Raw genomic sequence first — 57,671 nt, forward strand, 5'->3', positions numbered from 1 at the left:
GCCGGAAATGTGCATCTGGATGGTGTCTATTTTGACTACACATATAATGGCGGAGACCCGCATTTTATCGCCTATTTTGTCCTCTTGGACAGCACAGACATAAAAATCTCGAATTCAGTGTTCGACGGTGGGACCGCACGTGGAACAGGGACCGAGGCGGACGGATACAGTATTGGGATTGGTCTGAAGATCGAGCGCGGTGGCAACCTGACACTATCCGGCAACGAGTTTCGCAAATGGTGGACCGCTGTTCTGTCGGTTCAGTCAAGACAGCTCACCTTTTCGGGCAACAATATCCACACGATCAGATCTGATGGGATCGATATCGATGCCGCAGATGGCCTGACAATCGAACGCAACAGGTTTCACGATTTTGGCGGGGCGGCCGGTTCCCAGGATCACCGCGATATGATTCAGATCATGCGGGTGTCGCCCCGGGGGTCTTCGGATATCGTCATCCGGGATAACGTCTTTGACATGGCCGGCGGCGACTTCACTCAGACGATATGGGCCGGTGGCGACGGCAAGGATCTGAACAACTCTGTCATGCGGCATCGCAATGTGCTGGTTGAAAACAACATGATCTACAATGCTCATATTCACGGTATTTCCATTCACGGATCCGATAACATCTCGATCAGAAAAAACTCTCTGATCCATGTGCCCGGCGGACACTCTGTTCCGGCCATCAATATTTCTTCGGATTCGACTTCGGTGGTCATTGAACAGAATGCTGTGGCAAGCATCATCGGGTACAAAAATCAGCGCGATTGGGTTGTGCTCAATAATGCGCTGATTCAGGATCAAAGCCCGTCACAGGGTGGCTATTACGATCACGAATTCATCTACCACGCGCGTGGCAGGAAGAACGGATACAATGAATATGGTGTCCGTCCCGGCAGTCAGCTTGATCGCTTGAATGCGGGGTCCACATTGTCGAAATCATATCCCTCGCGATGAGAGATGCAGAACGAAGTTGTGGAAAAGTGACTGGCCTTAGGCGCTTCGCCAGAATACTGACAACATGTTTATGCATTTTGTGACACGTTACCCAGTTAAAAGCAGGACGTTCGAATGACCGCTGTATTGTCAGCCAAAGCCAGTGCCCCGGCGACAAGGCCGATCGTTCTAGCCTTACTCATTTTCTCGTTTGCGATGCCGTTCTATTTCCACTTAGGGGGGCTCAGACTCAGCGGGTATCGGGTGATCCTGCTGCTGTTTATGTTCCCTGCGATTATCGGATGGCTGAGTGGCAAGGCCGGAAAGATCAGGCTCGTTGATATTCTGGCGATTATGTTCAGCTTCTGGTCGGCCCTGTCTTTTTCTGTCAATCATGGTTTGGTGCCGATGTGGCAGTTCATTGGGATGTTCATGATTGAAACGCTGGCGCCCTACTTCATTGCCCGAGCCTATATCCGGAATCTGGAATCGTTTCGGTATTTCGTGAAGTGCCTGTTTCTGCTCATCCTCATTCTGCTGCCCTTTGCCTTATTCGAATCCTTTACGGGCAAGACGCCGCTGCTGAACCTGTTTGGCAAGGTTCTGAGCGTTTATCAGAAATGGATATTCGAACCTCGGCTTGGGTTGCTGCGGGCGCAGACAACGATGCCTCATCCTATCCTGTTCGGAGTGTTTTGCGCGCCGGCCTTCGCGCTGACCTGGTATGTGCTGGGGTGGCAAAAACCGCTTTTCAAGAAGGTTGCTCTGACTTCGGTGATCGGGGGTGCCGTGTTCTTTTCCCTTTCATCGGGTGCCTTCCTGAATGTCATCATTCAGCTGGCGCTTATGGGATGGAACTGGGTTTTTCACTTCCTCAAAAGCAAATGGAAAGTTCTGCTGAGCATATTTGGCGTCCTGTATTTCATTGCCGAGATTGGCTCGAACCGGAGTATGTTCCAGATCTTTGCAACCCATTTCACGCTGACCCCCGGCACGGCATGGGCACGCATCCACACGTTCAACTTCGCATCCGACGATATTCTGCGAAACCCGATCTTTGGTATCGGTCTGCATGATTGGACGCGCCCCCACTGGATGGTATTGCTGAGCAGCGTCGACAACTTCTGGCTGGTGGTCACATTACGGCATGGTTTTCCGGCCCTGTTCCTACTGGCCGGTGCGGTCATTGTAACGTTCCTTAAACTGGGCAGCAGAAATCTGACCGGGGCAATGGCGGATGCGCGCCTTGGATATCTGTTTTCGCTGTTGGGCCTTTGCGTGTCTGCCGTTACGGTTCATCTTTGGGATTCCACGTTCTGTTTCTTGATGTTCCTTCTTGGGGCGGGGGTCTGGTTTCTGGATGCAGATGACGGATCCGAGCAGGACGGGGATCAGGCACAGGCCGACCAGGCAGACAAAAAGATGCGATATACCCGGTTTTCTCAGGCCTTGCCCGGTGAGCTGTCTACCGGGCGTGTCGCACGCGCCCGCTAACCAGTAGCCGTCCAGCGCCGACGGGCCATGCCCAATACGCGTCGAAACCGGCGCGCGAGCGGCATGCGACCCGACAAGATCGTCTGCAAATCCTGATCGCTCATATCCTCGCGCAGCGATGTGCGGGGGCGTAGGAATGCGTTTTTCCGCCAGGTGCCTCCGTCGCTTGACCAGGCTGTAGTGTAGCCCGCGTCGCTCAGCGCACGTAACACCCGCGTATCGTAGCGGCCAAAGGGAATGCCCGCCTCGGTCACTGGGCGGCCGCATATCGTTTCCAACTGCGCGCGGGATTCGCTGAGTTCTCGGACCAGCGCGGTGTCATCCAGTGTCGGCCAGGCAAGATGGTCGACCCCATGGCTGCCGATTGTCATATCCGCATCCTGCAGGGTGCGCAGATGGTTTGCATTCAGGGATCCGGCCTGACCGATCCGCCCGGTCAGGACAAAGAACCGTGCCCGAAGCCCCCGGGCCGACAGCGCTGGCAGGGCGATGTCATGATCCGAAAGATTGCTGTCATCGAAGGTGATGGTGAACCGGTTCGGATCGGGGTCTGCGGCGATCCGGTCCAGAACCCGTTCGAATTGCTCGACCGAAAGCCAATAGGGGGCCTCGCCCGGATCCAGAGGGCGTTTTGGTGTTCCGATGCCGTGAAAGTTGATACCGATGGGCTTTGTCATGAGCGCAGTTTCTTCAGGCGGGCGTGAATGGTTTCGGCGATGCTGATCAGGGCAGAGCTTGCGCCGACAGGGCGGAACTCGTACGGGCCCGCTGCGCGTAGCTCTGTGCCGCCCGTGCGCAGCTTGTAACGTGTGACGGAAGGGTTGGCTTCAGGATCTATCCCGCCCAGGTCGAAATACTTCAGGCCCAGGTCGCGACAGCGCAGCATGGAATGCCACATCAGATAATGCCCGGCATTCAGGCGCCGCCCGGTGTCCAGAGTGGCCCCGAACAGATAGACGGCATTGGACCCGGCGCGGCCCAGCGTCATTGCGGCAATGTCGGCCCCGTCCTTGCGGGCAAACAGAACCTCATGAGCAAAATCCGACCCCTCAAGGGGATAATAGAATTCTGGCGGGATGTCCGGTCGAAAGCCTTTGGCCGCCTGAACCTCGGTGTACATCGGATGAAACCGGTCAGCCGCTTGTGCAATCGGTACGATATCCAGATCAAGACCAGCTTTCAGCGCATTGCGCAGGGGGTTGCGCCATTTCCCGTGCAGGGCACGCATCAGCGTGTCGTCGTCCTGGGTACAATCCACGACCACGGTTCGATAGGTCGGGGATCGATCGGTGGGCAAAAACGCTTCGCTACGGGTCAGCTGATCCAACAATGCAACATCATGCCAGGGTGTGGCCGGAAACCGCAGGCGCAGGATATGCCCGCTCTCCTGAGCATACGTGCGCAGTGCGGCTAGCACGGCACGCAGTGTTGCAGCGTCGGGATCAGGCCGCTCGACATGCTGTACCAGTGGTCCGGCGGCAAGCCATGCAATGCCACGCCGCAGGCCGGGAACATGTTTGATGCGCAGACATGCGGCGGCAACAGGCTGCCCGTCCGGGGAGGCAAGCATTAGGAACTGTACTTCTGCCCCGATCCGGCGGGCCGCCGCGCGGGCATAGGTCAGGCTGTGTTCAAGGGTCAGGTCGCGGAATGACGCGCTGAGGGCGGGCCACTTTTCTTCCGGCAGAACCCGTGCAGAGAACTGATATGCGATCATATCCGCCTCATATTCTTGTTTTGATCCAGCTGGACCACAGCGATTTGTTTTTCAGCGGGATCACGGCCCTCAGCCGGGGTGCAGCCCGCCCGAACCAGAGCCTGTAATAGATCAGGTGCAACACACGCGCCCAGCCAAGGCAGAGCTTCAGCAAGACAGGGGATATTCCTGATCGCCGTGAGACGATCAGGCGATGAGTGGGCACCGATTCACCGCCATAGACCAGCTTGTAACCATATGCGCCAATCCCGGCCTCGATCCGCGTCACGCCCGCGCTGATCAGTTGTTCGACCATCTGGATCAGGCCGATTTTCCCAAGGCTGAGCCGCTCAAGCTCTGGGTCAGTTGATCTGGCGGGCAACCGCCAATGGCAGGTCTGTCCCGCGACCAGACAGAATTGAGTGGCAAGGGGGCCGTTTCGACCATGTTGTTCGACGAACCAGGTTTCTTGTCCCTGCAAGGTGGCATCTGCCAGATCGCTGTAGAAAGCGGGGCTGCCAGACCAGTCCACGAAATGGCCACCCTTGCCGATTTCCTGCCATTGCCGGTTGTGAAAGTCGACAAAATCCCCGAACTGATGCGCATCAGGATGGACCATCTGTGTTGTCAGGCCGTGGTCATTCTGTAGATGTTTCAGATCCCGCCGATACTGACCCCGGCGTTTCTTGGATAGGTTGGCAAGATAGCCGTCAAATGTATCGGGCAGTTCGAAAACCGTATGGGTACCAGCGGGCGTATCGGTCAACGCCAGCCCCGGTGCCGGAGTCACCCCATCGCGGATGGCAGCCAGCATGGTGCCGTGTTCTGAGGCGGGGGTGAAACTGACCAGATGCGCCCGGCCATCACCGAGAAGGCCGTTCAGGGCTTCGGCGCAGCTGTGCTTCTGCGCGGTTTCAGTGGCGGCCAATTGGAAAATCACCGTGTTGGGGTCAGTTGCGGCCAGTTTGGCAATACGGACCCTCACAGGACCCAGCCAAACCGGATAGATCATGAACGGCAGCAAGGCGACCAACTGACCCTGAGCGTCATGCGCCACAAGGGTCCGAAGTGTTTTGCCGCGCCCAAAATGGGCCCACCAGGTCAGGACCCAAACCGGAGTAGCATAGATATCCGCGCCAGTCTGTCGGGCCAGTGCGGCCCACGCATGGGCCATGTCCTCAAGGGGTTTGATCCCATCAACCCATTTGAATGTCAGCCGGACGTCTGTGTCGGTCACTCTGCCGGCTCCTGGCTGGTCAGGTGATAGCGCAGCGAGGCCCGGGCCAGACGCCGCCGCGCGGCAGCTTCTTCCCGCTGGTTTGCGGCTGACATGACGAAGCGCAATATGGAGGATCCCACAAAGACCATTCGGCCAAGGAATACACCCCACAGACCATAGTGCTTGCGCAAGTAGATCATCTTGCTTTTCTGCATTTGCACATACATGCGCGACCGGATCTGAGCGGTGCTTTTGCCACCCCCCTCAAGGTGCAGGATCTGTGCCTCGGGTGCGAACACGCATTTCCAGCCGGCATCGCGGATGCGGCGGCACCAGTCGGCCTCTTCTGAGTAGACGAAGAAAGCCTCATCCAGAAGACCCACGGCATCGAAGACACGACGAGGCACCAGCATGAACATGCCCGAGACGACGTCGACCTCGCGTTGTGAACGCCGATCCCAGTTTCCGTACTCTGCCCGGGCCAGAAGCTGATTGTGCGGTGACAGGCGGTGCAGACCGAATTCGATCAGTGCCAGATTGCCGGGTCCGGGGTCAGCAAAACAGGTGCGCTGGATGGTGGTTTTGTCCTCCAGAACCTGACAGCCTACGCAGCCGACATCCGGGTGCTGATCCAGCCAGTCCAGCATTGTGTCGATCGCGCCATCCAGAATGATGGTGTCGGGATTGAGCAACAGCAGATTGTCACCCTGTGCGATTTCCAGACCCTGATTGTTGGCGGCGGCAAATCCTCGGTTCGTATCATTGGTGATCAGCCGGGCCTCAGGGAATTCGCCGTGGACAAGATCGGCGGATCCGTCGCTTGACGCATTGTCGACGACGATAATCTCATGCGGTTTCCGAGTCTGCTGTGAAATGGATATCAGGCAGTCCCGAAGAATATCCCGGGTGTTCCAGTTCACGATGACAATGGAAACAGCGCATTCGTTCTGAGTGCCGTGTGACGGTGAAGTCATGAAACTCTGTTCTCGTTAATCACTTACATTTTCAAATTGTTTAGCCATTGTTCTGATCTATGAATACACTCAACGTCATTAAACGACGGCTGTTGTTAAATAGTAGCTGTGAAATTCAGAGCGAATAAACCGGTATATTGAGGTATTAGTTTGGCTGGGCAGGAACTTGAAGGGCTAGATAGTGTTGCGATTGAATGCACTGAAACCCTGACCGCAGACCGGAATGCCGAGTGGACGACGTTTCTGAATGCGGCCCGGCATCAGCATCCGCGGCAATCTCCGTTGTTTACGAATTCGGAACAAAGATTAAATCGCAAGGTGATTTATGCCTCGGCGCGCCGGGATGGTGCGCTTGTGGGTGTCGGCCTGATCTCGCTTGAACCGCACCCATATCTCCCCGGCGCCTGGTCCCGGGCCCATTGCCTGAGCGGCCCGGTTTGCGACGATGCCACCGATATGGTGGCGTTTCTGAACGGCCTGTGCAGGCAGCCTGAGCTTGCAAGGGTTGGCAGCCTGACTGTCACTCCGTTCTGGACCGAAGAAGAGGCCGGCACACTGGATGCCGCACTGGCCCGTGCGGGATGGCGCGTTGCCGAAGAAAGCCAGTTTCGCGAGACCGGATGGGTCGACATCTCGGTCACGAACGAAGAGATCATGGCGGCGTTTTCCAAAAGCGCCCGTCGCGAGGTCAGACGCGCAGAACGGCAGGGCGTGACGTTCCGAAGCGCGCAGACCCCGGAAGAGTTTCGTATTTTTCTTGAGAGCATGAACCGGTTGCGCGTTTCGCGCAGGCTGCCCGAGCTGAGCCTTCCCGCCTATGAGGCGATGTTCGAGGACATATTGCAGCAGGACGAGACAGGCACCGTGATCCTGGCCTGGCAGCAAGAGGCCTTTCTGGCCGGGCTTTTGGTGTATCGCAGCAGGGACATTGTGCACGGCCGGCATTTCACCACCGAGCCGGATCATCTGCGGGCGGCGGGCAATCTGCGTATCGCCCCGGCCTTGTGGTTGGAGGCCATGAGATGGGCCAAGAGCAAGGGCTGTAGAACCTTGGATGTCGAGGGCTATCACGTACCGGTTTCAGGCGAGAAGAAATTCAACATTCACAAGTACAAGTCAGAATTCAATCCGCGTGTCGTGCAGCGGATTTCGGCCCGTGAAAAGGTGTTGAACCGGTCTGTGTACCTGACGGGAAATGCGCGTGATCTGATCCGGGGGCAGCTGAAAAAGCTCAAGAGGGCAACGGCGGGTTAGGCCCCTGAACGATTGGTAAGGCGAAGTATGAATCTGGCTAAAAAAGGCAAATTGCAACTGATCCGGGGGGCCGCGCGACGTGGGCCGGTTGTTCTTGTCAGGCAGCTTTGGCTGGCCCTGATGGACAGCTTTGTGCGCAAACGCCATCTGGTATTCCGGCTGGGCGCGACCAGTTGCGCTGCCTACTCACGAGCCGGGCAGGACGCGCAACTGGTGCGGGAAATCCGATCACGCGAAGACCTTACCAGTGACGAACTGGCCAGCTTGACGGACCCTGAGGTGGCGCATAACTGGGGAATGCCGGAATGGCTGGACGCCGGGTGGCAGCTTTGGGTGCTGACAGAAGAGGGGTGCATCCAGGCGGTGGCCTGGGTTAGGGATGCCGCGCATAGCCGCGATTTCTTTGTGCCTCTCACCGACACGGAAGAGCTGTTCTGGCATGTTTATGTCCTGCCGCGATACCGAGGCAGGAATTTGCAGGTCCGGCTTTGGGGTATGATTGTTGCCAACAGAAGATCCGCGGGAATCGACGGGTTTTATACCAATTGCCGGGATTACAATTTACCGTCCAGGCGCAATATTCTGAAAACGGGGTTTTCACCTATTGGACATTGCGATGAAAACCGTCTGACACACCGTCGGGCCTGGCGGGGTTATTGAATTGCGGGACGGGGATGAGAAACGACACAGGTAAGAGTACGCTTTATTGCGGCGATCCTTCGATGCGGCTGGCCAATTTGTTCCGCCGCGATCCTGCGGGCGGGTATACGGCGCTGTTCAGGGACCGTTCCGTTTTCTGGAGTTTCAATACACGTGTAGCGATCCGGGCGGCTTGCGATCTTCTTGATCTGAAGCCTGGAGACGAGGTTCTGGCACCCGCCTATAATTGCGGATCAGAGATTGATCCGCTGATTGATGCTGGCCTTTCTGTCCGGCTGTATTCGGTCACCGAAAACCTTCTTGCCGATCCCGCGCGGATTGAACCGCTTATCACCAGACAGACGCGGGCCATCTATGTAACGCATTATTTTGGAGTGATTCAGCCCGCTCTGGCAGAACTGCGCGCATTGTGTGATCGGCACGGGCTGCGCCTGATCGAGGATTGCGCGCTGAGTCTTCTGAGCGGCGCTTCTCCGGCCGAGGGGCATATCGGGGACGTTTCGGTCTTCTGTTTTTACAAGTTCATCCCGGTTTTGGGCGGGGGCGCCCTGGTGATCAACGCGCCGGATCTGGACGCAACGCGCATGTTTGAACGCTCCCCGCCGCGCAGAACGGTTGCCAAGACACTTGTACGTGCGGGGTTAGCGAATGTGCTTGGCCCAGCGAAGCTGAAAGGGATGGTAAAGGCTATAAGGGGTGGGGATCAGGTGGACCCACAAGCCTGTTCCAATGAGGAGGTTCTAGAGGATATTCCGGGCCATTACTATTTCGACCCTGCTTTGCGCGGCACCCGGATGAGCACCTTTGCTGCCCGCCCCCTGCGGGCCTTTTCCGTGCTGCAGGCCATTGAAACACGTCGGGCGAACTGGCAGTGCTACCGGGATCTTCTGACCGATATGGCGGGCGTGCGCCTGCTCGTGCCCGAGCTGTCGCCCGATACTTGCCCGTTGAACATGCCTGTGATGGTGGCTGGTCGCGACCGGGTCGTGCAGGAGTTGCAAAAAAGCGGGGTTGCTGCAACTCCCTGGTGGGCCGGGTTCAACCGCAATCTCGACTGGACGGGGCAGGCTGAGGCGATGACGCTTAAGAACGATACCCTGTCACTGCCGCTACACCAGTACCTCTCTCAAGACCATATCGAGTATATTGTTTCCGAGTTGAAGCGGGGCCTTAGGGTCTGACAGCCATTCAGAATATCTTGGCGACGAACTTGCGTTTGATTTTCGACGCAAGTTCTAATGCCAGGCTTTCGAACCCTTTGGGCCGCCCGGACAGGTGCCATAGCAACAGGTGTGTTGCGATATATGTGAACACGCCGACAAGCACCTTGACCGAGAAGCGGATACGCAGCAGCGGCAGTTCCTCGGCGGAATTATAGGCCCAGCCGATCGCATCGCCACTGCCATAGGCGCTGCTGACGATTAGAACGGCGGTGACCATTGTGATGGCTGCGGCAAAGGTACGCCAGGCCATGAGGATGGGTGTGAGAAGCCCCCCGGTCCCAAAATCCTTGGCCATGACCAGCGCCAGACCGATCGCGAACAGGCTGGCGGCACCAGACCCGAGGATCGCGCCCACAAACCCATGGGTGGATCCCAGTAGCACCAGCATGGTTGTTACGACCAACAGGATACTGTTGCGTAGAAACAGCCGTTTTGTGTCACCCTGCACGTAGCTTGCTGACCGGACATTGGCCTGCAGCGTTTCAATGGCCTTGAGCGGGGCGAGCACCCAGATGACCTGGGAGGCTGCTAGCCACTCATATCCGACCACCACGACGATCAGGTGGTTTGCGACCAGCGCCATTCCGACACTGACGGGAATGATAATGCCCAGCAGGATGGCATTAGCCTGTTCAAAGGCTTCGCGGTCGTTGCCCTGAGCCCTGGAGATGCTGGCAAGCCCGGGATAAATTACACGCTCAAGTGGCCCGATGACCTGGCTGGTGAACAGTGACACAAGGCGAAAGCCAATTCTGAAAATGCCAGCATCCGCCAGCCCCAATGTCGCTCCGATAACGATTTGCGGCATGTTGGTCGTCAGGAATTGTGTGATCTGTGCGCCCAATGACCATGATGATACGTCGATACAGTCATGCCAACACCTGAGCGTCAGCCGGGGCCGCATCGGTGCGACGGCAAAGGACCAGATAACACGTGCAACTTGGGTCAGAAAATTGGCTGCGACAATGGCCCAGAAGTCGCGCCATAACCAGGTAAGACACACTGCGAACAACGTGTATGTAATACGGCTGATAGCTTCTTCACCTGCCACGAATCCAAACCTGAGATCCCTTTCCAGCAGGGGAAACCGTGTACTTTTAAGCGAGCTGACGATGGCAATCAGGCATAAGGCAGGAATCAACTCGGTCAGGGCCGGTAAACCCAGAAAAACCATGAGAGGTGCACTGATCCAGATCAGGGCGCCCGCGGAAATACCTAGCAGCAGCTGCATCGTGAAAACCGTATTAAGATGCGCTTCGGTTACTTCGGGCTGCCGGATCAGCGTCATGGAGACCGCGCGCTGCGCGATTTCAAGTAATGCCACCGCGATAACGAAATAGGCGATTACACCGAAATCCGTCGGAGTCAGCAGGCGGGCAGTAACGATAAGTGTCAGAAGGCCAAGAACCTGACTGAAAACACCCGAAGCAAACAGTGCTGCGGCCCCAACGACTAGGGGTGTGCTACGCGGGGCTGCGGCCCCGGTCGGTTCGGATTTGGGCGAAGGCTTCAACAGCTTTGTCTTTCCACATTCAAAACAAACAACAGAATAACGGGTTAGTGTTTCCTTTTTATCTCCTCCCCCAAGTATTCCAACCAGATAGAGAAGTGCTGTTCTGGCAATTTGGCGGGGTCGCTGTTACTCAAGGAAAACTGCGGTTTTTTATGTCGAAATCACATGATTTTCTTTCAATGTCAGAAGGTTGTTTCATACTCGGTGATACGTGTAGGTCCAGTGTCAGAAAGTTATCTTCTGTTTCAAGGAGAATTTCCGGCTCAGTGTCTCAGATCGGGCTCCTCATGAGCAAGCGCGTCAAGTATGTGATGCCTGATATGTGTCCGGTGGGGGTCAGCGCTCGGAAGCCGGAATTCAAAACGGTATAATGATATGAAGATTGCGATTTTTGGTTTGGGGTATGTGGGGTTCACGGCAGCGTGCTGTCTGACCCGTGAAGGGCACGAGGTGATCGGCATCGATGTGAATGCCGACAAGGTGTCCGAAATCAACGCAGGCCAGCCCCCGATCAAGGAGCCGAAAGTGGCCGGGCTGCTGACCGAGGCGCTTGGGAAAAATCTGATCCGGGCCGTGGTCGAGATGCCGGATCTCGGGGATGTCGATCTGGCCATTGTCTGTGTGGGCACGCCCAGTTCTACCGATGGCTCGCATAACATGAGCTTTGTGGCCGAGGTGACGCGTCAGATTGCCGAAACCGTATCGCCGGATCGGGCGCGACCGCTGACGGTGGCGTATCGGTCAACCTTCCGGCCAGGCACCGTGCGGCAGCTGATCGAGCCGATCTTCCAAAGCTATCTGGGCGAGCGAACGGCGCAGGCGGTCGAGATCGTCTATAACCCCGAATTCCTGCGCGAGGCGTCGGCGGTGGATGATTTCTTCAACCCGCCCAAGATCGTTGTTGGTACAGCCGATGGCAATCGCTCGGCGGTAATGGACGAAATGCACGAGGGTCTGGACGCGCCGGTGTTCTACACCGCTTTTGAAGAGGCTGAGATCACCAAATTCGTCGACAACACCTGGCATGCCACCAAGGTGGCCTTCGCCAATGAGATCGGCCGTATCTGCCACAGCATGGGCGTGTCCGCCAAAACCATGCACGAGATTTTCGTCTCGGATACCAAGCTGAACATCTCGGCCTATTACACCCGCCCGGGCGGCGCGTTCGGGGGCTCGTGCCTGCCCAAGGATGTGCGCGCGCTGCAGCATATCGCCGGCGAGGTGGGGGCCCATACCCATCTGATCGACAGCCTGTTGCAGACCAATCAGGCGCACAAGACCTATCAGGCGCAGGACATCATGGCGCGGCTGCCCGAAGGCGGCCGGGTGCTGATGGCGGGGCTGGCCTTCAAGGCCGGAACTGATGATCTGCGCGAAAGCCCCAATGTCGATATTGCCCGGCGTCTGCTGCAGGCGGGGTATCAGCTGTCGGTCTATGATCCGGCCATCAAACCTGCCGATCTGCGGGGGCAGAACCTGGGTTATGCCTTTACCCACCTGCCCAATGTGGGCCGCCTGCTGGTTGATCGCGCCACGGCCGAGGCCGGGCCATGGGATCTGGTGGTCGGATCGAACCGGATCGTGAACGAGCTGAACCTTGGCGATGCAGAGGTGATAAGAACCTATGAATATGACTAGCCCTGTGTCCGCCGTTCAGCCGATCTCGTTCGACGAGCTGCGCCAGAGCCAGCCGCTGAAAGGGCTGAAGGTTCTGATCGTGGTGGAAAACCTGCCCGTGCCCTTCGACCGCCGCGTCTGGATGGAGGCGCGCACGCTGGCTGCCGCAGGCGCGCTGGTCTCGGTTATCTGCCCCACCGGCAAGGGCCATGAGGAACGTGTCTGGGAAGATGAAGGCATCAAGGTCTACCGCCACCCGCTGCCGTTGGATGCCAGTGGGGCGCTGGGGTATCTGCTGGAATATGGCGCGGCGCTGTTCTGGGAAAGCTGGCTGTCACTGAAGATCAAGTTCACCCGTGGGTTTCACGTCATCCATGGCTGCAACCCGCCCGATCTGATTTTTCTGGTGGCGCTGCCCTTCAAGCTGTTTGGCGTGCGTTATCTGTTCGATCACCACGACATCAATCCCGAGCTTTACGAGGCCAAATTCGACAAGCGCGGCTTCTTCTGGAAGCTGATGAAGACGTTCGAGCGGCTGACCTTCGCCTCGGCACGGGTGTCGATTGCCACCAATGAAAGCTACCGCAAGATCGCCATTGAACGCGGCGGCATGGCGCCCGAGGATGTCTTTGTGGTCCGCTCGGGCCCCGATCTGAGCCGGTTGCAGCACCTGCCGCCGAACCCCGCGTGGCGCAACGAGCGGACATACATGGTGGGCTATGTCGGCGTCATGGGCGATCAGGAAGGGATCGACCTGCTGCTGGAATCCGTGGCGCATCTGGTGCAGGTTCAGGGGCGCGACGACATCCAGTTCTGCCTTGTGGGCGGGGGCCCCAGCCTGGACAAGCTGCGCGAACAATCTGCTGAAATGGGCCTGTCGGACTATGTCACCTTCACCGGCCGCGCGCCGGATCATGATCTGTTCGAGATCCTGTCAACCGCAGATGTCTGCGTGAACCCGGACCGGGTGAACGAGATGAATGACAAATCCACCATGAACAAGATCCTTGAATACATGGCCTTCGAGAAACCCATCGTTCAGTTCGACGTGACCGAAGGGCGGTTCTCGGCGCAGGAGGCCTCGCTTTACGCGCGCGCCAACGATCCGGTGGATATGGCCGACAAGATCACCGAGCTGCTGGCAGATGACGCCCGCCGCACCGCCATGGGCGGATATGGCCGCGCCCGGGTCGAAGCCGAGATGGCCTGGCCCCATCAGGTCCCCGCGCTGATCGCGGCCTATAAGCGGATCTGGAAGGGCTGAACTTCGTTATTCGGCGGCTTGCTTGGTTTCGATGGTTTTTGGCACTTTGGTCCGGCGGCGCAGGCGCATGGCCGGAGCTTCAATGAAGTGCCATGACAGCACAGCGCAAATCAGCGTGAAAGGAAGCGATATCGCCATGTTGACAACAGGCGTCGTGACCCCCGCCTGTGCCACCAGCTGCTGGATCGGAAAGGCGTAGATGTAGACGCCGTAGGAATAGTCGCCCAGCTTGTTATAGCGCAAAAGCAGCGGGGCTTCGGCGTAGCCTGCAAAAAAAGTCGCATAAGAGAGGCTGACGGCGAAGACCGGCAGAAACAGAGGCGTGAACCAGGCCATAGCGGCCAGCGCTGCAGAGGTGGCCAGCAGGATCCAGGACAGCGGGATGTACTGGCGCCAGATATAGAACACCATCCCCATCAGGAACGGCAGTCCAAGCCGCGTAAGCTGCTCGATGCGCGGGTTCAGCTCGGCAACCATCGCCACGGCATAGACAACTAGGAACAGCAGCGCCATTGCAGCGAATATCTTCTTTCGGCCCAGAAGGCCAAGAACCCCACAGATCAGGACGCCAGTATAGCAGGTGACCTCGTAAGACAGCGACCAGAGAGAGCCGTTGATTGCGGGTCCGTAAGGATTGGCTTCGAATACGCCGGGCAGCACGTACTGAATTCTGAACAGCAGCATGTTGCGAACGAAGAACTCCCCCGCCTGCGACCAGAAAACGGCAGGTGGCGCCTGTGTCAGCAGAAGACCGGCAACCAGAAGGGTAATTATGGTCACCGCCGCAAGGGCGGGAAACAGACGCAGCGCGCGCGCAGTCAAGAAGGAGGTAGCGGATCGTTTTCGGTCGAAGCTGCGCGTGATGAAAAAGCCTGAGATCGCAAAGAATATCCAGACGCAGACCATGCCAAGCGACAATCCGTGCAGTGTGGATTCGAATGGCTGGCCGACCGCGCCGCCCCAGCTCAGCGGATAGGCATGCGATACAAGCACTCCGCCAGCGGCCAGGATGCGGATCAGGTTGAAATTGTTGTCGCGCCCGTCTGACCGGTCCGCGATAAGCGGCGCAGGCTTCCCCGAGGTTGCACGCGCATCATGCTCTTTCATCTGCGGGTCCCTGGGTTGATGGCATATTCATACTATACGCAATTATTTCGAGGCTGATCTTTGATACAAGGCCCACGGTGCAGTTGACACGAGTATATCGAAACCTTGAATTTTGGGTGGAAACGATTCCTTTGAACATACGACTATTGTATCGGCTTTGGCCTTAGCCAAGACAGCCAGAGCGGACGGTAATGTGTGATTGGCTTCCAGTGCAATCTGTTGAACTGCGCCTTGCACATCGGCTAACGGACCAACAATGCGCAAAGGTTGCTGTGTGGGGTTGGCAAAGGTCGGAATTGCGGTACCATTGAAGATCATGAGAAAGGACAAAGGTCTGCAACTAGGCTTGAAAACCCACGCATCCTTTGCGTCTTCCACATAAGCTCCGGCGCCCAGGTTGCGCGTGTCGTGGAGATTCAACGCCTCAATATAAGAGGTGTAAATTTTTCCGTCCTGATACCACCCGACGGTCAACACCAGATTGCGCAACAGAAACAGTCCGGCAATCGCCGCAACGGCCATTTGTTGTGATCGCAGCTTGGCGCTGGGATTTAGCGACAAGCTGGCGGCCAGAAGGGCCAGCATCAGCAGTGGAATCCGTTCACTCAGATGTCCGACGCCGAACAGGTGCGGAGGGGTTATCAAGATCAGCAAACCACACAGCGCCACGGTAAGCTTCATACGCCAGTCGATCCGCCATATCCCGGTGATGAGGCCCCCGATCAGCACGCCCCATAATAGGATGCCAAAACCCCAGTCGAAAATGCGCCATGTGGATTCAGCCACGCGCAGGAACCCGTCAACGCGCAGATAGGCCTCGGTGCTCAGGCGTGTCCACAATGTTCCATGCTCGGCATGGGTCAGAAGATTTGAAACTGATGTGGCGACGCCACCGCTTGCGGTTTTCGTCTGTAAGAAAACTACAGTCGGCGCGATGGCAATTGATGCAAGTCTTGCGGCTTTACGTAACAAAACCGATAGCCCAGGATAGCCTGATCGGAACGCAAGCGACAACTCGACCATACCCAGCAGCAGTCCCCATAGCGCAAAGGCCAGGCCGTGAATAAAGAAAAGAAGCAGCCCCAGACATGCTGTCACAATCAGTTGCCGGACAGGCCGGCCCTGTGCCGCAATCCAATAGCCGGTTGCGCCCAGCAGAACCCCTAATCCCAGCAGAAAATTCGAGAAACCCCAAATCAGAATATGGTTATACGCCACCAGGCCAGCCAGAAGTACGGTTAGCACCGAAAGGTGGCCATGCAGAACGCGTGCAAGGTACAAAATGCCTGCGAACGGGGCCGCAATGATCAGACCGGCGATCAATTTAGCGCCCAAAAGCGGGGGCAGCACTTTCATGACGCCTGTGCCCAGAACATCCAGACCAAGATTGGGCAGAAGTTGCCAGGCAGCCTCATAGTTCTGTTGCAGTATGACCGAGTCCGGAAGATTGGCGAGAATATAATAGCGGGCGATATGGGCGTAAAAATCCGTCAGCGGCAAAACGGGTGTCACGCACAGTGGAATGAGGCTGGCAAACAGAGTCAGTGCCAGAACTGGTCGCAGAGAACGGCTTTGAGGTGTCGTAAACTTTTCTGCCGCGGGCACTTTTCCAACCATATACTAAGAACTAAAAACTGCTTCATCAGGTATCAATAACATATCATTGTGCAATCTATTTTTCTTACCGCAGCCACTCGCAATCCGACTGCGATGATCTGGCCGCAGGCTCGTAGACCCAAGCGCTGAATCTCCTCCTTAAAACGGCACAAACCGTGGCAGGCGGTTCAGGCTGGGTTCCATGAATCGCTGCAGTCGTGCATCCGCGTCCGCCTCGGTTTCGCCGGGCAGGATGGGGGTGACAAAACGAACCAATGCGCCGTCGGTCCGGCCCATGGTGAACCCGTCCTGAATAACGCTCATCTTGGCGCGGAAATCGTTGACCATGCGTTTGCCGCGCTGTTCGAACCAGTAGTAAACAAGCTGCTTTGACAGCTCTTTCTGGATGACCGCGCGGTTGACGGTAAAGCTGCCGTAAGGGGTGTCGCCCGGATTGATCTCATATGGCTCAAGGCTGAAGATTTCCCAGCCACCTACGGGCAGGCAAACCTCGGGTGAATGGATGCCTTCGCCTTCGGTTTGCTTGTCGTAGAAGGCCACGAACATGTTCACGAAATCACCCGATCCGCTGTCGATATAAGTGGCATGGAGGTAATCGCTGGCGCCCAAAGTTCGTTCAACATTGGGATCAAGGCTGGTGGTCGAGCCGGACCAGTCGCCCAATTGTCGCGGATAGAGGACAAAGGGGTCCCGCTCGATGGGCGTCACCTCGGAGGCGGGGCGCAGTGTCCACGCGGCCGAGACCGCAAGCGTCAAAAGCGCCGCGAGAGCCAGCGCGACTGAGGCACGGATGGCAAAGATACGCAATGCGACGGTACCCAGCCCTTCGGTATCCAGATCGATTGCCTCGGTGAACGGTTTCGGATCGGGGGCCAGACGCTGCAAGCCGAGTGCCATAAGAAACAGAATGGCGACGCAGAGCAGGAAGATGATCCAGCCTTCGAAGAAATGCATGAACCCTTCGGCTTGTTCGATGCCATGCTGATTGACCAGAATACCGATTACGCCGATGCGGATGGAGTTCATCAGAACGGTCAGCGGCGCGGCCGAGACCAGCAGAACCACCTTGTGCCAGATCGGGCCGCGGTAGAGCAGGGCAAAGAGGTATGAAAAGCTGAGGATCGGGAACAGGTAGCGTAGCCCGGAACAGGCCTCGGCCACCTGCAGCTTGTAGACCCCCAGATCGATGACATTGCCTTCGATAAAGACCGAAACACCGGCGAGCTGCACGAACCAGACGCCCAGCTCGGACGATATCCATTGCAGGAAGATCGTGAGCTTCCAGTAGACGAACTGGGGCAGGGGCAGCATGAAGATCAGATGGATTACGGGCAATTGGTGGTATTTCCCGCGTTGCCAGCCGAAGACGGTCACCATGACGCCACCGGTCCAGATGATCATCGCATAGGTGACGATATCCGGAATTCGGGCCAGATTTCCCAGAATGGCGATGGCCAGGGCCCCGGCAATCACGGCCACGCCAGGCCAACGGTCGCGCACGATGGGATTGGGCGGCGGCATGTCGCGTAGTTCACGCAGGAACAGGTACAGCGAGATGATAGGGATCAGCGGTCCGTGACTGTATTCCGGCGTGCTCCACGCCGCGCCCAGCGAGACAATGCCGATCCAGAAAACGGGAAGTGACCCCAGCAGCAACAGGGCAAACCAGAACAGCCCCGCAGCGTTGATGGCAGGCAGGACGTTTCGGGCCGTCTCAAGCATTTTGCTGCGGCTGTCGTTCGAATCGAGACGATGCATCACAAACCATCATGCATAATATGAGAGGCCCTGGAATTGTGACGGCCAAAGCTCAGACATTTTCGATCAGTATTCGAAACATTGATCTCAAAATATCTTGATTGTTGATGTCGCGAGTCGCGCAAACGAAAGTCAGGGTTTGAGAGAAAAGCGCCGGCCCAAAGTCATAAAGACCGAATTCGACGTTGCCGTAAAACCGTTCTGGTCATCCATTTCATATTGGTACCCTACGTTTACAGCCCAGTCTTTTGTGATAGCCCGTGTATAGGATGCACTGAACGTACCACGCTGGCGTGGATTGGGTTGGCCGGTTCCCTCATCTTCCTGATCAATGTAATCGATGCTGAAAGACAGCCCCGATACCGGGTTGATGAAATAGTCATATGTTAGAAACGCCAGTGTTTCGCGTGTTTCTATGCTCTGCGTACTGGTGCCGACCCGGCGTTGTAACGTCGCCCCGATCCGAGAACTGGCCAGCTGGTAGCTGTAGTCGAGTTGCCCGATCGGCGTGACCTCGTCGAATGGTCCTCTGGACAGGCCCACATTGAAACTCAACACTCCATTTGCGCGCTGGAAGCTACGACCGGCGGTTGCGTTTATCCGCGACCCATTGACCCCGAATGTCTGGTCAATCTGAAAATCCGCCGAGCCGTCTGACAAGGTTTTGTTCCAGACGAAATCCCAGACGAAATCCTCGGTCACAGTGTTGGTATTGGTCGTACGCAGTGTTTCATCCACCTGACTGTAGCCGATATTCGCACTGACGGTGGTAACGGGAGATACGTTATAGGTCCCCCCTACTGTCACAACCGTCGTTTGCTGATCGGTCCGCACGTTGTCTTCTGCAGAGAAGTCAGTGTAGCCGAGACGCAAGTTTGCCTGAAAAACCGGTGACACCCGCAATGTCGTGATCGCCGAGAAATCGCTTGATTTATTGTCGAACAGGTTCGGATCGATTGTGTTTGTATAGGTGCGTTCGCGATAGCTGTAGATGAATTGGAACCCGATTGGGTCATTTAGGCCGGTTTGCCAATCCAGGTTGCCCAGGGTGTTGACCTGATCTCCAATGGTTCCGGTTACATCGGCGGCATCAATCCTGCCATCCAGATTGGTGTCGGTCAGTGAACGGTTAAAGGCCAGATCCTGTTCGCGGTAATCCAATAGAAAGTCAAGCTGGCTGTTAAGGCGTGCCCGCTGATACGACAGGCGGGCAGACGGGTCTGAAAAACTGGATTCCGTTCCAATAATCGGCTCATTGGCGATCCGGTACAGCCCGGAAAGATCGAACGATAGTCTCGAATCCGAGGTCTGCTTCAGAATACCCAGAGCCAGCGTATTTTCCCACCAGGTCGTGGATCCAAGCGAAGGGTCGGTCAGGCGAAGATTGCTATCGTGCCTGAGCGATGAGAGATAATCCAGGGTCACACTCAGGCCGGTCCCGGTCCCAACCTGCTGACCGGTCGGAAGACCGACCCTTCGGGCCGGGTTTCTCTGGGCCCGTTGTGAGATCAATTGCTGGCTGGGTGTTTGCTGCACAACCGTTGATGCGACTGTTGTCTGTTGCACGGATGTTTGCTGTGTCGAAGCCTGCTGCCCGACGGCCGGTGTAAACGAACTTATGACAGCGATCCCGCCCCCCAGAATGGTGGACAGCCTGTTCTTGGATTTCCCCACCTGTATCAGCCCCTATTCGAACAAGCGGCGTGCTGGTACGACAACAACGTCTCCGGGTTTAAGCACTGTATTGCCTTGGATGCCACCGCCCGATCCGTTGTAGTTGTAAGTGTATCTGTTCATCACGCCTGTTTTACTGTCAGCCCGGCGCAATTCGATGCGCTTGCGAGCCGCGAAATTGGTCAGGCCGCCAGCCTGAGCCAAAACCTGAAGAATGGTTGTACCTTCAGTAGCAAGGTGCTTCCCGGGTACATTGACCTCACCCATTATGAAAACATCGATGGTTGGCCCGGATGCGGCCTGCCCACCCAGGAGCGGCGGCGGAGCCAGCGCCGCCACCGAAATAAAGACCGTTGGCGGCGTATTGAAGTTCGAGGCCAGCGCCGATGAGAGAGACGAGCTCAACCCGCTGGTAGATTGACCAGCTGCCCGGATCGAACCGGCAAGCGGGAAGTTGATGGATCCATCCGGCAAGACCAGAATGGTCCGGTTCAGGGTGGGGTCTTCAAGAACCTCAACCTGCAACGCATCGCCGGGCTGAATTTGATATGATTGCGCCCATGATACGGTGGCCGCAATCATGGTGATAACAAGGGCGATCAATGATCCGATAACTGTACGCATATTCAAATCTCTCACTTTCTTTCTTTATGCCGCCCTACGGGATGCAAAACAATCTACAAGGAGTCTGATACATGCAAGATGCGGCAGAAATGCAGCGGCGTCATCCACCCCCTCCTAATGGCTGGTGTCCGGTGCAGCATTCAGCTGTTCAATCTCAGCGTCCACCAATGATGCAACTTCCGTTGAAGCGTCACTGAAAGCCCTGGCTTTATGAAACAAACGCAGAGCATCTTCGCTCCGCTCTAAGGCCGCGTATGTTTTCCCAAGATGGTACAGAACCAGGGGATGTTCAGGGAATGCCGCCGCCGCAGGTTCGAGATAGGTGACCGCCTCTTCATAATTTCCCATCCGGTAGGCCACCCAACCGTATGTTTCCTGAAACACGGGTTCTTGTGTGCCGCGCAAACGTTGCGCCAAAACCTGTGCACGACGCAGACTGCTGTCATCGGTGCGGTGCGTCGTCAGCAGGCTTGCGAGATTGTTGGCCACAACCAGGGACCGATTGGTGATCGGATAAAGCTTTTCATATGTTTCGATTGCCTGATCCAGATCCCCAGTGCGTTCGTATTCCGCCGCCTGCAGCATGAGCAGGTCCGGGCTTTCAGGCAGATTAGCCAATGCCTTGGCTAAAACTTCGCTGGCCTGATCCGGGGCATTCCGTTCCGTTGCCAACTCGTGCAAGGCAGTCCACGCCCGTGTTGTGTTCGGATAATCCTCGAGAATGGCGCGGTAAAGCTGCTCGGCCTCGCGGCGTTTGTTTTCACCGATCAGAGCATGTGCTTTGATCAGGCGAATTGGCAAAGAATTCGGGTCCTCAGAAAGCAATTGGTCAAGATGGGCGAATGCCTCTGCCGTCTGCCCTTTTGTAAGCATCAGGCGAATAAGCGCGATATCGGCGGGCAGGCCAAACTCGGGATCATCCGCCAACTCGTTCAGGAAAGAGGTCAACTCCTCTGTGCGCTGCTGTGCTGCCAGCATATGGGCCCTGAGCTCGTTGGCGACACGTCGTGTTTCCGGGCTGTCCAGGTCCCCAATGGCAAGAAGGACGGTGCCCAGCCGATCCCAGTCCTGCATGTTCAGAAGCACGTCACCCAGCAGGAACAGAAGTTCGGGGTGTTCCGGGGTTTGGCGCAAGGCATGGGCCAAAACACGCTCGGTGATTTCCAGATCACCTTCTTCCATCAGAAACCGGGCATAGCGTAGCGTTTCGTCCGGTGCATTGGCGGACATTTCCGTCGCGAGCGCCAGCATTTCGCCCATCAGTTCCCTGTCTCCATTACGCTCATGCGCCTGAGCCATCAGAGTCATCAACTGTGAGTCGCGGGGTGCCTGACCAAGCGCTTCGCGTAAAAGCACAATCGCATCGCCGGTTTTGTCCTCATCAATCAACCAGGACGCTTTGAACTTGAGCGCACCAACCTGGGCTGCATCTTCGGACAGGACTTTTTCGACTAAGAGCCGGGCTTCATCGGGTCTTCCAGACTGGAACAGCATGAGGGCAAACTCCACCTCACTGGCCCGGGTCTGTATGTTTCTTTCCGCCCCCTCAAGCAGTGTTTGCATCTCGGAGATTGCGGCTTGTTTATCACCTGATCGGAATTTCAGCGCTGCACGCACCGTCTTAAAATGGAACGTGTTGGGACCACCCTCGGCGATGATCCTATCCAGCTCGGAAATTGCCGCTGTAGAAGCGCGGTTGTCATTCAGAAAGGCGATCAGCCGCTGTGCCGGCATGTGATCTTTGGCTTGCGGATCCACCTCAGCGCGCAGCATCTGTTCTGCCGCATTCAGATTCCCCTGGTCGATATAATGCTGTACAAGCAACTGCTCGACGCCTTCATCGTCAGGGAATGTCACAGCCATCTGCCTGAGCAAAGCCTCGATCTCTGCCGGCATATCCAGTTCCTGAAGGGCGCGGAGCCGGATTCCATAAAGACTTGCTTCCATTGGATCGATGGCTATTGCCGCCTCTGTTTCCTGCAGAACGCCGGGCCAGTCCTCATCGCGGACCAGGTGGTCAATTATGACCTGACGCGCGGTCATCAGTTCCGGATTGCTTTTGATCATCTCGCGGGACGTATGTACGAGAAAGTCCACACTCGCGAAATCGCCCTCCCGAACTGCGTCGGTGTAAGCCAACATATTGTTGATAGATTTGATTTGGGCATCATCCGGCGCCAGAGCACTCGCCAATGCGCCATGGCGCCTGACATCTTCCCAGTTACCTACTTCCAGAGCCATCTCGGCAAGGTTGCGATGACCTTCAAGGTTGTCTGGATATTGTTCCACCAACCGCAGATACTGACCATATGCAACAGGGATGTTGCCGCGCTCGCGCTCCAGCCGGGCAAACGTCAGGCGAGCTTCCTTGTGTTGACCATTCAGTTTGAAGACATTCCGGAATTCAACAAGTGCGCGCTCGACGTCACCGGCTTCCAGATGAGCCAGCCCCGCTTGGAAATGAGCTTCGGCCCGCTCCTCAGCCGAGTCACACGCACTCAGCAAGAGCGTCGCGGCAAAAAAGGCGACGACCAGTCGTGCACCAACTTGGGGTACGATCCTGCCCATTGCTATTCTCCCGCAAAACGTACGAAAAAGCATGCAACCCATCAATCGGTTCGGTTGCACACCTCAGTTTCAGCAGCCTGTGCCGCGCAGAACCGCGAAAACTGTCCGAAACAGAATCTGCATATCCGTTTTGAATGACATGTCCTTCCAGTATTCCACATCATGCTGCGCGCGTTCGGCAAAAGTCGAGTTGTTCCGGTTCGATACCTGCCATGAGCCGGTAATGCCGGGGCGCATTCTGTAGTACATGTTGTTTGGATAAAGCTTTTTCTGGCACACCATCATAGGGCGAGGGCCGACCATCGACATTTCGCCGACAAAAACATTCCAGAATTGCGGCAATTCATCCATCGAAGATTTGCGCAAGAGCGTCCCGAACTTGATGATACGCGGATCATTTCGCAGTTTCTGGTCGCGGTCCCATTCCTCGCGGGCTTCAGGATTTGTTTTTAGATGCTCTTGTAGTATGTTTTCAGCGTCATGCACCATCGTGCGCAGTTTAAGCATCTTGAAGCTCTTGCCGTTCTTGCCAACCCGCTCCTGCCGATAAAATGGTGTTACGCCCTGACTGGCCAGAAATACGGCCAGAAGCACAACCATCGGAACGACGAACGGCGCTGCAAGCAGTGTAAACGCGATATCAAAGATGCGTTTTCCCACACCTCTGTAGAACCCCGGATACTGAACTGAGGTTGGCATAACAGAGATGCTAGAGTAGCCCGCGCCAGCGTTGGCCACTTCTTTTGAATGACTTGTCACTATTTAAACCCCCAACACACACAAATACTCACGAACCACTTACCAAACTCAGGAACAGAACACGCTCGACCTCAACTACATATACTTAAAATCTTATATTTTTATGCCACTTCGACCCTGCGTTCACTCACTCGCGAGGCCACTTTCCCGTAATCAAGTGTTAACAAATTCGGCTTGGCTTGCAAAACAATAATACTGGCAAGGACACCTCAGAACGACTTAGTACGAGAGTTTTCCAACAGGATCGTGAAACTTTGCTCAACTGGTCTGTTGAAAGTTCAAGGGTTTCTGTTTCCCCATTGGGTACAATGGATTAAATTTTGTGCTTTTGGAGCCAACTTTGACCTCCCGGAGGCCTTTTTGACTCGTGTTCAAGCCAGATTGCCAAGGCGCCATCGACGGACCTTTTCCAAAGGCGTAGATGGAAACAATTGCGAGAAATATTTCTGATTGAAGGGGGCCGCAGGTCAATTCACCGCGTGTGCAGTTTAGTGGTGCCTGCTATCTTGATTTTGTGGCAAAGTAGTACCCAAGTACTTTTTGTTTATGTGACGTGTTCTTTATGTAAGGGATTTCTGGTGGTTCAGAGTTTAAGTTTGGATAATCTCCAGGGGGCCGGTACGAGGTTTGACAAGGCGGAAGGCAGCCGAGGTGCAATGGCGTCCAGTGACGGGTTTTATCTAGACTATTTCGGGCTCGATCGGCGGCCCTTCACACTGCTTCCGGACCCCGGATTCATGTACTGGTCACCGCTGCACAAGCGTGGGTATTCGGTGCTGCAGTTCGGCATCATGAGCTGTGCACCCATTACAGTGCTGACAGGCGAGATCGGGGCTGGGAAAACAACTCTGGTGCAGCATCTTCTGAGTGAAATGGAAGAGTCGATCACCGTTGGGCTGATCTCGAATGCGCAGGGTGGTCGCGGAGAGCTGCTGCAATGGGTTCTGCACGCGTTGGGCCTGCCAATTAACAACGACGCCCCCTATGTTCAGCTGTTCCGGGATCTGCAGGATTTTCTGGTTGCGGAATATGCCGAAGGGCGGCGGGTGGTCCTGATCTTTGACGAAGCGCAGAACCTGACAGTCGAAGGTCTGGAAGAAATCCGTATGCTGACCAATATCAACTCGAACACGGACGAACTGATCCAGCTTGTTCTGGTTGGCCAACCTGAATTGCGCGACATGGTTCTGGACCCCAAGATGCGCCAGCTGACGCAGCGCGTGGCCGCAAGTTTTCACCTGGAACGGATGGATGAATCGTCCGTCGAAGCCTATATCAGACACAGAATGAAAACGGCTGGCGGGTCCGGCGGTGAGTTTACAGAAGACGCCTGCAAGGTGATTTTTCAGCAGACCCGCGGTGTGCCGCGCCTGGTCAATCAGTTCTGCGACTTTGCCCTGCTTTATGCCTGGACAAATGAAGCGGACAAGGTCGACGAAACCATCATCAATCAGGTGATCGATGATGGCGTGTTCTTTGGCGGAAACTCACTTGAGAAGGAGCTGACGGTCTAAGATGGGTCCTGCACGCTACTATTTCTCCATTTTCCTGCGGCGGTTTCCGTATTTTCTGGTCGTCGCCCTGATCGTGTCCGTGGCCTCGTTCATTGTCGCCAGAACATTGCCAGCCACATATGTTTCGACAATGCGCCTGATAGTTGAATCGCCCCAGATTCCGGGCAGTCTGGCGGCCAGTACTGTCACCACACCTGCGGCGGAACAGCTTCAGATTATCGAACAGCGCCTGCTGACCCGTCCGGTCCTTCTGGAGATCGCACGTGAGCTTCAGGTGCTGCCTAACCAGGATGAGGTAAGCCCTGACCAAATTGTCAAAGCCATGCGCAAGAACACCTCGATCTGGACTTCCGGTGGTCTCAATCAAGCCAACCTGATGACAATCAGTTTCGAGGCGCGGACCGGCCCGATTGCGGCTGGCGTCCTGAATGCGTATTTGACGGAGATCCAGAAGCTGGATGTCGCGTACCGCAAGGAACGCGCGACCGATACGTTGGCCTTCTTCCAACTGGAAGTCGACCGCCTCAACGACGAGTTGAGCAAACGCAGCGCCCGCATTCTTGAGTTTAAGAATGACAACTCCGATGCGCTCCCCGACAGTCTGCAGTTCAGATTGGCGCAACAAGGGGCGTTGCAAACCAATCTTGAACAGACGGATCAGCAGATATTTTCCCTCAAAGCTCAGCGGGAAAAACTTGTAAGGGTGTTCAGTTCGACAGGGCAGGTTGTCGGCCCTCTGCAGCAAAACCAGACCCCGGCACAACAACAGCTCAATCAGCTACAAACCCAGCTCGACAGTCAGCTGGTGGTCTATTCCGAGAACAGCCCACAGATCAAACTGCTTCGTGCCAGGATCGGAAAGCTTGAACAGGTCGTGGCCTCTGAACAGGCGACCACTCCAGCCTCACCTAGCACACAGACGGGCAATTCAACTCTTGATCTGCAACTGGCTCAGGTTGACACGCAGATATCTGCGCTTGAGGATCAGCGCCGCGTGACGCAGAGTCGACTTGATGCGCTGACCCTGACAATTGACCAGACACCGGCGAATGCTATCACTCTTGCAGAGTTGCAGCGCGAACACGACAACATACAAACCCAGTATAATGCTGCAGTCAGCCGGTTGGCCGCGGCCTCGACCGGGGAGCGGATCGAGGTCACGTCCCAGGGGCAGCGTGTTTCCGTGATTGAGCATCCGTCCACGCCAACCGAACCGGCCAAGCCGAACCGGTTGATGATCGCCGGGGGCGGGGCCGCTTTCGGGCTGGGGCTGGGGCTGGGGCTTGTGGTTCTGCTGGAAATCCTGAACCGATCTGTACGTCGGCCGGAAGACCTGATCAGCAAGCTTGAGGTCTGGCCGATTGCCACCATTCCCTATGCCCCTTCAAGGGGTGAAGTTATCCTGCAGCGAACCGTATGGGGTGGAATCATATTAGCCATTCTAGTCGGGGTTCCCGCTGCGGTCTGGACGGTGCACACCTATTATCTGCCCCTCGATCTTATCGCAGAGAGGGTCATGGATAAACTGGAGACATTCTGGTGAGTATTGTTTCGATTGATTTGGTGGATTTGTAATGGACCGTCTTCAGCAAGCTATTCAGAAAGCGCGTGAAGAACGCAACAGCCGACAGCAGCTTCAGCCTGTGCCTCCCGCAGACATACAGAAGTCCCCGGCACCGCAAGAAAGCGGCGATCAAGATATTTGGCTGGCTGTGCCAGAGATACAGATCGAGCAACGCCTTATCTCTCGCAACCGTTTGATGTCATTCCATGGGGGCGCGGACGCAACGCCCTATGACATGTTGCGCACCAAGATGCTGCAGCAGACCCTTTCCAATAACTGGCATCGGGTAGCGCTGACTTCCCCTTATAGTGGATGCGGCAAAAGCACGACAGCTGCCAATCTGGCCTTCAGCCTGGGGCGGCAGGAAGATTTGCGCACGATCGTGATCGATTTCGATATGCGGCGCAGGGGGCTGGCTGAGATTCTGAAGCAAACCGGCAGCTACAGCATGGCTGACGTCATTCAGGGGGCCGTACCGTTTCACGAACATGCGAAGCGTTATGGCAAGAACGTCATCTTCGGACTTAATTACACGTCCACCCGCAACCCGGCGGAAGTCTTGCAAAGCCGCCGGACAATCGAATTTCTCGAACAACTCGAAGCAGAATACAAACCCGACATCATTCTGTTCGACACCCCCCCCCTGATGATGAGCGATGACAGCCACGGATTTCTTAGGAATGTTGATTGCGCCCTGCTTCTGGCAGCAGCCGAAGAGACCAGCATTGATCATATCGACGTGGCTGAGCGGCAACTGGCAGAACTGACCAGCGTCATGGGTATTGTGTTGAATAAATGTCGGTACATCAGCGGGACTTTTGGCAATGAGTACGGCTCCTACTGACGCTGTACCGACTGATGCGGTAATTATTCCCCATTATAACGATTTGCCCCGGCTGGAACGGTGCCTTCAGGCTCTCAGAGAGAATGATTTGACGGCGACGGAAATCGTCGTCGTTGACAACAACTCTCCGGTATCGCTGGACACGATACGCCAGACCTTTCCCGAGGTGCATTTTGTTGTGGAACCCCAAAAGGGCGCGGCCCATGCCCGCAACCGCGGGGTTGCCGAAACCAAAGCGCCCCGACTGTTTTTCATCGATGCTGATTGTGTGCCCGCGCCGGACTGGTTGACCGTCGGGCGCCAGATCGCGGATCAGGCCGATCTGATTGGTGGCCGGGTAGATGTCTTTGACGAAACGCCACCCCCGCGCAGCGGCGCAGAAGCGTTCGAGGCTGTTTTTGCATTCAACTTCCGCAGGTATATCGAGGTTCAGGGGTTCTCCGGCGCAGGAAACCTGTTGACCCGGAGGGATGTGTTCGATGCGATCGGCGGATTCGTCAACGGTGTATCGGAAGATCGGGAATGGACCATGCGCGCGGTCGCGCGCGGTTACAGCCTGAAATACCGGGACGACTTTCGCGTCAGCCATCCGTCCCGTCAGGACTGGGCCGCGCTCAAAACCAAGTGGCAGCGTACGACACAAGAGGCGTATCTGCTGCATGGCACCAACCCCGGCGCGCGGCTGCGATGGGCAATCCGTGGATTGGCCATGCCTGCCAGTGCGATCGTGCATGCACCAAAAGTCATCTCCAGCGGCAAATTGGCCTCGACAGGAGAAACCTGGCGGGCGATTGCCACGTTGTTCCGGCTTAGATGTCAGAGGATGATCTGGATGCTGCGCCAGGCAGCGAGTGGCGACATCTGAGCTTGCCAAACAAAAAGGGGCCGCAAAACACAGCCCCTTGTCTTAATCTGTCGGGTTTGCGCGCCCGTTCAGGCAGCTACTTTGCGGCGGCGCGTCAGGGCCAAACCGCCAAGCGCAGTCAAAAGCAGCAGACCACCTGCGGGCAGTGGAACCGCAGCTACGTCAAAGTCAAAGCTGATCGGACCACCATTCGTCGTCGCTTGCGCATTAGCCCAGCTGAACACCAGGTTCTGGCTCAGGGAGTTCGGGCTCACGCTGCTAAACAATGTGCTGAGCGTGGTCTGGATGCCGCCCAGAACCGCTGTGCTTGCCAAAACGTTGCCGGGGTTTGCCGCGTCAACCCAACTCATGGTCAGACCTGTGAACGCACCCAGTACCCGAATGGTGACCGATGCATTTGCCGTCGCTATTAGCGGATCAACCGGAGATGTGAAGTTGACCGAGTACGAACCAGGCCCACCGAGTGTGGAGACAGATCCGATAAAGGCCGTATCCGATTTAATGTCATAGCTGCCGCCTGCCGTCACCGAGGTCAGCGCGCTGGCCGATCCAGCCATCATCACAGCAGCAACAATCCCCGCCGCCATCATTTTCAAACTTCTAAACATGCAAAGTCCCACCTTTGATTTTTATACACACAACCCGCTCGAAATCCCGGCAGGGCACCTACTGAAGTCATTCATAATTCATTTCAATTTGATTGCGAAGGATTTTTCGAAAGAATGTGTCTTTTTCTGGGCATTGAGCTGCTTTACGCAGCACAATAGTCGAATGTAACTATTTTTGTTTCCGCATTGAGAACCGGAATCGTTTAAATAAGACGAATCTGCGTCTGGGAGAGCGCGGTGGACTTCCAAAATTTCTGAGGTCTCCGTCCCGCTCCAGACATAGTCTGCGGGGTTCCTTGATGCAAATCCGCACCAAACCAATCCGTCTTTAGGTGAAATCGAAACTGCCTTACTCACATGGCGGGCAACTATCCGTCGCAAATTTGCGAAACAATCTGAACTATTTTGCCGAATTGTTCAATTTAGAATATCTGCGAACCGCATCTGAACGGAAAAATAGAAGAAAGCTGAGCCCAGCCATATTTCTCCTTCGATGGTCAGAAAGTTTCGTGTAGCTTTGGCTTGTTATTGTACCAAGTTCAGGCACGCATTATCAATCGGAAGTTGCAGTTTGGCCGTTTGTTTCGAGTGCCTGTCTGTTTGCGAGGAGACATTGCGTATGGGTGTTGGCCAGAACATAGCCGCTGAGAATGCGAATTGGACCTTCGGGGGCAGTGATCCCGATACTTTTGTTGATCACATCAAGTTATCAGTACCTCTTTATGAAATGGGCACATCAACAGGGGAGCTGATCCACCAGCTGGCAAAGCACAATGCCGGGAAACCGGATGCCCGCTGGATTGGCATCGACGCCGAAAAGGCACGCAGTCTGAAAAGCGTGCTGGAGCCGTTTTCGACCCAAGGCAATCCGGATATGTTAGCCCGGGCCGGTTTCAAGGATGTGATGAGTACCCAGAAATACATTTGCTTTGAAGGATTTCTTGCAATCAACTGATTACTCAACGCCATGTCGGTGAGAGCCGGAGTGGGGTAACACCTATTTTGAATCGATTTATGGAGGCCGCTGAGAACGCTGATGGACGCGCCTGATTTTTATCTCTGTGAAATGGCGCTGGAGGGCAGGCTGAAGACGGTAGTCGCTTGTTTTCAGCACCCCGTACTTGCGGCAAAACAGGCTGCAGAACGGATATGACCGTGTCGGTTTATCCAGACAAACCATCTTGGAGGGTCAAGACATCCCTTCTGTTGATAGCGGCGCTGCTGGCCTGTCTGTCCGTGTTTCTGATCAATGGCGGGCCGCTTTATTACTTCGACACCGGCAGTTACATCCGGCAGGGGAATGTGGCCCTGAGCAGTTTTCTGCCGCCGACAGCTGATAGTGCTGCGGCGGGCGTAACCCACGTCGCCGACGAGGATACCACCGCAACCGGATCACGGTCACTAATCTATGGCCTCATCATGGCCGCATTTGTTAGGGTTGACGCCCTGTCCACCCTTCCGGTGTTGCATCTGGCCGTTACGTTGCTGGCTGTCTGGATGTTGGCGCGAACGGCTGGCCGGTCTCTGGGCGGCATGCAGAACTCAATCACGATGACTGCGGTGCCTTTGCTGGTGGCAGCCTGTACTTCATTGCCGTTTTATATCGCCTACATGATGCCCGATATTTTTGCCCCGGTGTTGCTGATCGTGATTGCCTCATTGACGGCCTTCGGGCGGATAATGCAGACTTGGGAGCTTTTGTTGATATCCGGTCTGGCCCTTTTCAGCGCTCTTCTGCACCCGTCTCATCTGGCGGTTGCAGCGTTGACGATCCCCTTTGTGGCTTTGGCAGCGCTCAGTGAGAAAAGACCGCGGCGTTGGCGTGCAACAATTTTGATGATGATGATTCTGGCGCTGGCACTGGCCGAGCGCAAGGCTTTTCAGGTCACCGTGGAAATCGCCACTGACAAAGAGGTCGTCTATACACCGCATATCACTGCGCGGCTCATCGTTGATGGGCCCGGCATGGATTACCTGAACGAGGTCTGCCCGAATACTAAAATACCCACCTGCGCGTTACACGAAGCGCTATCGTGGTCGGACGACCCTTATAGGCTGACACCATCCCACATCATATTCGAACGCTCACCCAGCCTGGGTTCATTTCAGCTGATGTCGCCGGAAGACCAGAAACAGGTTGCTCTGTCCCAACGGGATTTCGCCAAAGCGGTTTTCCTGTCCCGGCCTCTTTCCACCTCGTTGGCGCTGGCCCGAAACGGCTATCAGCAGGTATTGCGCTATAGCATTGCTATGACGATTCCGACGGATGTAGAGCTGGAGAACGCCCGCTGGTTGGCCAGAATGGGAGACATCCGGCCCGATATGTTCCAGAGCGGTTCATTGTCTCAGGACAGGGGCTGGATAGAAACGGCCAATGCCATACACGGTCTGATCTATGCTGTGTCGTTTGCCTTTATCCTGATCAATTTGCTGCGACCGGGAATCCCCCGAGACATGAAACTGTTCGCCCTGTTCATTCTGATCGGGATTGCAGTGAATGCGCTGGTCTGTGGCGGGGTCTCGCAACCCGCAGACCGATATGGTGCCCGTGTGATGTGGCTGCTGCCCTTTACGGCTGCCTTTCTTTTTCTTGTTCAGCGTTCGACAGTGTCGCAAGGCACGACCGGAGATACCTCGTGACTTCAGATCAAACCCTTTCCATCAGCGTCGTCATGCCCGCCTACAAGGCCGAACATCTGCTGCCCCGTGTCCTGACACCCCTGATTGAAATGCTGAACACCGGCCAGGTGCAGCAGGTTCTGGTCGTCGATGACCAGTCCCCGGACGGGACTGCGGCCCTTGCCCGCGAAATGGGGGCCACGGTTCTGACCACGCCGGTCAATGGCGGGCCGGGGGCTGCGCGCAACCTGGCCGCCGAACACGCCACCGGTGACATCCTGTGGTTCGTCGATTCCGACGTCATCGCCTGGCCCGATGGCCCGGGGCATATCCGCCGTGCCATGTCCGAGGATAATGTCGGCGCCGTGTTCGGATCCTATGACGACGCGCCGGATGGGCAATCGTGGTTCTCGCGTTACAAGAACCTTCTGCACCGCTATCACCATCAGCGCGCCCGCCGCGAGGCGCGCACCTTCTGGGCCGGGTGTGGCGCCATCCGGCGCGACGTGTTTCTTGAAGTCGGTGGATTTGATGTCAAAACCTACGAGGTCCCGTCGATTGAGGATATCGAACTGGGCTACCGGATCGCGGGGACCGGCCGTCGTATCCTTGTCGAGCCACAGCTGCAGGGTAAACACCTGAAAGTCTGGACCATCCGCAACAGCCTGAGCACGGACATCTTCTGTCGCGCCCTGCCCTGGGCCCGGCTTATGATCTCGCGTGAGGGGCTGACGGATGACCTGAACACCTCGATGGCCGAGCGGGCGCGGGCTGCAATTGCGGGGCTGTTGCTGCTGTCGCTTCTGGTCCTGCCATTCTGGCCGGGGGCATGGCCCCTGCCCCTGCTATTGCTGACGGCAGCCTTGGTCGCCAATCTGGATCTGGTACGCGCCATGGCCGGACATGGCGGGCCATGGTTTGCATTCAAATGCCTGCTCTACCATCAGGTCTATTACGTTTATTCCGCCACCGTCTATGTCTGGTGCCTGTTCGAATATCATGTACTGGGGCAGAAGCAGAAGCTGCGCGTCAAGCGCAGCTAAATAGCCGTACAACACGGTGGACGAGCGGAGCTACAGATTCACAGCGCAGTGCTTTTGCGGAGACTCTTGCCCGGCGACGCCTTCTTCTTGGGCTTAGCTTCAAACTCTTCGTGATAAGAGCGCTCAACATTGACATCCCAAACGTCATAATTCTCGCCCAGAATATTGCGCGCCGCGTACATCGCCGACAGCATGGAATGATCCTGGTTGTTGTAGCGGTGCAAACCATTGCGACCCACGGTCTGGAAGTTTTCCAGCGTCTTCAGCCAACCGCTGACCGTGTCCAGTGCCTCTTTGTATTCGCTGTCATAGACGGGATAGGCCTTGGGCTGCCGGATAACCGCGTGATCAATGACATCTCTGGCCTTGGCCAGACCAAGCTTTTCAAGCTCTTCACTCGCAAGATGCCTGAGGTCTTCATCACTTGACGACCACAACCCGTCACCTTTCTGGCAGAAATATTCCATCCCGATCGAGGCTGTATTCTGATCGGGCAGCATTTCTGCAGACCAGGCTCGGAAATTCTGGATACGACCAACCTTCACCTGTGGGCTGTGGATGTAAATCCAGTTGTCCGGGAACGGATCGGCGTGATCCAGTATCAGGGTCACGATCAGGAAATCGCGATATTTCAGGCGATCGGCGGCCTCGACCACCTCGGGTGGTGGCGGTGGATCAAAGGCGTGGATCAGATCGCGCACGGCCATCGAATTGATGAATTCCTCACCCTCGACCCGTTCGGTTGTTTTGTCACCGCTTTCGTCCCAATGACGCACATCAATCGACGTGACGCGGTTACCATCGCGGTTGACCTTCACTACTTCGGAACGGGTTTCGACCGAACCGCCCTTTTCCCGGATCAGATCGCGGGTCTTTTCCCACATCATGCCGGGGCCCAGACGGGGATACTGGAATTCCTCGATCAGGCTGGCCGTATCATTGGCCCCCGAAATCGCGTTCCAGACCGCTTTGGGCAGGGATAGGTTCTTGATCCGCTGCGCAGCCCAGTCGGCCCGGATTTCCGACGGTGGAATACCCCAGACCTTCTTGGTGTAGCTGTGGAAGAAATGCATGTAGAGCCGTCCGCCAAAGCGGTTGACGACCCAATCTTCAAAGGTGTCTTCCTGCTGGCGCGGTCGGATCTTCCATTTGATGAAACTGCCGATGATCTTGTAGGTCTCGTAAGGGCCGATATTGCCAAGAGCATTGAAGATCCGCAGCGGATAATCATAAAATTTGTTGCGGTAGAAGATGCGGCTCAGGCGTTGCACGGTGATGAAATCATCCCCCATCACCTCATGCCACATGTCCTCGACCTCACGCACCTTGGTGAAAAACCGATGGCCGCCTATGTCAAAGCGATACCCTTTATGCGTTTCCGTTCGGGAAATGCCGCCCACCATATCCGAAGCCTCAAAGACCCGGGGAACATGTGTGCCGCTCAGTTTTTGCAGTTCATAGGCGGCTGTCAGCCCTGCGGGGCCACCACCGATGACGACAACGGGAACAATATCTTTTTTCAAATGACTAACACCCATACCAAAACACTTACCTAAGGCTACAAGAGGTTATCCGGGATTCACAACAAAATCCTGTCAGCGCCCTAAACAGAGGGCCTGAGTTTTGAAGCCCGGCCTTCCGTACAGAAAATAGGCACCCTGATTAGACGAACCGCACCCGCTGTCCATCCCATAAAGAGAGGGGGCAGATGCGAACCGGATCGCCTGTGTCGAAAACCGGTTCAGAATTGGTAAAAACCTCTGTCTCCTACACAGTCCTAAACCGCATGCGCTTTTTCCAATAATTTGAATCGTAACGATGTTTTCCGACCGGTATAGCTTTGTCAAAATTTCCCGCAGGTGTGAAATGTGCATTTGGTCCGCGCAATTCTGATACAACATGTACGACCCTGAATATGAGCTCTTTTGAGCGCTATCTCTGTGATGTTCTTCACTGGATTGCCCGGCTGAAAGAGCGTGTCAACAATATCGCCTCTTTCCACCCATTGTGTATGTTTGAGCGCCAAGGCAACAGGAAATTCAGTGCCTCACGACTCGTGGCTTTGTGAATCTTGACAGGGTGGCGGCGCTGTCGTCCTAATGCGTGCGAATGTTTGCAATAACCCGGATGCCCAGATCCGGGTTAAGATGAGTGTATTGGTAGCCAGTCTCGTTGTTAACGAGGGAGTAATTTTATGAAATGCGTTATTCTGGCCGGTGGCTTAGGCACGCGGCTCAGCGAAGAAACCGTCAAGATACCAAAACCCATGGTTGAGATTGGTGGTAGACCGATCATCTGGCATATCATGAAAATCTACGCGGCCCATGGCGTCACGGATTTCATCGTCTGCCTGGGGTACAAAGGTTATGTCATCAAGGAATTCTTCGCGAATTTCTTTCTGCACAACTCGGACGTTACGATCGACCTGGCCAATGGCGGTCTTGAAATTGCAAACAGCAAGTCAGAACCGTGGCGCGTGACATTGATCGACACCGGAGACGACAGCCAGACTGGCGGGCGACTTCGCCGGGTCATGCATCTGCTCAAGGATGAAGAAGCGTTCTGCCTGACCTATGGCGACGGTGTTGGTGATATCGACATTCGGGCCGGGATCGATTTTCACCGGGCGCATGGCAAGCTCGCAACCGTCACGGCAGTTCCTCCGCCCCGCCGCTTCGGCCAGCTCGAGCTGCAGAGCAATCAGGTCCTGAATTTCTCTGAAAAACCCGTCGGGGATGGTGGGCTGATCAATGGCGGGTTTTTCGTGCTGTCCCCCAAAGTGGGCGATTACATTGATGGCGACGATACCGCCTGGGAACGCAGCCCCCTGATGAACCTGACGCGCGATGGCGAGCTGATGGCCTTTGAACATAAAAGCTTCTGGCAGCCCATGGACACTATTCGCGAACGCCAGGAACTGGAAGAACACTGGGCCACAGGCAATGCGCCGTGGAAAATCTGGGAATGAGTGCGAGCGCGTTTTCCGGACGCAGGGTGCTTGTAACCGGGCATACCGGCTTCAAAGGCGCCTGGCTGGCTGCCTGGCTGGCCGAGGCTGGTGCAGAAGTCGCCGGATACGCCCTTGCCCCCGAAACGAAACCCAATCTCTGGGCATTGCTGGATCAGCGCAAAATAAGGTCGGTCACTGGCGACCTGAATGATCGTGCGGCCCTGGACCGGATCATCGCGGACACCGACCCTGAATTCGTCTTTCATCTGGCGGCGCAATCCCTGGTCCGGCGCTCCTATCGCACTCCGGTTGAGACCTTCGCCACCAATGTTCTGGGCACAGTTCAGCTTTTGGACGCACTGCGTGCAGCCCCGAGCCTGCGCGCGGTGGTGGTGGCAACCTCTGACAAGGCCTACGAGAATGTCGAACAGGTCTGGGGCTATCGCGAAACCGACCCGATGGGCGGGCATGATCCGTATTCCGCATCGAAGGGTGCGACCGAAATAGCGGTCGCAGCAATGCGGCGCAGCTATTATTCACCGGATGCCGCCGATCCACATCCGGCCCGGATTGCCAGCGCACGCGCGGGCAATGTCATTGGCGGTGGCGACTGGGCCGAAGACCGTTTGGTTCCCGATATCGTGCGCGGCTGTCTGAGCGATGAAGGACGCGTCGTATTACGCTATCCCGGCGCAATCCGCCCCTGGCAACATGTTCTGGAACCTCTCAGGGGGTACATGATGCTGGCCCAGAAGCTCGAACAGGACGGTGCCTTCGCAGCGGGATGGAATTTTGGCCCCGAACGTGACGATGAACGCCCGGTTCTGGATGTGGCCCAGGCGGTCATCAAGGCGCTTGGGCAGGGCCGGATCGATATCGACACCCCGGCGGATGCGCCGCATGAGGCCAAGATGCTTCGGCTGGATGTATCGCAGGCGCGTGCACTTCTTGGCTGGCGCCCGGTCCTGAGTTTTGACGACACCGTCAGGCTGACGGCAAACTGGTATGCGGGCTGGGCCCGCGGCACTCCGGCAACCGAGCTGTGCCACGCCCAGATTGCCGAATTCGAAACACTGAGCATGAGACAGGTATGACCGGCACGACCCATCCCACCTGCCGCCATTGCGGCGCGGATCTTGAGATGACGCTTGTCGATCTCGGACTGTCCCCTCTGGCCAATTCCTATGTCGACCCCGCGAAAGCGGACAAACCGGACCCGGTCTATCCGTTGCACGCCCGCGTCTGCACCGAATGCTGGTTGGTTCAGGTGGATGATGTCGTACCGGCGGAAGAGATTTTTTCGACCGATTACGCCTATTTCTCCAGCTTCTCGGACAGCTGGCTGGCCCATTGCCGGGATTACGTGGAAAAAATGGTCGACCGGTTCGATCTCGGGCCGGATGATCTGGTGATCGAGATCGCCTCGAATGACGGATATCTGCTGCAGTATTTCGTTGAAAAAGGCATCCCGGTTCTGGGGATCGAACCTTCAGGCAATGTGGCGACGGCGGCGCAGGAAAGGGGTGTGCGCACGCTGGTCGATTACTTCGGCGAGGCGCTGGCCCGAAAGGTTGCTGCGGTCGAGAAACCCCCGGCCCTGATTGCCTCGGCCAATGTGCTGGCGCATGTGCCTAACATCAACGATTTCGTTGCCGGCATCGCCACGCTGCTGACGGGGGACGCGGTCTATACAGTTGAATTTCCGCACCTTCTGAACCTGATCAAAAGCGTGCAGTTCGACACGATCTATCACGAACATTATTCCTATCTGTCGCTGCTGGCGGTCGAGACAATCTTTGCCAAGGCGGGTTTGCGCGTCTTCGACGTCGAAGAGCTGCCAACCCACGGCGGATCGCTGCGGGTGTTCGCCTGCCTTGAAGGGGCCAGCCACCCCGAAGGGCCGGGCCTGGCCAAGGTCCGCGCGGACGAGATGGCGGCGCAGTTCGACCGGCCTGAAGGTTACATGAATTTCACCACTCAGGTCGAAGCGCTGCGCGATGGGTTGCTTGCCTTCCTGCGTGAAACAAAGGCGCGGGGCGACACGGTTGCCGCCTACGGTGCCGCTGCCAAGGGCAATACGCTGCTGAACTATGCCGGGATCGGCCCCGATCTGATCTCTTACTGCGTCGACCGCAACCCGGCCAAACAGAACACGCTGCTGCCCGGCAGCCATATCCCCGTGCATGGAGTCGAAGCCCTGCGCGAGGCGCCGCCGGATTACGTGCTGATCCTGCCCTGGAACATCCGGGATGAGGTCATCGGGCAACTGTCCGACCTGAAGGTACGGTTCGTGACCGCCGTGCCGGAAGTCAGGATCAGCTGATGGCACGGGTTCTGCTGACTGGCGCAACCGGATTGATCGGACGCGCGACGGTTCCGGCTCTGACACAGGCGGGCCATGAGGTGGTGACGCTGGGCCGCAACCCGGCAAACGACATCCCCTGTGATCTGCTGGACCCCAGCGCCACCACAGCAGCTCTTGAAACAGCTCGCGCCAGCCATCTGGTTCATCTGGCCTGGCATGACGGCCCGCGCGACCGCTGGGCTTCCCCGGCCAATCTGGACTGGATGGCCGCCACGCTGCACTTGGTGCGGGAGTTTGCGCGCATCAGCGGGCGGCGTGTGGTCTGCGCCGGAAGCTGTGCCGAATATGACTGGTCGGTGCCGGAGCTGACCGAAGCAACGCCTTTGCGGCCCCGGACCCTGTATGGGGCCGCAAAGGCTGCGACCGGTCTGGCGCTGTGCGCAGGCCAGGATGCGCTTGGCTTGTCTCTGGCCTGGGCCCGCATCTTCTTTGTCTACGGACCGGATGAACCACCGGGCCGGTTGTTTGGCGATCTGATTTCAAATCTGAAGATAGGCGAGCCAGTAGATTGCACCGATGGACGACAGGAACGGGATTTCCTGCATGTCGATGATCTGGCGCGCGCGCTGGCGCTTTTGCTGGAAACCAATGTCACCGGTGCGATCAATATAGCAAGCGGCACCGCCGTCCCGGTCCGGCAGTTGATTGAAGAGGTGGCAAACCAGATGCATCACCCTGACCTGATCCGGCTGGGGGCTATCTCCCGCGCGGCAAATGATCCCGACCGGCTGGCAGCGGATGTAACCCGGCTGCGGAACGAAGCCGGGTTTTCGCCACAATATGATATTATCACCGGAGTCGCCCGGTGTCTTTTGACAAACGAGGAAGCTGTATGAAATCTTCGTTCTTTCTGCGAAAACAGTCCTTCATGCTTTTTGCTCTGGTCGGTATTGTTAACACGATTTTTGCATACGCGGTTTTTTCGGTTCTGAGCCTGTCAGGCTTGCCAGCACAGGTCGCTCTTGCGGTCTCGTTCGTCATCGGCGTGTCGTGGAATTTCATGACCCACGCCCGCATTGTATTCGAAACCAAAGGGTTGAGGAGATTACCCTTCTACCTCGTGGCATATGCCATAGTTTACATCTTCAACGCTTTTTCGCTCGAAGCGCTCCTGCTCGCAGGGCTGCCTCCGATCATTGCACAAGGTCTGCTGGTTCTACCCGCTGCGGTGCTGGCATTCATCCTTGTTTCCCGGGCATTGACCGATCGCTTCCCGTGGCAGCAGAAGGTCTGAAATAATGCGTCAAAAACACTTTCACCCCCGAACCGGTCCATCTGATACAGTAGGATATGGACTGTTAAATGTATTTGGTACCAGTGCTGGAAGGATAATCGTCAATGCGTCTTTATCTTGCTGATCTTGGACATAACCTCGTTACCGCAACATCAGACACCTACCCATTAGGTGTCGGCAATCTTGCGACTTTCGCCCAAGCCTATGCGAAAAGCCCGACATCGATCGAGGTTGCAATCTTCCGCGACCCTCAGGAATTGAAGGCAGCCATTGATGCGGCGGTACCCGACATCATTGGTTTCTCAAGCTATTCCTGGAACCACCACCTGGCCTTGTCCTTTGCGGATTACGTCAAGGCGATCAATCCCAATGTTCTGACCCTCATGGGCGGCCCCAATTTTCCACTGACCGAAGAAGAACAGGACAGCTGGATCCGGACCATGCCACAGATCGACATGCATGTGCGCGGCCCCACCTATGAGGGCGAGCGTGCATTCCTCAGTACGCTGCAACGGTTCATCGATGTTGGCGCCCGCCGCGAAGGCATGTGGGAAGAGGCCGTTGATGGCGCGCTTTACGTGCACCCGAAAACCGGAGAGATCCTGCGCGGGAGCGAGCCGCCCCGCATCCGCGATCTGGACGAAATCCCGTCACCCTATCTTGCCGGGCTGATGGACAAGTTCTTTGATACCGGCCTGTTTGCACTGATGCAGCTGGCCCGCGGCTGCCCGTTCACCTGTGCCTTCTGCAACTCGGCAGTCAAATCGAACTCGAAAGTCTTCCGCCATTCGTTCGAACGTACCAAGGCCGATCTGGATTACATCGTGGCCCGCATCAACCATGCCAGCCCCTTGTGCTTTGCTGACGACAATTTCGGCATGTATGTGCAGGACGAAGAGGTGGCCGACTATCTGGGCCATCTGATGGATAAATACGATTGGCCCAAATATATCCGGACAACCACCGGCAAAAACCGCGGCGACCGGATCATCAAGGTGATGCGCAAGGCCAAGGGCCGGTTGCCAATGACCTCATCGGTTCAGTCCCTGAATCCGGTAGTTCTGAAGAACATCAAACGCGACAACATCAGCCTGGATACTTATACCGAGGTACAGCAGGAGCTTCATTCAAAGGGCATGCAATCCTATGGCGAGCTGATCCTGTGCATGCCGGGTGAGACCAAGGAATCCTTTATGGATGCGGTCGACAAGCTGATCGAAACCGGTGTCAGCCGGGTGGCGGCACACCAGCTGATGCTGTTGCATGGCGCGCCACTGGCCAATCCTGACAGCCGCAAAGAATTTGGTTTCAAGACCCTGCACCGGGTCGTTGCCCGATGCCTGGGCAAATATAACGGTCCAACCGTGGTCGAGACCGAGGAAATGGTGGTCCAGTCCGAGAATTTCTCGTTCCAGGATTACCTGGATACCCGTGTTTTCCATCTGCTTCTGACGATCTTCTATTATGAAGACAATTTCGAAGAAGCCTTCCGGCTGGCGCGTTCTCTGGACATCCGACCGTTCCAGATCATCAAGCATATGCAAAAGATTCTGGATCAGGCACCGGAGCCGTTCCGCAATGCAGTGGCTGGTTATCTGGAAGAGAACCAGGCTGAGCTGTTTGAAACCCGGGCCGATTGCGTGGCTTGGGCGCAGGACAATTACGATGACCTGATCAGCGGTGAACTGGGGGGCAATCTACTCAGCAAATACTCGATGATTGGCCGGTTCATTGTACTGGACGAAGCGCTTATTTTCCTGAAGCGGGCCATCTCGGACCTGCTGGATGAAGGTGATCACGAAGCGCATGCCATGCTTGACACGATCATCAACTATTACAGCGCCGTGATGCTGCATGTGCCCTTCTCTCAGAGCCTGGAGAACGAGCCGGTCTGGAGTTCATCCTTTGATGTCGAAGCCTGGCGGAACTCGGGGTATGAGGGTACTCTGACCGATCATCAGTTCGACGCGCCGCGCAATTTCCAGACACAGGTCGATCCACGCATAAAAACGACCCTGCTGTCCCGGATCGACACCTTTGGTGAACATGCTTCGGGGCTGGGACGCTTTACGCGGACGATGTTTGCCAATGACTTCAGACGCAACTTTGTGGCCGCCGAAAACCAGCACGCTGCTGAGTAATTGCGCTCGGGAAAACCCGACTGACCCGGGGCGTGTCAGTCTGCGTCGCTCAGGTAGACAACCTCGCGTCCGGGGAAGGCAGCGATAATAGCCGCGTTCTGATCCGGCCCCAGATCGTTGAGGAAAATTGGCTTATCCGGCGGCAGGAACGGATCGTTGAGATAAAGCGCAGACCCGATGTCTCCTTTTGTCGAGACAAAAATCAACGCATTGCCCAGATCAGCGGCTTCAACCTGTCGCCTGATGTCACCGCTATACCCGCCATATCCGTCATATTTCGAAACACCGCGCCAGGATGTGAAACTGACAACCGAAATGGCGCAGAGCAGCAGAACAACACAATGCAGGCGGCCGCGATACTGCTCGGGCAACCGATCATTGATCGCCTCGATCCCAGCCGCAGACAAAACCAGGATAGGCAGCAATGCCGTGTGCCAATAGCGCGGTCCGAGGTAGAAGGTGCCTGTAAACCAATAGAAGAACAGAACAGCCACGAGGGCAGCAAAGATCACCAGCATCGCACGGTCAAACCCGGTCAGCTTTTTGCGCCAGATAAAGACGATCCAGAGCGGAACCAGCGACCCGAATGTCCAGCCCAGAAGTTCGAGGTTAAGCGAGGCAAGCGCGTTGACCAGGTTCAACACGGCTTCGGCGGGGCTGTGACCGATCCAGATATCCAGCGCCCCCCAGCTTTGGGCGGGCGGGCCCACATTTTCCCCAAATCCAAATGCGTTTTGCGTGTCCGGCCACAGACGGCTGAGATAGTCGGCTTGTGCGGTTAACAACGGATCGCCCGTGATCGCGTGATTGACCAGAAAAACGACAGACCCGGACAGGATGCCCCCGACACCACAGGCAAGCACTTGCCCGATCCCGGCAGGCAGTCGGCGAAGCACCCACAGGCCTGTCAGACCACCCACGATCAACCCGTCCAACGGTCGGGTGACAAATCCCCATCCCAAGGCCAACCCGGCGGCAAATGCCAGGAATACCGCCCGGCGGGCAGACCCCTCTCCGGCCCGGATCAAACACCACCAGGCCAGTAAGATCGTCACCAGCATAAGCGCGTGGTTCATCAGCGTGGCCCCAACAGCCAGCACCCAGGGTGAGGTTGCCATAAGCAACGCGACCATATCCGCGCGTTCCCGGCTGATTGCCCGGCGGACAATGTCATGGGCCAGCCAAACCGATATCCCGGTCAGGATCGGATTGATCGCCCATGGCGCCCCGACCAGCACCCCAAGGCTCAAAACCATGGCCCAGCCCTGTGCCGGAACACTGATCCATTTGCCCTCATGTATTTCGAGAAGATAATATTCCAGCGCGGGGTGTGCCGCTTCGGGCGGGGCCGGAGCCCAGAGCGTGCCAGCCGCAAAGGTCCGTGCCTGAAAAAGATAGGCCAGCTCATCCTCGACATGGGGCACCTGATCGAACGCCGTCCAGGCCAGTATGGCGCTGACCAAAGTCGCAAACACCGCCAAACCAGCCACCGGGATTCGCGGCATGTGGTCTGGCCCAACCACAACAAACATGGCCAGTATCGTGGCCAGTTGAACCAGTGACAACACACCGCCAACACCGATCTGCAAGCCATAGGCCACATGATAGCCATAGGCGATATAAGGAGTTGCCGACAGGCCGAAAACCGCAACCAGAACCATCAGCTGAAACAGGCGAAATATCCCCGCTTTGGCGAAAAGACCGCCTATGGCTGCGCGCCCTGCAGGCCGTATGAGAACAACGCCGATCACCGCCGCCTGCATCGTCAGTATCGCCAGCATGATCAGGTTCTCAGGCGGGTCCGCAGAAATCTCAAGGCGTGGAAACCAAAGCGGTTGCGTCAGCCACAGCCGGGCTGCGCCGCCCAAAAGAGCTATTGCGCTCAGAAAGCCAAACAGAACCTGACCACGCAGCCAGAAGAAGCCCAGAAAAATCACCGAGGCCACCACCATGCACCCAAACCATATGCGCAGCTCGGGCAGAGTTGCATTGGTGGTCGGAGGATCTGCGGCCCACGCGGGACCACACCCCAATACGAAAAGGCCAATAAGACCCCACAGAAACTGACTTGAACGGAGGCTCATGCCATGTGTTCTTCTTTGACCAGCGCAGGATCCCGTGCGGGACCATCAATATTGATACGTTCCTGCTCGGTGACGATCGGTCCGCCGCGCACCTGGTTGTGGATCGAGGTAATGTATTCCCCAAGCATACCGATGAACAACATCTGGATACCCGACAGGAAAAACAGCGCTACGATAATGGTCGTTGTCCCCCGCGGGGCCTGCTCGGGGTTAAGGAAATACAAAACTGTGGCAATAAGGGAAAACAGGATACAGCCAATGGCAATGACCAGACCGCTGAGCGTACAAAACCGCATTGGCGCGCGCGTGAAGGCGAAAATAGCGTTCAGCGCCTGATCCGTCAGGGCCATCAGATTATGTTTGGACAACCCCCGTGCCCGAGCCCGCCAGACATAAGGCACAATCACCCGGCGGAACCCGCAGCTTGCGATAATGCCACGGATATACGGGTAATGATCCCGATGCGACAACACCGCCTTGAGCACTTTGCGATCGATCAACTGGAACTCTCCGACAGATGATTCCATCGTCACGTCTGACAATCGGTTAACGATCGTATAAAATGCCGATCGAGCGCAGCGCATCACAAAGCTTTCTTCACGGCTGGCCCGTGCACCCGCGACCACATCATACCCGCTTTCCCACAACCGCACGAATTCCGGGATCATTTCGGGCGGGTCCTGCAGATCAACCGGCAGAATGACGACAATCGCATCCCCCCCGGCATAACGCAGCCCATTGAAGGCGGATCGAAACACACCAAAATTGCGGGCGTTCACTACCACTTTTACATTCTTGTCTTTGGCAGCGATCCCACGCAGGATTTCCACGGTACGATCGGTCGAAGCATTGTCGACAAAGACGTGCTCACACCTGTAACCCGGCAGCTCTTTTTCAAAAATCGCCTTAACGGTTTCGTAGCAACTTGCCACGTTGTCTTCTTCGTTGAAGCAAGGAGAGACAACAGAAATTGTTTTCATATCATTATCTAACATCTAACGGCACCACTTACCCACCCAATATGCAGACACAATCATAGCATCCCGTAAAGTTTGGGATTCGCACAACATCTGCACCGCAGAAAAATCATGCAACAATGCGTATTCGCAGCCACAGAGAAAATGAATCCGCCGCCGCCCGATAACGTTACCGCCTGGCTATTGTTTCCCATGCCTATACCGCGTTTAGTGTACCCAGAAATTGTAGACTGAAAAATATTCAAATGGACCGTAGAACCCGTAATGCGCTTTTTCAGATCCACACCTGGATGGGCCTGCATTTATCTCTCTTTTTTGCATTCATGTTTCTGACCGGAACCCTTCTGGTGGCCGGATTCGAACTTGAATCGATTGGCCGTCCGGCGATCTGGACCACTATCGCCAAGGAAGATCGCACCGCCAGCTTCGGTATGATCTATGAAGGTGTCAAAGAAGCCCATCCCCAAAGCCGGCCTTTCGTGATCGTCAAACGCTCAACCCCCTGGTTCGTGGACCAGGTCTATGGCAACACAGGTTGGGGTGAGGCGGTGACATTCTGGACAGATCCGGCCACCGGAGAGGTTGTCGAAGAAACGCGCAACCTAGGCTTTCGCAACATATTGCGGGATTTGCACGATACGCTTCTAACCGAGAAACGGGCCATGTTCGTACTGGTTTCGTCCACATCGGTCCTGCTGCTGGGACAGATCATCAGCGGGCTCGTTACGTATCGGCGGTTCTGGAAAGGGTTTTTCCGGTGGCCCAGCCGTTCGAACGGAATACGATCATGGGCAGGCGGTGCGCATCGGCTCACCGCTGTGTGGTCCGCACCGGTTGTGATCCTGATCGCCCTGACCAGCTTCTATTTCATGCTAGGTGGGTTGGGAATGAGTGGCACAACACCAGAGCTTCCTCCCTCGTCTCCTCGCGACTCCGCTTTGCCGACGGGCTTTGGGCCAGAGATGATAAACATTGCCGAAGCCCGCGCCCAGGCGGCCCTGTCCGGTTTTGATCCTGTTGTGATGCTTATACCCGGCAGCAAAGCCGACAGCCTTGTCTTTATCGGGCATGTAGAAGGGATCGCAGAATTTCGCGGCATGAGTTCCGTTGCGCTGGATCCGGCGACGCTCGAGGTTCTGGGGGTTCTGACGCCGAACGGTTTGGGCGGGCTTGCGAAGTGGAAAGAGCTGATGAACATGCTGCATTTCGGCACCTGGGGCGGCGCGTTCTCGATGGCGCTATGGATTATTCTCGGCCTGATTGCCACCGGCCTTGCCCTTACAGGCGCCCTGATTTTCGCGGCCAGAATTGCCCCTGATGCCACACAAAATGGCCCACTTAGGCGCATCTGGCGTGGTATGGGATGGACCCGGTGGGGATACCTTCTGTTATTGGCAGGTATTCTGTTTACCGCGTATTACCGTTTTGGCCCCAATTCCCACGACAGAACCAGAGCTTTTGCAATCGACGCCCCACCGTCGGTTGCCCGATTGATTATGGACGCCCCACTCCGGCGCGACACCGCCCTTGATATCCAACTTCGGATCGGTGAGCCTGATGTTCAGGCTGCAGCGATCACGATCAATGGCGATGAGGTGCAGGCGGTCAAATTCACACAGAACGGTGACAGGGCCATCGCCAGTTTTGAGCTGCTCCCTTCGGAGGCGGAGAATAACATCACCGCTCACCTCAAAAAATCCAACGGCGCGGAGAAGGCTGTCAATTTCCGCCTCGGCGCACCGATTTGGTAGCTGCCTGTCCCGCTCATCAACCAGGATGGGTAGCGCATTAATATGTGCTATCCACTGACCTCTTGCGGGTCAATCTCGGGGCCTGTTTCCTCTTTCCTGCGCACCATTGCGATCAGCAGACGCAACCTGTCACGCAAAAACAATGCAGCCAACAGACAATAAACAACCATTCCGGTCGCAGTGCCGATCAGCAGACACAAAACCTGAGACATCCCGTCCAGTTGCCGCACAATTCCAAACACTGCGAGAGCCATTCCTGCAGATAGCAGAAACGGTGCGAGATGCTGCCGCATCAAAGCCGGGCCGGGCAGCCCTGCAATATGCCCCAGATTGGCGAATTTGAGCGGCCAGATCAGCAGAAAGACCGCCACAAAACCGGCGGTGACGACGGGCAAACCATACGGAGCCAGTGCCACGATCGCCGCCGCCGCCAGCGCCACTTCGACCCAGGACAGAACCGCCAGACGCCCGGCCTGACCTGCCGCCAGACAAAAGGTCTGCTGCACCTTTTCGGCGCACAGATACATGCCGAACACCGACATCAGGCTCAGGACCGGAGCCGCCAGAGCCCATTTCTGACCAAACAGCAAGACCAGCGCGGGCTCTGACAGAACCGCCAGCCCGGCAAAGGCCGGAAAGGCCAGAAACCCGGTCAGGCGCATGATGTCGATCAGCAAATCCGTCGCCGGACCACCATCGCGCGCAGCCGCCCCAAAGGCAGGCTGCGCCACGGTGCGCAGCGGTGTGATAATCAGGAACGAGGCGGTCTCGATCACCCGCCAGGCAATTGCGTAATACCCCGCCTGCACCGGCCCCAGCATCGCGCCGATGATTACCGCAGGCGATTGCACCGCCGCCAGTTCCGCCGCGCGCAGGCCCAGAATCCGGTGGCTGAAATGCAAAATCCTGCGCATGTGATCCCGCGACGCGTGAAAAGCCGGACGCCAGGACACTGCGCCCCAGGCCATCACGATATTGGTCGCTGTCATCGCCAGCCGCTGACCGACCAGGCTCCAGACCCCGTACCCGGTCAGCGCCATGCCAATTCCCACAACCCCTCCGACCGCCGCGCCAAGTGCTGCGCGGATGGCCAGAACACGGAACTTCATTTCCCGGCGCAGGATCGCCACAGGCACTGCCGTCAGAGAAATCATCAGAACTGTTGGGGACAATCCTATCAACAATTCGCCCGCAATCGGTTCATTGTAGAATTTCGAGACCAGCCCTGCGCCCAGATAAAGCGCAATAGTCAACACACCCCCGAGCAGCGCCAGCAACCAGAAAACCGAATTCAGCCGCTCTGGTGACAGCGCCTCATGGGTCAGCAGAATGTCGGAAATCGTTTCGCGCACCAGAAATTCGGAAAACAGCACAAAGGCCGCAACCATCGCCAGCAGGCCAAAGGCTTCGACCCCTAAAATACGGGCAAGAATGGCAAAAATGATGAAGTTGAACGCCTGTTCGACCCAGATACCAGCCGACATCCAGGCAACTCCGCTGCTGAAACTCTGCCGCCCTGACATCCGTTTCCTTCCTGCTGCCCGCACCCCGCCATGTTCCAGGCGGCACATGCCTCAAACACTTGCACCTGCTGCGTGCAGTATACGTAATTACAAACTTGACGCCTTAACGGTCGAATTTGGTCAAATTTATTGTCTATGTTCAGTCTGTACGTGTTCGAATACTATACGCAATACAGGGAATTATGCCCGTTACGTTCCATGCGCCACGCAAATCTTGCAGCGGGGGCTGGGGCTGGGACTATTAAGTGAATAAAAGGTTTTCATTTTCATGAACAAAGTCGCAGAGCCGATGGTGACGAACAGCACCACATCTGAAGAGCTGATCGCATCGGAAACCGCCGGCATGAGCCTGAGCGTGGTCATCCCCGCCTATAACGAGGAAAATGCCGTGCGTCACACCGTCGAGGACGTGCGCGCCCATCTCGAGCCGCTGAATATCCCTTACGAAATTATCGTGGTAGACGATGCAAGCCAGGACAATACCCGCGCCGAGGCCGAGGCCAGTGGTGCCACCGTCACCTTCAACGATGTCAATTCCGGCTATGGCGCCAGTCTCAAGCGCGGGGTGCGGATGGCGCAGCATGAATATGTGGCCATTCTGGATGCCGACAGCACATACCCTGCGCGCTATCTGCCAAGCATGCTGGCCATGTGCCGTGATCAGGACATGGTGGTCGGCGACCGGGGGGCGGCGATGAAAAACGTGCCGCTGCTGCGCAGGCCGGCCAAGAAATTCCTGTTTGCCTTCGCTTCATTTCTGGCCGAGCGCAAGATCAACGATCTGAACTCGGGCCTGCGCGTGTTCCGCAAATCCGAGCTGATCCCATTCCTGCCGCTGCTGCCGCAGAACTTTTCGTTCACTACCACGATCACGCTGTGCATGACCTCGAATGGTAAAAGGATGATCTATACGCCCATCGAATACGGCAAACGGGTGGGCAAATCGAAAATCCGTCCGATTGATTTCCTGAACTTCATCATCCTGATCCTGCGCATCAGCACTTTGTTCAACCCGCTACGGGTGTTTATCCCTTTAGGTCTGGCATTTTTCACGCTGGGCACGGTGAAGTTCATTATCGACATGTTCTACTGGAACCTCAGCGAAACTGCAGTATTCTCATTCCTGGCAGCGATCATGATCTGGTCACTGGGGCTGATCGCCGACATGATCTCGCGGCTGCACCTCAGACCGTGACATGAGCGGCAGGCTGCTTTCCGACCCAAGTCAACGGCGTTGGCTGATCCGGGTGGCCGGGTCGGTCGTGGTGCTGGCGATCCTGTTCTGGTTGCTTCCCGCTGAGGCCATCGTGACGGCACTGAAGTCGATCCCGATCTGGGTCTTTCTATGCGTGCTGGCCCTGTTCCTGCTGGCCCATGTGGGGGCCGCGCTGAAATGGTGGCTGCTGCTGAACCGAGGGCTTCCTCCCCTGCTGGCCATCCGGGCCCATTTTGCCGGGCTGGCCGCCAATCTGTGCCTGCCCGGCGCAATTGGAGGTGATACGGTGCGGGCCGGTCTGGCGCAGGCCGCGATGAAAGACGGTGCGCAGGTCGTCGCGGGCGCGACCGTTGACCGGCTGATCGACATGGTCGCGCTGCTGACCCTGTCCTGTCTGGGTCTGGTGCTGACATGGGAAAGCGCTGCCGGCGGGCATATGATCTGGCCGGTTGCCCTGATCCTGCTGGCCGCACTGGCGGGGATGGTCGCGATGCCGCGCCTGCTGCCTCTGCCCTGGCGCTATATCCCGTCCCTGCCCGGCAAAGGGTTTGCCCATCGCCTGGCCGATGCGCTGGCCGGGATGGGCCGCAAACCCGGCACGCTGGCCATTGCCTTTGTCGCATCGGTTCTGACCCAGCTGGTGCTGGTCCTGCTGGCCTGGTGGCTGGCCATCGCAGCGGGTGTCGATGTGGCAGCCGGGCCGTGGGTTTTCGCCTGGCCGCTGGCCAAGATCATTGCGGTTCTGCCGGTCTCGCTGAACGGGCTCGGCCTGCGCGAGGCCACGCTGGCCGGGTTTCTGACCCCATTTGGCGCCAGCGCGCCTGCGGTCGTGGCCGCCGGGCTGGTCTGGCAGGTAGTGTTGTTTACGGCAGGCGGGCTTGGCGCGCTGGTTCTGACCCTGTCCGGGATGCGGTTCAGCACCCCGGCAAATTCCCAAAAGGAAGAGTGCAAGTGACGGATGTTTCCCGACCCGACAGCAACGACAGGCCCCATATCATCATACTGGGTGCCGGACCGGCCGGGCTGGCCGCGGCCCATGCGTTAACCGGGCAGGCCCGCGTAACGGTAATCGAACGCGCCGCTATCGCGGGCGGCAATTCAGCTTCCTTCCCGATTGAGGGCGTGATCTGCGATTATGGCTCGCATCGGTTTCACCCGGCGGCAGAGCCCGAGGTTCTGGCCGATGTGAAAGCCCTGCTAGGGGACGATCTGCTGCTGCGCCCGCGCCACGGGCGCATCCGGCTGGGCGGAAAATGGATCCACTTCCCGCTGAAACTAACTGACGCGCTGATGCGCCTGCCCAAACCCTTTGCCTTGTCGCTGATCGGGGACATGGTGCTGAAGCCGTTCCGCAAGAAAAGCACCGGGCCCGAGACATTCTCGACCGTGCTTTATGACGGGCTGGGGCCTACGATTTCGGACAATTTCTATTTCCCCTACGTGCGCAAACTGTGGGGGCTGGACCCGGACAAACTGGCCGTGAAACTGGCCGAGCGCCGGGTCGGCAGTGGATCGGTCGGCAAGATCCTGATGAAGATGTTGCGCCTGCTGCCGGGGCTGCGCAGCGAAACGGCGGGTCGGTTCTTTTATCCGCGCAAGGGGTTCGGGCAAATCTCGGACGCGATGCGCAACAGTGCCGAAGCCAACGGCGCCACCTTCCTGTTCAACGCCGAAATCACCGCCATCGAACGGGACGGCAACCGCATCACCGGCCTGACGATCCGCGAGGGCGAGGGGGAACGGCACCTGACCGGCGATCTGATCCTGTCGACCATCCCGCTGACCGGGCTGACCCGCCTGATCGACATGCCCCCGCCCGAGGTGGTCGAAGCCGCCCGTGCGATCCGCTTCCGCGGCATGATCCTGCTGTACCTGGTGCTGGAGACAGACCAGTTCACCGAGTTCGATGCCCATTACTTCCCGGAACTCTCGATCCCGATCAGCCGGATGTCAGAGCCAAAGAACTATAACGCCAGCGGCACGCCAAAGGGCGTCACCGTGCTGTGCGCCGAACTGCCCTGCGACCCGGATGAGAAATGGTGGTCCATGTCCGACGAGGAGCTGGGGCAGGAATTCACCAAGTGGCTGGGGCAGCTGGGCCTGCCGGTCACGGTTCCGGTGCGCCGCTGTGAAACCCGGCGGCTGAGCCACGCCTATCCGGTTTACGATATGGGCTATGAAGAGCGGTTCGATACGGTGGATCAATGGCTCTCAAATTTGGACGGATTGCTCGTATTTGGACGACAGGGTTTGTTTGCCCACGACAATACCCACCACGCCTTTGCCATGGCCTATGGCGCGGCGGATTGCATCGACGGCAAGGGCCATGTCGACCGCGCGAAATGGAACCGGTATCGCGAAGTCTTTGCCACCCATGTGGTGGAAGACTGACCCATGTCCGCCTGGCAGGCCGATATCCTGATGTATCATTCGATTTCGGATGCGCCGGGGCCGACCTCGATTGCGCCCGACGTCTTTGCGGCACAGATGCAGGCGCTGGCGGCGTCCGGCCTGCCGGTGGTGACGCCGGACGCGCTGGCCAACCCGCCTGCCCCCCGTGTGGTCATCATCAGTTTCGATGACGGGTTCCAGGATTTCGCCGACACCGCCTGGCCCATCCTGCGCGATCACGGCTTCTGCCCGATCGTCTATCTGCCCTCGGGCCTGATGGGCGGCAGCGACAGCTGGGCCGGGGGCAATATCCCTGCCCGCCCGCTGATGGGCTGGAACAGGGTCGAGACGCTGGCAGCTGAAGGGGTCTGTTTTGGCGCGCATAGTGTCACTCATCCCGATCTCACCACGCTGGATGCGCTCATGCTGGAAGAGGAAGTCAGCGGATCCGCTCAGGACATTGCCGCCCGGCTTGGCCAGCCCACCCGGCATTTCGCACCGCCTTATGGCGCGTCGAACTCTGGCGTTCTCAGACAGATCGCGCAGCATTACGACACCTCGGTCGGCACAAGGCTGGGCGTGGCCAAAGCGGAGGATGATATGCACGACCTGCCCCGGCTCGAGATGTTCTATTTCAACAACATCGCCCGCTGGAAGGCGCATCTTGCCGGGCGCGGCGGGCCCTATCTCACGGCCCGCAGGGCAATGCGCGGCATCCGTGCGATGGTGCGGGGAAAATCGTGGTAAAGTTGGTTCTTACACAGTGACTGGTACAAACAAATGCATATTCTGATTACCGGCGGCGCCGGGTTTATAGGCTCCCATTTAGCGGAACGGCTGATCGGTGAAGGGCATCGGGTCACGATCCTTGACGATCTGTCGACCGGGCTGCTGTCCAATCTGGCTTCTGTCGCGGATCACCCGGGCTTCACTTTTGTCAAAGGCAGTATTCTTGACCGGGGGCTGGTCACCGAACTGGTCGATCCGGCGGATGTGGTGTTCCACCTGGCCGCCGCCGTCGGGGTCAAGCTGATCATGGACGAACCCAGCCGGTCGATCCTGACCAATGTGGCGGGGACAGAGAACGTGCTGGATGCCGCGCTGGTGAACAAGACGCATACGTTCATCGCCTCCAGTTCCGAGGTTTATGGCAAAAGCACCAATTTCCCCTTTCAGGAAGAAGGCGATCTGACCATCGGCGCCACCCGCAATCTGCGCTGGTCCTATGCCTGTGCCAAGACACTCGACGAGTTTCTGGCACTGGCCCATGCGCGCGAATCCAACCTGCCGGTCACGGTGCTGCGGTTCTTCAACACCACCGGTCCGCGTCAGACCGGGCGCTACGGGATGGTGCTGCCGAATTTCGTCAAGTCAGCACTGGAAGGCGCGCCACTGATGGTCCACGGCACTGGTGAACAATCACGCTGTTTCGGCCATGTCGCCGATGTGGTCGAGGCCATGTGCCGTCTGATGACCCTGCCCGAGGCGCGCGGCGACGTCTTCAATGTCGGAACCGATCAGGAGGTCACGATCCGCGAGCTGGCCGAACAGGTCATCCGAACGACCGGCTCTGCCTCGGAAATTCAATGTGTTCCTTACGACACGGTCTATCCCGAAGGCTTCGAAGATATGCAGCGCCGCCTGCCCGATGTCTCGAAACTGCAACGTGTCACCGGGTTCCGCCCGATGCGAACGCTGCAGCAGATCATCGATGACATCGTCGCCGAGATGAAGCGCCCGGTTCCCGCATGAGGCCGCATACCCCGGCACAGACGGGCCCAACCTCGTGACCGATCTGGTCATCGGATCGGGGCCATCGGGGGTGTCCGTGGCCAAGGCCCTATTGGCGCGGGGGCGACAGGTTTTGATGCTGGATGGAGGGCGCAGACTGGAAGGCTCGGCGCAGTCCCGCCGTAACAGGCTGGCCGCGACGGGTCCCGAAAGCTGGTCCGCCGATGATGTAAAAGCCTGGCAAGCTCCTCAGTTCGACACGCCATCTGGGCAAGTCCGCCGGTTCGGATCGGATTTTGCCATGGTACCGGGGGCGGAAACGCTGGTATCGCCCGACCGGATCGGATTGCGCGCCTCACACGCCACAGGTGGGCTGTCCAATCTCTGGGGCTCGGCCGTTTTGCCCAACCGCACCGAAGATATCGCCGACTGGCCGATCGAAATTGACGATCTGTCACCGCATTACCGCGCGGTTGCGGAATTCCTTCCCATCAGCGGTCGGGTGGACGCATTACAGACTCTGTTCCCCACCCTTTCCATGCAGGATCGCGCCCCTCTGACCCCATCGCCGCAAGCCGAACGGATGCTGACGCATCTGGATCGCCAAGCAGCGAGGCTTGCGAAACTGGGAGCCCATGCCGGTGCCGCGCGGCTGGCTGTTGAACCCGGTTGCCAATATTGCGGCCAGTGCCTGCATGGCTGCCCCTGGGGTCTGATTTATGCGTCCGGGCAAACGCTTGACGTCCTGCGTCACAATCCGGATTTCCGCTATCGCACCGGTCTTGTTCGCCAGTTCGAGGAACGCCCGGGTCATGTCACGGTCACGCTGGAGGACGGCGAAACCCTGCAAGCCGACCGTATCTTTGTCGCCGCCGGGGTTCTGGAAACCGCGCGGCTGATGCTGGCGTCATCTCCGAACTCCGCAGCCCGCTTGCAACTGCAAGACAGTCAGCATTTCTTTCTGCCCAGCCTGCACCGCTGGCGCGCGCCACGGCGCCCGGACCGAAGACCCTATCACACCCTGCCGCAGATCTTCATTGAATTGGATGACCCCGCGGTCTCACCGCATTTGGTCCACGCGCAGGTCTATACCTGGAACGAGTTCTATGCCCATGATCTGATCAATACTTATGGCTCGAAACTGCCCGGATCGGCCCCGGTATGGAGGCTGCTGGCGCAACGACTGGTCGTGGCGCAGGCGTTTTTACATTCTGCCCATTCCGCCCAGATCGATCTGACGATGGCCGCAGACGGGCGGCTGACCCCGACCGTGCAAGGTAATGACGAAACCGAACAGGTCATGGCGCGCGCCACGGCACGCATGGGGCAGGTTCTGAAACTGGCAGGGCTTGTGCCGCTGAGTTTCGCCCGCCGCCCCGGCGATGTGGGATCCAGCTTTCACGTGGGCGGCTCGGTTCCCATGGCCAAAACGCCTGGTGCGGGGCAGTCGGATATTCTGGGGCGACCGAAAGGGCTGTCACGGGTACATCTGGTCGATGCCTCATGCCTGCCAAGCATCCCGGCCACAACCATCACTTTCTCGGTCATGGCCAACGCCCACCGGATCGGAATGCTGGCCCCCTGACAGTGTTACAACTCCGAGGTGTTTATCCAGCGCCGGTTTCAAAGACCCCAGCTTCCAGCGCCGCAGCCAATCTTTGGTTTCCTGCACCATGGGCCACGCGCGCCAGCGCCGCGCCATACGCCTCCAGCACGGGTGTTTCGTGCCAGATCTCCAGAAACGCCTTACGTGCTGCAGCACCCTGAACTGCGCGCTGGTCAGGCTGGTGCTGAAGGTTACGCATCGCTGCAATCAAATCATCCTCGGTCTCGAACAGTTCCCCGCCCCCTGCCCGCTCGACGATCTCGGGGAACGGACCCAGCCGCCGGGCGATCACCGGCGTGCCCAACCGGAAGCTTTCGATCAGGATGATACCGAAGGTTTCATAACAAACCGAGGGCACAATCAGCCCAAGTGCGCCACGATAGTAAGCGTTCAACTCGTCAGGCGTCTTGCGGCCCAGGAATTTGATCCGGTCATTGCCTGCGGCTTGTGCCTTCAGCTCATCCGCGTAATCGCCATCACCGAGGATCAGCAGATCGGCATCCGGGTAACGATCAAAGGCCGGGAACACATCCTGCAACCCTTTGATTTTTTCCAGCCGTCCGACAAACAGGAAATAGGGACGGTCATGCGCGGCGGGTTCCGGCAAAGCGTCCTGGTCCAGATCGGGCAGGAAATAGGGCAGCACCTGCATCTCCTGCCGCAGGCCGAACTCGCGATGCTTGGCCCGGCTGAATTCGCTTTTGGCGATGATCAGGTCCATGTGATCCAATGCCCGGTCCAGCGCGCCGGTATAGCGCCACAGCTGCGGCGGGCGTTTGTAGTTCAGCACGCAGCGCAGGCACTGGCGGTCATCGCACAGCTCGCGCCCGTGCCGCCACAGCACATGCGTGGGGCAGACCAGCCAGTGCTCATGCGCCTCATAGATCTTCAGCCCCTCGCCCATCGGCAACAGGCCGGGCCCACCGATCAGCGAAGTATTGTTGTGCCAGATGATATCCGGCTTCCGCTCGGCCAGTATCTCGCGGATGCGGGCAGCGTGGACAACCGGGCGGCCAAGCTGCTGGGTCAGCAGGTTCGACATCATACCATTGCGGCTGCGCAACCCGATCCGCCGGACCCCGTCCGGGGCACCTTCTGGCTGTGGTTTGCCGCCCAGGATCAGATAGCTGTCTTCGTCATGCACCACCGTCACGTCATGTCCCCGCGCCACCAGCGCCCGGGCCATGCGCTGAATGCCAATGGCATCACCGCCAAAGGAATAGGGGGGATAAAATGTGGTGAACACCAGAATGCGTAAGGATTGCATGTGACTCAAACCGGATTACCAATGACTTTCCAGTATGAAAGCATGATCCATACCGTGATCGAAAGATGGAACTTGCCCTGATGCCCTGTTCACACGCTGTGTTGCGGGCATGCTGCAAGGGAATGCGGCTTTTGTCCGCTGTTCACTCAAGAAGACCGAAATAAAGCGCCTCGATCTGCCGATTGATGTGGTCAGGATCAAATCGACTCTCTTTCGATCTCTCCAGGGCACTGGCCGCCATACCGGTGCGCTTTTGATCATCTTCGAGAATGTGCTCAACAGCCTGCGTGATCGCCGCGACATCGCCAATTGGTACACAGGCGCCGACCGTATCATGCACCAACTCGTGAACACCGGAACAATCGGTGGCTACAACCGGGGTTCCGACCTGGAACGCTTCGGCAATAGAGATGGGCAGCGCCTCCCACCGCGAGGTCAGCAGCATCAGATCCGCTGCCCGCAAATAGCGATAGGGAACCTCGGTACGTCCGGCGAAAAACAAATGCTCATCCAGACCGCGCTGTGTTGCCAGTGCCCGCATCTCCTGATCCAGTGGCCCGTCCCCGACAACAACAAAGCGATAGTCGGGGTGGGTATCCTTCAGACGCGCGACGCAATCGATCAAGACGTCAATACCCTTTTGATAGGCCACCCGCGCGAGAGAGACGACAAGATGCGTACCGCCGCGCAGCAGGGTTTTTCTCAACTCGGCAACGTCCTGATCCGTGTCCTCAGGCGGTGGCTTGATCCCAAGTCCTATGACCCGAAGCTTGTCCTTTGATACATTGGCGATTTCGGCCAGATCCTCAGCCGCCCGATGGCTGGGCGTCACCACCAGATCAGCATGGCGCGCAATCTTTCCAAACCCCCTGATCCGCTGTGGGTCCGACCCGTGATACGTCACGACAAGCGGGATGTTCAGATGCATCCGCGCCAACAGCGCCACCAATGCTGGTGCAGATTCATGCGCATGAATAATGTCGATACGCGACTTCGAAAGCCAGCGACGCAAGGCAATCGCCCCATGACCAGTATGGGCAAGCCTGCGCATCAGCCTGCCACCATCCGCCCCAACATAGCGTGTCGGGATGGACAGAAAGCCATCTTCGTGCTTTTGCCCAGCCCATTCGCCCGGCGTTCCGGCGAGGAAAACGCCATGACCCTGACCTTTTAGCCAGATGCCCAGATCAAGGGCATGTCTGGCAATCCCTCCCATTCCGAAATCCGTGCACATCTGTGCGATCCGAAGATGCCGTCGATCATCTGATTCCGTTACAGCGTGCATTTACGAATCCGCCCTTCAATTGGCCTCGATGATGTAGCAACAGGGATGCAGGGATATCAAATGATTGTGGGCCGCGCTCTGCCTGCCATAGAGTAAGCTCATGATTTGGATTTAAATCCTCCGTCGCTGCTCG

Annotated in this window: 46 protein-coding genes; 27 read left to right on the forward strand and 19 right to left on the reverse strand. The window is 57.1% G+C overall.

The window, feature by feature from the left end; translation table 11 throughout:
* Together ACR0DS_RS15805 and ACR0DS_RS15810 are read left to right on the forward strand one after the other, a co-directional pair.
* Positions 1 to 960: right-handed parallel beta-helix repeat-containing protein (locus tag ACR0DS_RS15805; protein WP_480616839.1), on the forward strand; the 960-nt coding region annotated here is incomplete at its 5' end.
* 114 nt (positions 961 to 1,074) lie between these two features.
* On the forward strand, positions 1,075 to 2,433 hold the full coding sequence (locus ACR0DS_RS15810) for an O-antigen ligase family protein (protein ID WP_480484456.1): 1,359 nt from the start codon (positions 1,075 to 1,077) through the stop codon (positions 2,431 to 2,433).
* On the opposite strand, the gene ACR0DS_RS15815 is transcribed toward ACR0DS_RS15810, so the two are convergent.
* Genes ACR0DS_RS15815 through ACR0DS_RS15830 form a run of 4 tightly spaced genes read right to left on the reverse strand, consistent with a single transcriptional unit; the run spans position 2,430 to position 6,322 of the window.
* Positions 2,430 to 3,110, reverse strand: a complete 681-nt coding sequence (locus ACR0DS_RS15815) for a polysaccharide deacetylase family protein (RefSeq protein ID WP_480484455.1) — start codon at positions 3,108 to 3,110, stop codon at positions 2,430 to 2,432. The two genes, ACR0DS_RS15810 and ACR0DS_RS15815, sit on opposite strands and share 4 nt — an antisense overlap.
* Positions 3,107 to 4,150, reverse strand: coding sequence for a lipid II:glycine glycyltransferase FemX (locus ACR0DS_RS15820; RefSeq protein ID WP_480484454.1), 1,044 nt, complete (start codon positions 4,148 to 4,150; stop codon positions 3,107 to 3,109). The genes ACR0DS_RS15815 and ACR0DS_RS15820 overlap by 4 nt, the downstream gene beginning before the upstream one ends.
* Before the next feature lie 7 nt (positions 4,151 to 4,157).
* Positions 4,158 to 5,366 (reverse strand): GNAT family N-acetyltransferase, encoded by a 1,209-nt coding sequence (locus tag ACR0DS_RS15825; protein ID WP_480484453.1) that lies wholly within the window; start codon positions 5,364 to 5,366, stop codon positions 4,158 to 4,160.
* The gene (locus ACR0DS_RS15830; RefSeq protein ID WP_480484452.1) at positions 5,363 to 6,322 is read right to left on the reverse strand and encodes a glycosyltransferase family 2 protein; all 960 of its coding nucleotides are present in this window, start codon (positions 6,320 to 6,322) and stop codon (positions 5,363 to 5,365) included. Before ACR0DS_RS15830 ends, ACR0DS_RS15825 begins: the two co-directional genes overlap by 4 nt.
* Positions 6,323 to 6,472: 150 nt before the next feature.
* On the opposite strand from ACR0DS_RS15830, the gene ACR0DS_RS15835 reads away from it, so the two are divergent.
* Genes ACR0DS_RS15835 through ACR0DS_RS15845 form a run of 3 tightly spaced genes read left to right on the forward strand, consistent with a single transcriptional unit; the run spans position 6,473 to position 9,417 of the window.
* Positions 6,473 to 7,576 (forward strand): lipid II:glycine glycyltransferase FemX, encoded by a 1,104-nt coding sequence (locus ACR0DS_RS15835; RefSeq protein WP_480484451.1) that lies wholly within the window; start codon positions 6,473 to 6,475, stop codon positions 7,574 to 7,576.
* Between the two features lie 27 nt (positions 7,577 to 7,603).
* Complete coding sequence (locus tag ACR0DS_RS15840) at positions 7,604 to 8,236, forward strand: GNAT family N-acetyltransferase (RefSeq protein WP_480560197.1); 633 nt, start codon at positions 7,604 to 7,606, stop codon at positions 8,234 to 8,236.
* A 14-nt stretch (positions 8,237 to 8,250) separates the two neighbouring features.
* Positions 8,251 to 9,417 carry a DegT/DnrJ/EryC1/StrS family aminotransferase gene (locus tag ACR0DS_RS15845; protein WP_480484449.1) on the forward strand — a complete coding sequence of 389 codons (1,167 nt, stop codon included), beginning with the start codon at positions 8,251 to 8,253 and terminating at the stop codon, positions 9,415 to 9,417.
* Between the two features lie 7 nt (positions 9,418 to 9,424).
* Here ACR0DS_RS15845 and ACR0DS_RS15850 read toward each other — a convergent pair whose 3' ends face one another.
* On the reverse strand, positions 9,425 to 10,972 hold the full coding sequence (locus ACR0DS_RS15850; protein ID WP_480560195.1) for an oligosaccharide flippase family protein: 1,548 nt from the start codon (positions 10,970 to 10,972) through the stop codon (positions 9,425 to 9,427).
* 375 nt (positions 10,973 to 11,347) lie between these two features.
* Here ACR0DS_RS15850 and ACR0DS_RS15855 point away from each other — a divergent pair, with 375 nt between their 5' ends.
* Entirely contained in the window at positions 11,348 to 12,610 is a 1,263-nt protein-coding gene (locus ACR0DS_RS15855; protein WP_480529090.1) for a nucleotide sugar dehydrogenase, read from the forward strand.
* On the forward strand, positions 12,597 to 13,853 hold the full coding sequence (locus tag ACR0DS_RS15860; protein ID WP_480560193.1) for a glycosyltransferase family 4 protein: 1,257 nt from the start codon (positions 12,597 to 12,599) through the stop codon (positions 13,851 to 13,853). The genes ACR0DS_RS15855 and ACR0DS_RS15860 overlap by 14 nt, the downstream gene beginning before the upstream one ends.
* Before the next feature lie 6 nt (positions 13,854 to 13,859).
* Here ACR0DS_RS15860 and ACR0DS_RS15865 read toward each other — a convergent pair whose 3' ends face one another.
* The 7 genes from ACR0DS_RS15865 to ACR0DS_RS15895 form a co-directional block, all read right to left on the reverse strand.
* Positions 13,860 to 14,960, reverse strand: coding sequence for an acyltransferase family protein (locus tag ACR0DS_RS15865; protein ID WP_480484445.1), 1,101 nt, complete (start codon positions 14,958 to 14,960; stop codon positions 13,860 to 13,862).
* A 42-nt stretch (positions 14,961 to 15,002) separates the two neighbouring features.
* Complete coding sequence (locus ACR0DS_RS15870; protein WP_480616841.1) at positions 15,003 to 16,472, reverse strand: hypothetical protein; 1,470 nt, start codon at positions 16,470 to 16,472, stop codon at positions 15,003 to 15,005.
* Positions 16,473 to 16,715: 243 nt separating this feature from the next.
* Positions 16,716 to 18,335: a VPLPA-CTERM-specific exosortase XrtD gene (xrtD, locus tag ACR0DS_RS15875; RefSeq protein WP_480560189.1), complete on the reverse strand. Its 1,620-nt coding sequence runs from the start codon at positions 18,333 to 18,335 to the stop codon at positions 16,716 to 16,718.
* A 132-nt stretch (positions 18,336 to 18,467) separates the two neighbouring features.
* On the reverse strand, positions 18,468 to 19,901 hold the full coding sequence (locus ACR0DS_RS15880; protein ID WP_480616843.1) for a hypothetical protein: 1,434 nt from the start codon (positions 19,899 to 19,901) through the stop codon (positions 18,468 to 18,470).
* A 120-nt stretch (positions 19,902 to 20,021) separates the two neighbouring features.
* Positions 20,022 to 20,633 (reverse strand): polysaccharide biosynthesis/export family protein, encoded by a 612-nt coding sequence (locus tag ACR0DS_RS15885; protein ID WP_480484441.1) that lies wholly within the window; start codon positions 20,631 to 20,633, stop codon positions 20,022 to 20,024.
* A gap of 114 nt (positions 20,634 to 20,747) precedes the next feature.
* Positions 20,748 to 23,201 carry a tetratricopeptide repeat protein gene (locus ACR0DS_RS15890; protein ID WP_480560185.1) on the reverse strand — a complete coding sequence of 818 codons (2,454 nt, stop codon included), beginning with the start codon at positions 23,199 to 23,201 and terminating at the stop codon, positions 20,748 to 20,750.
* Between the two features lie 69 nt (positions 23,202 to 23,270).
* On the reverse strand, positions 23,271 to 23,861 hold the full coding sequence (locus ACR0DS_RS15895; protein WP_480616845.1) for a sugar transferase: 591 nt from the start codon (positions 23,859 to 23,861) through the stop codon (positions 23,271 to 23,273).
* Positions 23,862 to 24,616: 755 nt separating this feature from the next.
* Between ACR0DS_RS15895 and ACR0DS_RS15900 the strand changes: the two genes are divergently transcribed.
* The 4 genes from ACR0DS_RS15900 to ACR0DS_RS15915 are packed head-to-tail and all read left to right on the forward strand — an operon-like array spanning position 24,617 to position 28,747.
* A complete protein-coding gene (locus ACR0DS_RS15900) occupies positions 24,617 to 25,474 on the forward strand; it encodes an ExeA family protein (protein ID WP_209507486.1) in 858 nt (285 codons plus the stop codon).
* A gap of 1 nt (position 25,475) precedes the next feature.
* Entirely contained in the window at positions 25,476 to 27,017 is a 1,542-nt protein-coding gene (locus ACR0DS_RS15905) for a GumC family protein (RefSeq protein ID WP_480560181.1), read from the forward strand.
* 31 nt (positions 27,018 to 27,048) lie between these two features.
* Positions 27,049 to 27,882, forward strand: coding sequence for a CpsD/CapB family tyrosine-protein kinase (locus ACR0DS_RS15910; RefSeq protein WP_480560179.1), 834 nt, complete (start codon positions 27,049 to 27,051; stop codon positions 27,880 to 27,882).
* On the forward strand, positions 27,863 to 28,747 hold the full coding sequence (locus ACR0DS_RS15915) for a glycosyltransferase family 2 protein (protein ID WP_480484435.1): 885 nt from the start codon (positions 27,863 to 27,865) through the stop codon (positions 28,745 to 28,747). Before ACR0DS_RS15910 ends, ACR0DS_RS15915 begins: the two co-directional genes overlap by 20 nt.
* A 68-nt stretch (positions 28,748 to 28,815) precedes the next feature.
* Here ACR0DS_RS15915 and ACR0DS_RS15920 read toward each other — a convergent pair whose 3' ends face one another.
* The gene (locus ACR0DS_RS15920; RefSeq protein WP_480484434.1) at positions 28,816 to 29,355 is read right to left on the reverse strand and encodes a VPLPA-CTERM sorting domain-containing protein; all 540 of its coding nucleotides are present in this window, start codon (positions 29,353 to 29,355) and stop codon (positions 28,816 to 28,818) included.
* A gap of 619 nt (positions 29,356 to 29,974) precedes the next feature.
* On the opposite strand from ACR0DS_RS15920, the gene ACR0DS_RS15925 reads away from it, so the two are divergent.
* From ACR0DS_RS15925 to ACR0DS_RS15935, 3 genes are all read left to right on the forward strand, one after another.
* Positions 29,975 to 30,310: a hypothetical protein gene (locus ACR0DS_RS15925; RefSeq protein WP_480560177.1), complete on the forward strand. Its 336-nt coding sequence runs from the start codon at positions 29,975 to 29,977 to the stop codon at positions 30,308 to 30,310.
* A gap of 194 nt (positions 30,311 to 30,504) precedes the next feature.
* Positions 30,505 to 31,995: a hypothetical protein gene (locus ACR0DS_RS15930; protein ID WP_480560175.1), complete on the forward strand. Its 1,491-nt coding sequence runs from the start codon at positions 30,505 to 30,507 to the stop codon at positions 31,993 to 31,995.
* Entirely contained in the window at positions 31,992 to 33,017 is a 1,026-nt protein-coding gene (locus ACR0DS_RS15935; protein ID WP_480484431.1) for a glycosyltransferase family 2 protein, read from the forward strand. Before ACR0DS_RS15930 ends, ACR0DS_RS15935 begins: the two co-directional genes overlap by 4 nt.
* 38 nt (positions 33,018 to 33,055) lie before the next feature.
* On the opposite strand, the gene ACR0DS_RS15940 is transcribed toward ACR0DS_RS15935, so the two are convergent.
* A complete protein-coding gene (locus ACR0DS_RS15940) occupies positions 33,056 to 34,540 on the reverse strand; it encodes an NAD(P)/FAD-dependent oxidoreductase (protein ID WP_480484430.1) in 1,485 nt (494 codons plus the stop codon).
* A gap of 671 nt (positions 34,541 to 35,211) precedes the next feature.
* On the opposite strand from ACR0DS_RS15940, the gene rfbF reads away from it, so the two are divergent.
* From rfbF to ACR0DS_RS15970, 6 genes are all read left to right on the forward strand, one after another.
* Positions 35,212 to 35,985 (forward strand): glucose-1-phosphate cytidylyltransferase, encoded by a 774-nt coding sequence (rfbF, locus tag ACR0DS_RS15945; protein WP_480484429.1) that lies wholly within the window; start codon positions 35,212 to 35,214, stop codon positions 35,983 to 35,985.
* Positions 35,967 to 37,061 (forward strand): CDP-glucose 4,6-dehydratase, encoded by a 1,095-nt coding sequence (gene rfbG, locus ACR0DS_RS15950; protein WP_480547047.1) that lies wholly within the window; start codon positions 35,967 to 35,969, stop codon positions 37,059 to 37,061. The genes rfbF and rfbG overlap by 19 nt, the downstream gene beginning before the upstream one ends.
* The gene (locus ACR0DS_RS15955; RefSeq protein WP_480484427.1) at positions 37,058 to 38,290 is read left to right on the forward strand and encodes a methyltransferase domain-containing protein; all 1,233 of its coding nucleotides are present in this window, start codon (positions 37,058 to 37,060) and stop codon (positions 38,288 to 38,290) included. The genes rfbG and ACR0DS_RS15955 overlap by 4 nt, the downstream gene beginning before the upstream one ends.
* Positions 38,290 to 39,168 carry an NAD-dependent epimerase/dehydratase family protein gene (locus ACR0DS_RS15960; RefSeq protein ID WP_480484426.1) on the forward strand — a complete coding sequence of 293 codons (879 nt, stop codon included), beginning with the start codon at positions 38,290 to 38,292 and terminating at the stop codon, positions 39,166 to 39,168. Before ACR0DS_RS15955 ends, ACR0DS_RS15960 begins: the two co-directional genes overlap by 1 nt.
* A 32-nt stretch (positions 39,169 to 39,200) precedes the next feature.
* Positions 39,201 to 39,566, forward strand: coding sequence for a GtrA family protein (locus ACR0DS_RS15965; RefSeq protein WP_480616847.1), 366 nt, complete (start codon positions 39,201 to 39,203; stop codon positions 39,564 to 39,566).
* 104 nt (positions 39,567 to 39,670) lie between these two features.
* Positions 39,671 to 41,707 carry a B12-binding domain-containing radical SAM protein gene (locus ACR0DS_RS15970; RefSeq protein WP_480484424.1) on the forward strand — a complete coding sequence of 679 codons (2,037 nt, stop codon included), beginning with the start codon at positions 39,671 to 39,673 and terminating at the stop codon, positions 41,705 to 41,707.
* A gap of 35 nt (positions 41,708 to 41,742) precedes the next feature.
* Here the strand turns inward: ACR0DS_RS15970 and ACR0DS_RS15975 are convergent, their stop codons facing one another.
* Together ACR0DS_RS15975 and ACR0DS_RS15980 are read right to left on the reverse strand one after the other, a co-directional pair.
* Positions 41,743 to 43,791 carry a glycosyltransferase family 39 protein gene (locus tag ACR0DS_RS15975; RefSeq protein WP_480484423.1) on the reverse strand — a complete coding sequence of 683 codons (2,049 nt, stop codon included), beginning with the start codon at positions 43,789 to 43,791 and terminating at the stop codon, positions 41,743 to 41,745.
* Positions 43,788 to 44,771, reverse strand: coding sequence for a glycosyltransferase family 2 protein (locus ACR0DS_RS15980; protein ID WP_480484422.1), 984 nt, complete (start codon positions 44,769 to 44,771; stop codon positions 43,788 to 43,790). Before ACR0DS_RS15980 ends, ACR0DS_RS15975 begins: the two co-directional genes overlap by 4 nt.
* Before the next feature lie 242 nt (positions 44,772 to 45,013).
* On the opposite strand from ACR0DS_RS15980, the gene ACR0DS_RS15985 reads away from it, so the two are divergent.
* Positions 45,014 to 46,519: a PepSY-associated TM helix domain-containing protein gene (locus ACR0DS_RS15985; RefSeq protein WP_480484421.1), complete on the forward strand. Its 1,506-nt coding sequence runs from the start codon at positions 45,014 to 45,016 to the stop codon at positions 46,517 to 46,519.
* A 47-nt stretch (positions 46,520 to 46,566) separates the two neighbouring features.
* Here the strand turns inward: ACR0DS_RS15985 and ACR0DS_RS15990 are convergent, their stop codons facing one another.
* Positions 46,567 to 48,003, reverse strand: a complete 1,437-nt coding sequence (locus ACR0DS_RS15990; protein WP_480560174.1) for a lipopolysaccharide biosynthesis protein — start codon at positions 48,001 to 48,003, stop codon at positions 46,567 to 46,569.
* Between the two features lie 307 nt (positions 48,004 to 48,310).
* Between ACR0DS_RS15990 and ACR0DS_RS15995 the strand changes: the two genes are divergently transcribed.
* From ACR0DS_RS15995 to ACR0DS_RS16020, 6 genes are read left to right on the forward strand one after another with little or no spacing between them, the layout of a single operon-like run.
* Positions 48,311 to 49,237 carry a glycosyltransferase family 2 protein gene (locus ACR0DS_RS15995; protein WP_209507463.1) on the forward strand — a complete coding sequence of 309 codons (927 nt, stop codon included), beginning with the start codon at positions 48,311 to 48,313 and terminating at the stop codon, positions 49,235 to 49,237.
* Position 49,238: 1 nt separating this feature from the next.
* Positions 49,239 to 50,213, forward strand: a complete 975-nt coding sequence (locus ACR0DS_RS16000) for a lysylphosphatidylglycerol synthase transmembrane domain-containing protein (RefSeq protein WP_480520182.1) — start codon at positions 49,239 to 49,241, stop codon at positions 50,211 to 50,213.
* Complete coding sequence (locus ACR0DS_RS16005; protein WP_480560171.1) at positions 50,210 to 51,649, forward strand: protoporphyrinogen/coproporphyrinogen oxidase; 1,440 nt, start codon at positions 50,210 to 50,212, stop codon at positions 51,647 to 51,649. The genes ACR0DS_RS16000 and ACR0DS_RS16005 overlap by 4 nt, the downstream gene beginning before the upstream one ends.
* A gap of 3 nt (positions 51,650 to 51,652) precedes the next feature.
* Complete coding sequence (locus ACR0DS_RS16010; protein ID WP_480560169.1) at positions 51,653 to 52,396, forward strand: polysaccharide deacetylase family protein; 744 nt, start codon at positions 51,653 to 51,655, stop codon at positions 52,394 to 52,396.
* 33 nt (positions 52,397 to 52,429) lie between these two features.
* Entirely contained in the window at positions 52,430 to 53,401 is a 972-nt protein-coding gene (locus ACR0DS_RS16015) for an NAD-dependent epimerase/dehydratase family protein (RefSeq protein WP_480560167.1), read from the forward strand.
* A gap of 34 nt (positions 53,402 to 53,435) precedes the next feature.
* Complete coding sequence (locus ACR0DS_RS16020; protein ID WP_480560165.1) at positions 53,436 to 54,965, forward strand: GMC oxidoreductase; 1,530 nt, start codon at positions 53,436 to 53,438, stop codon at positions 54,963 to 54,965.
* A 22-nt stretch (positions 54,966 to 54,987) separates the two neighbouring features.
* Here the strand turns inward: ACR0DS_RS16020 and ACR0DS_RS16025 are convergent, their stop codons facing one another.
* Positions 54,988 to 56,253: a glycosyltransferase gene (locus tag ACR0DS_RS16025; protein WP_480547051.1), complete on the reverse strand. Its 1,266-nt coding sequence runs from the start codon at positions 56,251 to 56,253 to the stop codon at positions 54,988 to 54,990.
* 142 nt (positions 56,254 to 56,395) lie between these two features.
* Complete coding sequence (locus ACR0DS_RS16030; RefSeq protein WP_480547053.1) at positions 56,396 to 57,538, reverse strand: glycosyltransferase family 4 protein; 1,143 nt, start codon at positions 57,536 to 57,538, stop codon at positions 56,396 to 56,398.
* Between the last annotated feature and the right edge of the window lie 133 nt (positions 57,539 to 57,671).

Source organism: Ruegeria sp. AF5, assembly GCF_056541905.1.

Bases quoted from the DNA above. Each gene is read 5' to 3' on its own strand.
- ACR0DS_RS15830 (WP_480484452.1), bottom strand. From the start codon at position 6,322: ATGACTTCACCGTCACACGGCACTCAGAACGAATGCGCTGTTTCCATT.
- ACR0DS_RS15910 (WP_480560179.1), top strand. From the start codon at position 27,049: ATGGACCGTCTTCAGCAAGCTATTCAGAAAGCGCGTGAAGAACGCAAC.
- ACR0DS_RS15995 (WP_209507463.1), top strand. From the start codon at position 48,311: ATGAACAAAGTCGCAGAGCCGATGGTGACGAACAGCACCACATCTGAA.
- ACR0DS_RS15860 (WP_480560193.1), top strand. From the start codon at position 12,597: ATGAATATGACTAGCCCTGTGTCCGCCGTTCAGCCGATCTCGTTCGAC.
- ACR0DS_RS16000 (WP_480520182.1), top strand. From the start codon at position 49,239: ATGAGCGGCAGGCTGCTTTCCGACCCAAGTCAACGGCGTTGGCTGATC.
- ACR0DS_RS15815 (WP_480484455.1), bottom strand. From the start codon at position 3,110: ATGACAAAGCCCATCGGTATCAACTTTCACGGCATCGGAACACCAAAA.
- ACR0DS_RS15955 (WP_480484427.1), top strand. From the start codon at position 37,058: ATGACCGGCACGACCCATCCCACCTGCCGCCATTGCGGCGCGGATCTT.
- ACR0DS_RS15905 (WP_480560181.1), top strand. From the start codon at position 25,476: ATGGGTCCTGCACGCTACTATTTCTCCATTTTCCTGCGGCGGTTTCCG.
- ACR0DS_RS15920 (WP_480484434.1), bottom strand. From the start codon at position 29,355: ATGTTTAGAAGTTTGAAAATGATGGCGGCGGGGATTGTTGCTGCTGTG.
- ACR0DS_RS16015 (WP_480560167.1), top strand. From the start codon at position 52,430: ATGCATATTCTGATTACCGGCGGCGCCGGGTTTATAGGCTCCCATTTA.
- ACR0DS_RS15890 (WP_480560185.1), bottom strand. From the start codon at position 23,201: ATGGGCAGGATCGTACCCCAAGTTGGTGCACGACTGGTCGTCGCCTTT.
- ACR0DS_RS15840 (WP_480560197.1), top strand. From the start codon at position 7,604: ATGAATCTGGCTAAAAAAGGCAAATTGCAACTGATCCGGGGGGCCGCG.
- ACR0DS_RS15985 (WP_480484421.1), top strand. From the start codon at position 45,014: ATGGACCGTAGAACCCGTAATGCGCTTTTTCAGATCCACACCTGGATG.
- ACR0DS_RS16010 (WP_480560169.1), top strand. From the start codon at position 51,653: ATGTCCGCCTGGCAGGCCGATATCCTGATGTATCATTCGATTTCGGAT.
- ACR0DS_RS15930 (WP_480560175.1), top strand. From the start codon at position 30,505: ATGACCGTGTCGGTTTATCCAGACAAACCATCTTGGAGGGTCAAGACA.
- ACR0DS_RS15845 (WP_480484449.1), top strand. From the start codon at position 8,251: ATGAGAAACGACACAGGTAAGAGTACGCTTTATTGCGGCGATCCTTCG.
- ACR0DS_RS15885 (WP_480484441.1), bottom strand. From the start codon at position 20,633: ATGCGTACAGTTATCGGATCATTGATCGCCCTTGTTATCACCATGATT.
- ACR0DS_RS15990 (WP_480560174.1), bottom strand. From the start codon at position 48,003: ATGTCGGCTGGTATCTGGGTCGAACAGGCGTTCAACTTCATCATTTTT.
- ACR0DS_RS15915 (WP_480484435.1), top strand. From the start codon at position 27,863: ATGAGTACGGCTCCTACTGACGCTGTACCGACTGATGCGGTAATTATT.
- ACR0DS_RS15820 (WP_480484454.1), bottom strand. From the start codon at position 4,150: ATGATCGCATATCAGTTCTCTGCACGGGTTCTGCCGGAAGAAAAGTGG.
- rfbF (WP_480484429.1), top strand. From the start codon at position 35,212: ATGAAATGCGTTATTCTGGCCGGTGGCTTAGGCACGCGGCTCAGCGAA.
- ACR0DS_RS16030 (WP_480547053.1), bottom strand. From the start codon at position 57,538: ATGCACGCTGTAACGGAATCAGATGATCGACGGCATCTTCGGATCGCA.
- ACR0DS_RS16025 (WP_480547051.1), bottom strand. From the start codon at position 56,253: ATGCAATCCTTACGCATTCTGGTGTTCACCACATTTTATCCCCCCTAT.
- ACR0DS_RS15855 (WP_480529090.1), top strand. From the start codon at position 11,348: ATGAAGATTGCGATTTTTGGTTTGGGGTATGTGGGGTTCACGGCAGCG.
- ACR0DS_RS15965 (WP_480616847.1), top strand. From the start codon at position 39,201: ATGCTTTTTGCTCTGGTCGGTATTGTTAACACGATTTTTGCATACGCG.
- ACR0DS_RS15980 (WP_480484422.1), bottom strand. From the start codon at position 44,771: ATGAAAACAATTTCTGTTGTCTCTCCTTGCTTCAACGAAGAAGACAAC.
- ACR0DS_RS15970 (WP_480484424.1), top strand. From the start codon at position 39,671: ATGCGTCTTTATCTTGCTGATCTTGGACATAACCTCGTTACCGCAACA.
- ACR0DS_RS15925 (WP_480560177.1), top strand. From the start codon at position 29,975: ATGGGTGTTGGCCAGAACATAGCCGCTGAGAATGCGAATTGGACCTTC.
- ACR0DS_RS15865 (WP_480484445.1), bottom strand. From the start codon at position 14,960: ATGAAAGAGCATGATGCGCGTGCAACCTCGGGGAAGCCTGCGCCGCTT.
- ACR0DS_RS15900 (WP_209507486.1), top strand. From the start codon at position 24,617: ATGGCGTCCAGTGACGGGTTTTATCTAGACTATTTCGGGCTCGATCGG.
- ACR0DS_RS15810 (WP_480484456.1), top strand. From the start codon at position 1,075: ATGACCGCTGTATTGTCAGCCAAAGCCAGTGCCCCGGCGACAAGGCCG.
- ACR0DS_RS15960 (WP_480484426.1), top strand. From the start codon at position 38,290: ATGGCACGGGTTCTGCTGACTGGCGCAACCGGATTGATCGGACGCGCG.
- xrtD (WP_480560189.1), bottom strand. From the start codon at position 18,335: ATGCATCGTCTCGATTCGAACGACAGCCGCAGCAAAATGCTTGAGACG.
- ACR0DS_RS15975 (WP_480484423.1), bottom strand. From the start codon at position 43,791: ATGAGCCTCCGTTCAAGTCAGTTTCTGTGGGGTCTTATTGGCCTTTTC.